This is a genomic window from Streptomyces flavusporus (assembly GCF_046267975.1).
Lineage (GTDB): Bacteria > Actinomycetota > Actinomycetes > Streptomycetales > Streptomycetaceae > Streptomyces > Streptomyces flavusporus.
Genome location: NZ_CP176503.1, coordinates 9,378,826 through 9,433,570, shown reverse-complemented (window position 1 = coordinate 9,433,570; position 54,745 = coordinate 9,378,826). Strand labels below are relative to the sequence as shown.

54 protein-coding genes and 4 pseudogenes (2 of these 58 running past the window's edge) are annotated in these 54,745 nt (G+C 71.2%); 29 read left to right on the top strand and 29 right to left on the bottom strand.

From position 1 onward, the window contains the following. Together ACKTSN_RS44485 and ACKTSN_RS44480 are read right to left on the bottom strand one after the other, a co-directional pair. Positions 1–370, bottom strand: partial view of an FAD-binding dehydrogenase gene (locus ACKTSN_RS44485; protein ID WP_409474249.1) — the 5' portion only. Its footprint begins 1,304 nt before the window's first position; 370 of the gene's 1,674 nt are visible here — the first part of the coding sequence; the start codon lies at positions 368–370; the stop codon falls past the left edge of the window. A 16-nt stretch (positions 371–386) separates the two neighbouring features. Continuing rightward, the gene (locus ACKTSN_RS44480; RefSeq protein ID WP_409474248.1) at positions 387–1,013 is read right to left on the bottom strand and encodes a TetR/AcrR family transcriptional regulator; all 627 of its coding nucleotides are present in this window, start codon (positions 1,011–1,013) and stop codon (positions 387–389) included. Between the two features lie 115 nt (positions 1,014–1,128). Here ACKTSN_RS44480 and ACKTSN_RS44475 point away from each other — a divergent pair, with 115 nt between their 5' ends. From ACKTSN_RS44475 to ACKTSN_RS44460, 4 genes are all read left to right on the top strand, one after another. Continuing rightward, a complete protein-coding gene (locus ACKTSN_RS44475; RefSeq protein WP_409474247.1) occupies positions 1,129–1,758 on the top strand; it encodes an alpha-ketoglutarate-dependent dioxygenase AlkB family protein in 630 nt (209 codons plus the stop codon). Between the two features lie 101 nt (positions 1,759–1,859). Continuing rightward, entirely contained in the window at positions 1,860–3,050 is a 1,191-nt protein-coding gene (locus ACKTSN_RS44470; RefSeq protein WP_409475078.1) for an acyltransferase family protein, read from the top strand. A 50-nt stretch (positions 3,051–3,100) separates the two neighbouring features. Then, positions 3,101–3,847, top strand: a complete 747-nt coding sequence (locus ACKTSN_RS44465) for an MBL fold metallo-hydrolase (RefSeq protein WP_409474246.1) — start codon at positions 3,101–3,103, stop codon at positions 3,845–3,847. Positions 3,848–3,888: 41 nt separating this feature from the next. After that, positions 3,889–5,124, top strand: a complete 1,236-nt coding sequence (locus tag ACKTSN_RS44460; protein ID WP_409474245.1) for a DUF4032 domain-containing protein — start codon at positions 3,889–3,891, stop codon at positions 5,122–5,124. 1 nt (position 5,125) lies between these two features. On the opposite strand, the gene ACKTSN_RS44455 is transcribed toward ACKTSN_RS44460, so the two are convergent. Continuing rightward, positions 5,126–5,995, bottom strand: a complete 870-nt coding sequence (locus ACKTSN_RS44455; RefSeq protein WP_409474244.1) for a universal stress protein — start codon at positions 5,993–5,995, stop codon at positions 5,126–5,128. Between the two features lie 223 nt (positions 5,996–6,218). Between ACKTSN_RS44455 and ACKTSN_RS44450 the strand changes: the two genes are divergently transcribed. The 3 genes from ACKTSN_RS44450 to ACKTSN_RS44440 are packed head-to-tail and all read left to right on the top strand — an operon-like array spanning position 6,219 to position 9,699. After that, positions 6,219–7,895 carry an FAD-dependent oxidoreductase gene (locus ACKTSN_RS44450; protein ID WP_409474243.1) on the top strand — a complete coding sequence of 559 codons (1,677 nt, stop codon included), beginning with the start codon at positions 6,219–6,221 and terminating at the stop codon, positions 7,893–7,895. Next, the gene (locus ACKTSN_RS44445; protein WP_409474242.1) at positions 7,892–9,352 is read left to right on the top strand and encodes an ATP-binding protein; all 1,461 of its coding nucleotides are present in this window, start codon (positions 7,892–7,894) and stop codon (positions 9,350–9,352) included. Before ACKTSN_RS44450 ends, ACKTSN_RS44445 begins: the two co-directional genes overlap by 4 nt. Next, positions 9,349–9,699: a UBP-type zinc finger domain-containing protein gene (locus ACKTSN_RS44440; RefSeq protein WP_409474241.1), complete on the top strand. Its 351-nt coding sequence runs from the start codon at positions 9,349–9,351 to the stop codon at positions 9,697–9,699. Before ACKTSN_RS44445 ends, ACKTSN_RS44440 begins: the two co-directional genes overlap by 4 nt. A 27-nt stretch (positions 9,700–9,726) precedes the next feature. Here ACKTSN_RS44440 and ACKTSN_RS44435 read toward each other — a convergent pair whose 3' ends face one another. From ACKTSN_RS44435 to ACKTSN_RS44420, 4 genes are all read right to left on the bottom strand, one after another. Next, complete coding sequence (locus ACKTSN_RS44435; RefSeq protein WP_409474240.1) at positions 9,727–10,935, bottom strand: SGNH/GDSL hydrolase family protein; 1,209 nt, start codon at positions 10,933–10,935, stop codon at positions 9,727–9,729. Beyond that, a complete protein-coding gene (locus tag ACKTSN_RS44430) occupies positions 10,932–13,307 on the bottom strand; it encodes a glycosyl hydrolase family 95 catalytic domain-containing protein (protein ID WP_409474239.1) in 2,376 nt (791 codons plus the stop codon). The genes ACKTSN_RS44435 and ACKTSN_RS44430 overlap by 4 nt, the downstream gene beginning before the upstream one ends. Before the next feature lie 62 nt (positions 13,308–13,369). Then, entirely contained in the window at positions 13,370–15,178 is a 1,809-nt protein-coding gene (locus ACKTSN_RS44425) for an alpha-galactosidase D (protein WP_409474238.1), read from the bottom strand. Between the two features lie 24 nt (positions 15,179–15,202). Next, the gene (locus ACKTSN_RS44420) at positions 15,203–16,399 is read right to left on the bottom strand and encodes an ROK family protein (RefSeq protein WP_409474237.1); all 1,197 of its coding nucleotides are present in this window, start codon (positions 16,397–16,399) and stop codon (positions 15,203–15,205) included. Between the two features lie 214 nt (positions 16,400–16,613). Here ACKTSN_RS44420 and ACKTSN_RS44415 point away from each other — a divergent pair, with 214 nt between their 5' ends. From ACKTSN_RS44415 to ACKTSN_RS44380, 8 genes are all read left to right on the top strand, one after another. Further along, on the top strand, positions 16,614–17,918 hold the full coding sequence (locus ACKTSN_RS44415) for a CAP domain-containing protein (RefSeq protein ID WP_409474236.1): 1,305 nt from the start codon (positions 16,614–16,616) through the stop codon (positions 17,916–17,918). Between the two features lie 64 nt (positions 17,919–17,982). Next, positions 17,983–18,660 (top strand): AIM24 family protein, encoded by a 678-nt coding sequence (locus tag ACKTSN_RS44410; RefSeq protein WP_409474235.1) that lies wholly within the window; start codon positions 17,983–17,985, stop codon positions 18,658–18,660. Positions 18,661–18,843: 183 nt separating this feature from the next. Next, a complete protein-coding gene (locus ACKTSN_RS44405; RefSeq protein WP_409474234.1) occupies positions 18,844–19,896 on the top strand; it encodes a tetratricopeptide repeat protein in 1,053 nt (350 codons plus the stop codon). Beyond that, positions 19,893–20,930 carry a polyprenyl synthetase family protein gene (locus ACKTSN_RS44400; RefSeq protein WP_409474233.1) on the top strand — a complete coding sequence of 346 codons (1,038 nt, stop codon included), beginning with the start codon at positions 19,893–19,895 and terminating at the stop codon, positions 20,928–20,930. The genes ACKTSN_RS44405 and ACKTSN_RS44400 overlap by 4 nt, the downstream gene beginning before the upstream one ends. A 110-nt stretch (positions 20,931–21,040) precedes the next feature. Next, a complete protein-coding gene (locus ACKTSN_RS44395; protein ID WP_409474232.1) occupies positions 21,041–22,000 on the top strand; it encodes a threonine/serine dehydratase in 960 nt (319 codons plus the stop codon). 109 nt (positions 22,001–22,109) lie between these two features. After that, positions 22,110–23,729 (top strand): protein kinase domain-containing protein, encoded by a 1,620-nt coding sequence (locus tag ACKTSN_RS44390; protein WP_409474231.1) that lies wholly within the window; start codon positions 22,110–22,112, stop codon positions 23,727–23,729. A 40-nt stretch (positions 23,730–23,769) separates the two neighbouring features. Continuing rightward, positions 23,770–24,741 carry an LLM class F420-dependent oxidoreductase gene (locus ACKTSN_RS44385; RefSeq protein WP_409474230.1) on the top strand — a complete coding sequence of 324 codons (972 nt, stop codon included), beginning with the start codon at positions 23,770–23,772 and terminating at the stop codon, positions 24,739–24,741. Between the two features lie 60 nt (positions 24,742–24,801). Further along, positions 24,802–25,242, top strand: a complete 441-nt coding sequence (locus ACKTSN_RS44380) for an SsgA family sporulation/cell division regulator (RefSeq protein ID WP_409474229.1) — start codon at positions 24,802–24,804, stop codon at positions 25,240–25,242. 38 nt (positions 25,243–25,280) lie between these two features. Here ACKTSN_RS44380 and ACKTSN_RS44375 read toward each other — a convergent pair whose 3' ends face one another. Both ACKTSN_RS44375 and ACKTSN_RS44370 read right to left on the bottom strand, forming a co-directional pair. Next, the gene (locus ACKTSN_RS44375) at positions 25,281–25,778 is read right to left on the bottom strand and encodes a DUF6328 family protein (RefSeq protein WP_409474228.1); all 498 of its coding nucleotides are present in this window, start codon (positions 25,776–25,778) and stop codon (positions 25,281–25,283) included. Positions 25,779–25,907: 129 nt separating this feature from the next. Then, positions 25,908–26,891 carry an aldo/keto reductase gene (locus ACKTSN_RS44370; RefSeq protein WP_409474227.1) on the bottom strand — a complete coding sequence of 328 codons (984 nt, stop codon included), beginning with the start codon at positions 26,889–26,891 and terminating at the stop codon, positions 25,908–25,910. Between the two features lie 109 nt (positions 26,892–27,000). Here ACKTSN_RS44370 and ACKTSN_RS44365 point away from each other — a divergent pair, with 109 nt between their 5' ends. After that, a complete protein-coding gene (locus tag ACKTSN_RS44365; protein ID WP_409474226.1) occupies positions 27,001–27,486 on the top strand; it encodes a MarR family winged helix-turn-helix transcriptional regulator in 486 nt (161 codons plus the stop codon). Between the two features lie 85 nt (positions 27,487–27,571). Here the strand turns inward: ACKTSN_RS44365 and ACKTSN_RS44360 are convergent, their stop codons facing one another. After that, positions 27,572–28,222: an FMN-dependent NADH-azoreductase gene (locus ACKTSN_RS44360; protein ID WP_409474225.1), complete on the bottom strand. Its 651-nt coding sequence runs from the start codon at positions 28,220–28,222 to the stop codon at positions 27,572–27,574. Between the two features lie 158 nt (positions 28,223–28,380). Here ACKTSN_RS44360 and ACKTSN_RS44355 point away from each other — a divergent pair, with 158 nt between their 5' ends. Further along, entirely contained in the window at positions 28,381–29,049 is a 669-nt protein-coding gene (locus tag ACKTSN_RS44355; protein ID WP_409474224.1) for a nitroreductase, read from the top strand. Positions 29,050–29,082: 33 nt separating this feature from the next. Here ACKTSN_RS44355 and ACKTSN_RS44350 read toward each other — a convergent pair whose 3' ends face one another. The 6 genes from ACKTSN_RS44350 to ACKTSN_RS44325 form a co-directional block, all read right to left on the bottom strand. Beyond that, positions 29,083–30,021 (bottom strand): hypothetical protein, encoded by a 939-nt coding sequence (locus ACKTSN_RS44350; protein WP_409474223.1) that lies wholly within the window; start codon positions 30,019–30,021, stop codon positions 29,083–29,085. After that, a complete protein-coding gene (locus ACKTSN_RS44345; protein ID WP_409474222.1) occupies positions 30,018–30,506 on the bottom strand; it encodes a hypothetical protein in 489 nt (162 codons plus the stop codon). The genes ACKTSN_RS44350 and ACKTSN_RS44345 overlap by 4 nt, the downstream gene beginning before the upstream one ends. Further along, positions 30,506–31,732, bottom strand: a complete 1,227-nt coding sequence (locus tag ACKTSN_RS44340) for a macrolide family glycosyltransferase (protein WP_409474221.1) — start codon at positions 31,730–31,732, stop codon at positions 30,506–30,508. The genes ACKTSN_RS44345 and ACKTSN_RS44340 overlap by 1 nt, the downstream gene beginning before the upstream one ends. After that, positions 31,729–32,664, bottom strand: coding sequence for a patatin-like phospholipase family protein (locus tag ACKTSN_RS44335; protein WP_409474220.1), 936 nt, complete (start codon positions 32,662–32,664; stop codon positions 31,729–31,731). Before ACKTSN_RS44335 ends, ACKTSN_RS44340 begins: the two co-directional genes overlap by 4 nt. Before the next feature lie 376 nt (positions 32,665–33,040). After that, positions 33,041–33,718, bottom strand: a complete 678-nt coding sequence (locus ACKTSN_RS44330) for a ribonuclease H family protein (protein WP_409474219.1) — start codon at positions 33,716–33,718, stop codon at positions 33,041–33,043. A gap of 48 nt (positions 33,719–33,766) precedes the next feature. Beyond that, positions 33,767–34,567, bottom strand: a complete 801-nt coding sequence (locus ACKTSN_RS44325) for a VOC family protein (RefSeq protein WP_409474218.1) — start codon at positions 34,565–34,567, stop codon at positions 33,767–33,769. A gap of 156 nt (positions 34,568–34,723) precedes the next feature. Here ACKTSN_RS44325 and ACKTSN_RS44320 point away from each other — a divergent pair, with 156 nt between their 5' ends. Next, entirely contained in the window at positions 34,724–35,731 is a 1,008-nt protein-coding gene (locus tag ACKTSN_RS44320) for a zinc-binding alcohol dehydrogenase family protein (RefSeq protein WP_409475077.1), read from the top strand. 76 nt (positions 35,732–35,807) lie between these two features. Here ACKTSN_RS44320 and ACKTSN_RS44315 read toward each other — a convergent pair whose 3' ends face one another. Further along, on the bottom strand, positions 35,808–37,007 hold the full coding sequence (locus ACKTSN_RS44315; RefSeq protein WP_409474217.1) for an esterase-like activity of phytase family protein: 1,200 nt from the start codon (positions 37,005–37,007) through the stop codon (positions 35,808–35,810). Positions 37,008–37,182: 175 nt separating this feature from the next. On the opposite strand from ACKTSN_RS44315, the gene ACKTSN_RS44310 reads away from it, so the two are divergent. After that, positions 37,183–38,094 carry an SGNH/GDSL hydrolase family protein gene (locus ACKTSN_RS44310; protein ID WP_409474216.1) on the top strand — a complete coding sequence of 304 codons (912 nt, stop codon included), beginning with the start codon at positions 37,183–37,185 and terminating at the stop codon, positions 38,092–38,094. A gap of 69 nt (positions 38,095–38,163) precedes the next feature. Further along, positions 38,164–39,039 carry an aminoglycoside phosphotransferase family protein gene (locus ACKTSN_RS44305; protein ID WP_409474215.1) on the top strand — a complete coding sequence of 292 codons (876 nt, stop codon included), beginning with the start codon at positions 38,164–38,166 and terminating at the stop codon, positions 39,037–39,039. 50 nt (positions 39,040–39,089) lie between these two features. On the opposite strand, the gene ACKTSN_RS44300 is transcribed toward ACKTSN_RS44305, so the two are convergent. Then, complete coding sequence (locus ACKTSN_RS44300; RefSeq protein WP_409474214.1) at positions 39,090–39,572, bottom strand: VOC family protein; 483 nt, start codon at positions 39,570–39,572, stop codon at positions 39,090–39,092. 94 nt (positions 39,573–39,666) lie between these two features. Between ACKTSN_RS44300 and ACKTSN_RS44295 the strand changes: the two are divergent. The 3 genes and pseudogenes from ACKTSN_RS44295 to ACKTSN_RS44285 form a co-directional block, all read left to right on the top strand. After that, positions 39,667–39,798 (top strand): annotated as a pseudogene (locus tag ACKTSN_RS44295) (alpha/beta fold hydrolase); the annotation flags it as partial. Positions 39,799–39,949: 151 nt separating this feature from the next. Further along, positions 39,950–40,588: an ATP-dependent Clp protease proteolytic subunit gene (locus ACKTSN_RS44290; RefSeq protein ID WP_409474213.1), complete on the top strand. Its 639-nt coding sequence runs from the start codon at positions 39,950–39,952 to the stop codon at positions 40,586–40,588. 1 nt (position 40,589) lies between these two features. After that, positions 40,590–41,192: a ClpP family protease gene (locus ACKTSN_RS44285; protein WP_409474212.1), complete on the top strand. Its 603-nt coding sequence runs from the start codon at positions 40,590–40,592 to the stop codon at positions 41,190–41,192. A 22-nt stretch (positions 41,193–41,214) separates the two neighbouring features. On the opposite strand, the gene ACKTSN_RS44280 is transcribed toward ACKTSN_RS44285, so the two are convergent. Beyond that, positions 41,215–41,694: a helix-turn-helix domain-containing protein gene (locus ACKTSN_RS44280; protein ID WP_409474211.1), complete on the bottom strand. Its 480-nt coding sequence runs from the start codon at positions 41,692–41,694 to the stop codon at positions 41,215–41,217. Between the two features lie 277 nt (positions 41,695–41,971). On the opposite strand from ACKTSN_RS44280, the gene ACKTSN_RS44275 reads away from it, so the two are divergent. Beyond that, positions 41,972–42,127, top strand: coding sequence for a hypothetical protein (locus ACKTSN_RS44275; protein WP_409474210.1), 156 nt, complete (start codon positions 41,972–41,974; stop codon positions 42,125–42,127). A gap of 55 nt (positions 42,128–42,182) precedes the next feature. After that, positions 42,183–43,022, top strand: coding sequence for an RNA polymerase sigma factor SigF (locus ACKTSN_RS44270; RefSeq protein ID WP_409474209.1), 840 nt, complete (start codon positions 42,183–42,185; stop codon positions 43,020–43,022). A gap of 34 nt (positions 43,023–43,056) precedes the next feature. Here ACKTSN_RS44270 and ACKTSN_RS44265 read toward each other — a convergent pair whose 3' ends face one another. Both ACKTSN_RS44265 and ACKTSN_RS44260 read right to left on the bottom strand, forming a co-directional pair. Further along, on the bottom strand, positions 43,057–43,509 hold the full coding sequence (locus ACKTSN_RS44265) for an ATP-binding protein (protein WP_224738638.1): 453 nt from the start codon (positions 43,507–43,509) through the stop codon (positions 43,057–43,059). Between the two features lie 175 nt (positions 43,510–43,684). Further along, a pseudogene (locus ACKTSN_RS44260) lies at positions 43,685–43,978 on the bottom strand (zinc ribbon domain-containing protein); the annotation flags it as partial. Between the two features lie 196 nt (positions 43,979–44,174). On the opposite strand from ACKTSN_RS44260, the gene ACKTSN_RS44255 reads away from it, so the two are divergent. Continuing rightward, positions 44,175–45,470 carry a streptophobe family protein gene (locus ACKTSN_RS44255; RefSeq protein ID WP_409474208.1) on the top strand — a complete coding sequence of 432 codons (1,296 nt, stop codon included), beginning with the start codon at positions 44,175–44,177 and terminating at the stop codon, positions 45,468–45,470. Positions 45,471–45,599: 129 nt separating this feature from the next. Here ACKTSN_RS44255 and ACKTSN_RS44250 read toward each other — a convergent pair. The 3 genes and pseudogenes from ACKTSN_RS44250 to ACKTSN_RS44240 form a co-directional block, all read right to left on the bottom strand. Then, a pseudogene (locus tag ACKTSN_RS44250) lies at positions 45,600–45,978 on the bottom strand (hypothetical protein); the annotation flags it as partial. A 9-nt stretch (positions 45,979–45,987) separates the two neighbouring features. Next, positions 45,988–48,327: an FHA domain-containing protein gene (locus ACKTSN_RS44245; protein ID WP_409474207.1), complete on the bottom strand. Its 2,340-nt coding sequence runs from the start codon at positions 48,325–48,327 to the stop codon at positions 45,988–45,990. A gap of 69 nt (positions 48,328–48,396) precedes the next feature. Then, positions 48,397–48,807 carry a hypothetical protein gene (locus ACKTSN_RS44240; protein WP_224735942.1) on the bottom strand — a complete coding sequence of 137 codons (411 nt, stop codon included), beginning with the start codon at positions 48,805–48,807 and terminating at the stop codon, positions 48,397–48,399. 311 nt (positions 48,808–49,118) lie between these two features. Between ACKTSN_RS44240 and ACKTSN_RS44235 the strand changes: the two are divergent. Next, positions 49,119–49,268 (top strand): annotated as a pseudogene (locus ACKTSN_RS44235) (DUF1905 domain-containing protein); the annotation flags it as partial. Positions 49,269–49,342: 74 nt separating this feature from the next. Here ACKTSN_RS44235 and mgrA read toward each other — a convergent pair. Beyond that, positions 49,343–50,332, bottom strand: a complete 990-nt coding sequence (gene mgrA / locus ACKTSN_RS44230; protein ID WP_409474206.1) for an L-glyceraldehyde 3-phosphate reductase — start codon at positions 50,330–50,332, stop codon at positions 49,343–49,345. A gap of 128 nt (positions 50,333–50,460) precedes the next feature. Here mgrA and ACKTSN_RS44225 point away from each other — a divergent pair, with 128 nt between their 5' ends. Further along, positions 50,461–51,336, top strand: a complete 876-nt coding sequence (locus ACKTSN_RS44225; protein WP_409474205.1) for a LysR substrate-binding domain-containing protein — start codon at positions 50,461–50,463, stop codon at positions 51,334–51,336. 28 nt (positions 51,337–51,364) lie between these two features. Then, positions 51,365–51,874: a mycothiol transferase gene (locus ACKTSN_RS44220; RefSeq protein WP_409474204.1), complete on the top strand. Its 510-nt coding sequence runs from the start codon at positions 51,365–51,367 to the stop codon at positions 51,872–51,874. Here the strand turns inward: ACKTSN_RS44220 and ACKTSN_RS44215 are convergent. From ACKTSN_RS44215 to ACKTSN_RS44200, 4 genes are all read right to left on the bottom strand, one after another. Then, on the bottom strand, positions 51,862–52,935 hold the full coding sequence (locus ACKTSN_RS44215) for an adenosine deaminase (RefSeq protein WP_409474203.1): 1,074 nt from the start codon (positions 52,933–52,935) through the stop codon (positions 51,862–51,864). The genes ACKTSN_RS44220 and ACKTSN_RS44215 overlap by 13 nt on opposite strands. 58 nt (positions 52,936–52,993) lie before the next feature. After that, entirely contained in the window at positions 52,994–53,386 is a 393-nt protein-coding gene (locus ACKTSN_RS44210; protein WP_409475076.1) for a VOC family protein, read from the bottom strand. A gap of 290 nt (positions 53,387–53,676) precedes the next feature. Then, positions 53,677–54,219, bottom strand: a complete 543-nt coding sequence (locus ACKTSN_RS44205) for an MOSC domain-containing protein (protein ID WP_409474202.1) — start codon at positions 54,217–54,219, stop codon at positions 53,677–53,679. Positions 54,220–54,321: 102 nt separating this feature from the next. Continuing rightward, positions 54,322–54,745, bottom strand: partial view of a chitinase gene (locus ACKTSN_RS44200; RefSeq protein WP_409474201.1) — the 3' portion only. The gene runs 287 nt beyond the window's last position; only the last 424 of its 711 coding nucleotides appear in the window; its start codon lies beyond the right edge, outside the window; its stop codon occupies positions 54,322–54,324.

Here is a 54,745-nt window from a genome sequence, read left to right as displayed (position 1 = left end):
CCGCCCAGCCCACGGCGGGCAGGAACTTGATGCCGTGCCCGTCCAGCCAGGCCCGCTTCTCGCCGGCCGCGAACTCGACGTACGCGCGCGCCCAGCGCACCGCCCAGGAGTCCTCGTCGTCCACCCGGTCGAACTGGGCGCTGCCCTGCCAGTCGTTCCAGGCCAGGTCGAAGGAGTCCTTGATACCCAGACGCCGCTGCTCCGGAGAGTCGACGAGGAACAGCCCGCCGAAGGACCAGAAGGCCTGTCCGCCGAGGTTGGCGGCGTTCTCCTGGTCCACCAGCGCGACCCTGCGGCCCCGGCTGGTCAGTTCGCTCGCGGCGACCAGGCCCGCGAGTCCCGCTCCGACGACGATGACGTCGGCATCCATGGCGACCGTCCCTTCCTCATACGGTGGTGTCGCTGCCGTCGGTGAGCAGCGCGGTGAGCAGTTGCTTGAGCCACGCGCGAGCGTGCTCGACGTCCTTGTCCAACAGCAGTTGGGTGGTGACTCCGTCGTACGCCGCGACCACGGCGTGTGCGGCGCCGTCGCTGTCGCCGAGCACGGCGGGCAGTGGGGTGTGCCCCTGCGCCCGGGCGAGCCGGTCGGCGATCGCCCCGCGCAGGCGCGCCCGGTGTTCGAGCAAGGTCTGTGCGACGGCCGGGTCCCGGGCGGCGTGGACCAGGAAGTCCGTCTTCACCAGCAGCCAGTCGCGGTCCAGGAGCAGCACTTCGGTCACCCGGTCCACGGCGGCGGGCACGTCCAGATCCGGCCCGTCGACGGCGAGTGCCCCGGAGACCTGCTCCGCGATCAGGTCCGCCCGCTGCTGGTAGAGGGCGAAGAACAGCTCGTCCAGGCTGCCGAAGTTGGAGTAGAAGGCGCCCCTGCTGTAGCCGGCGGCCTCGCAGACCTCCTCGATGGAGACCCGGCCGAATCCCTTGGCGGCGAACACCGCGAACGCGGCGTCGAGGAGATTGGCGCGCGTGCGGACCCGGCGCTTGGTGACACGCCTGGTCGTACCCTCCACCGCCATGCCCCGACCTCCATTCGATACGTGAATGTATCCGATACACGAATGTATCCAAAGAGGCGGGCGGGTCGAGAATTTAATGGGAACATATTTTCGATTCTGGAGATACGCTGGAACCATGACCAGGCACCTCCAGGGCTCCCTGTTCGACCAGACCGACGAGCTGCGGCTCGGGTCGCTCGCCGGGATCCGCCGTACCCGGCTCGCCCACGGCGCCTGGATCGACGTCCTCCCCGGCTGGCTCAGCGGGGCCGACGTCCTGTTCGAACAGCTGGCCGCGGAGGTGCCGTGGCGTGCGGAGCGGCGCACGATGTACGACCACGTGGTCGACGTACCTCGACTGCTCGCCTTCTACGGCGCGGACGACGTCCTCCCCCACCCCGTCCTCGCGGAGGCGCGTGACGCGCTGTCCGCGCACTACGCCGAGGAACTGGGCGAGCCGTTCACCACGGCCGGGCTGTGCTACTACCGCGACGGCCGGGACAGTGTCGCCTGGCACGGGGACCGGATCGGGCGGGGCGCGCGCGAGGACACGATGGTCGCCATCCTCTCCGTGGGTGCGCCCCGGGATCTGCTGCTGCGCCCGATGCGGGGCGGCGGCGAGACGTTGCGCCGACCGCTGGGGCACGGCGACCTCATCGTCATGGGCGGCTCCTGCCAGCGGACCTGGGAGCACTCCATACCGAAGACCACACGCGCCACGGGACCGCGCATCAGCATCCAGTTCCGCCCGCACGGCGTGCACTGAGACTTCAGAGGCGGCCGCTTCGGGTGCGCGCGGGGGCTGCCTCCGGTGGACGGTGCCGGAGGCAGCCCTTCCTCTGGGCGAAGCCCTGCCGTGCCCCCACACTGGTCGGCGTGAGCGCGCAGACGCAGGCACCGGCCACCGCTCCCCGGCGCGGCGAGTTGGACGCGCTGCGGGTCTTCGTCGTCCTCGGCCTGGTCTTCTTCCACTCCGCCCTGGTCTTCTCGCCGGACGACGACTTCTACGTGAAGAACGCGGAGACGACCGGCGCCATCACCGTGCTCGCCGGCTTCGGGGTCGTATGGGCGATGCCCATGCTGTTCATCGTCGCCGGGCTCGGCTCGCGGTACTCGATCCGCCGCCGCGGGCCCGCCCGTTTCACCCGTGAACGCCTGGTGCGCCTGGGTGTTCCGCTGGTCTTCGCGACGCTCGTCCTCGTGCCGCTCCCCCAGTGGCTGCGGCTGCGGGCCGCCGACCCCGGCTACGACGAGTCGTACTGGCGTTTCTGGCCCCGCTTCCTCACCGTCCGCCTGGACGCGGCCGACTTCCCGTTCGTCCTCGAAGGGGAGCACTTCGAGACCGGCCATTTGTGGTTTGTCGTACTCCTCCTCGTCTTCAGCCTGCTCCTCGCCCCGGTCGCGGCACCGCTCGCGGCCCGGTCGGAGCGTGTAGGGCAGACGGTGGAGCGGCGTCCGGCCCTGCTCCTCCTGCCCGCCCTGCCGCTCGCCGCGATCAACGCGTTCCTGGGCATGGAGGAGGGCTTCGCGGGCTGGAACCGCTGGGCCTACCTGGTGTTCTTCCTCTTCGGTTACGCCCTCGCCGACGACGGACGCGTCCGCGCCGCGCTGCGCCGACGCGCGGTGCCGGTGGGCGTGGTCGGGCTCGTCCTGTTCGCGGGGACCGCGCCCGGGTTCGTCTCCCTGGATGACCCGTTCACCGAGTGGAGCCCGTTCGCGCTGGTGACCCGTGGGGTGTTCGGTGCGGCGGGCTGGTGCTGGGTCGTGGCGATCCTCGGGCTGCTGGACCGGCCGCGCGAGGTCCGGCAGCCGTCGCGCGGAATGATTTATCTCGGCCTCGCCGCCCTGCCGCTGTATGTGCTCCACCAGCCGGTCGTGGTTGCCCTGGCATACGGCGTGGTGGGCTGGTCCGCGCCGATCGTCATCGAGTACGCGGTGATCGTCGCCGGTTCGCTGGCGGTGATCCTCCTCGTGTATGAGCTCGTGGTACGCCGGACACGGGTGACCCGGTTCCTGTTCGGGATGCGTACCGCCCCGGTCGCAAGGCCCCCTTCCTGATCTGCTTTGCTGTGTCCGTCGCGTACGGACCTCACGAACTCGGGACGATCATGCAGTCAGCTGTGCAGCAAGTCGCGGACGGCACCTATCTGGTGCACGGCAGCAACACCAACTGGGTAATCCTGACCGAGGGGGACGCGGTCACGCTGATCGACACCGGCTACCCCGGGGACCGGGCGAAGCTCCTCGCCTCGCTTGCCGAGGTGGGGAGTTCGCCGGAGGCCGTACGCGCCGTACTGATCACGCACGCGCACACCGACCACCTGGGCAACGCCGAGTACCTGCGCACCACGTACGGCACGCCCATATACCTCCACGAGGCCGAAGTGCCGCACGCACGGCGGGAGTTCCTGCACCAGGTGTCCGTCGGGACCGTCCTGAAGAACGCCTGGCGGCCGGGTGTCCTGCCCTGGGCGCTACACGCGATCCGCTCCGGCGGCACCGCACACGTACCGGTCATCTCCCCCGAGCCGTTTCCGTCGGCGGGCACCCTCGACCTGCCCGGCCGGCCCGTCCCGGTGCACACGCCCGGCCACACCGACGGGCACTGCGCCTACCATCTGCCGGACGCCGGTGTGTTGATCGCGGGCGACGCCCTGGTCAGCGGACATCCCACCTCGCGGATCAAGGGACCGCAGCTGCTGCCCGACATGTTCCACCACGAGAGGGCTTCCGCCGTGGCCTCGCTGGACGTGCTCAAAGGGCTCGAGGGCGATCTGCTGCTGCCCGGGCACGGACCCGTGCACCGGGGCTCGGTCCGGGAAGCTGCTCTTCAGGCCCGGGAGCGCGCACTTTAAGGTGAGGTGACGATCACCGGCGAGGCGAGGACGAACGGCCCATGGCACTGCAGATCAGCGCTACGAATCCGGAGCATCCCGCGCTCCTGCTGGAGCTGCCGTGGCACCTGCCGCTGGAGGAGTGGCCGGAGGAGGTCCTGGTCCCGCTGCCGCGCGGTATCTCCCGCCACATCGTGCGGTACGCCAGGGCCGGCAGCGAGGTGGTCGCCGTCAAGGAGCTCGCCGAGCGCCCCGCCCTGCGCGAGTACGAGCTGCTGCGCGACCTGGACCGCCTCGGTATCCCCGCGGTGGACCCGCTGGCCGTGGTCACCGGCCGCAGCGACGCGGACGGCGGCCCGCTGGAGTCGGTGCTGATCACCCGGCACCTGAACGGCTCGCTGCCGTACCGCTCGATGTTCGAGACGACCATGCGCCCGGCGACCATGCACCGGCTGATGGACGCGCTGGCGGTGCTGCTGGTGCGGCTGCACCTGGCCGGGTTCGCCTGGGGCGACTGCTCGCTGTCGAACACGCTGTTCCGGCGGGACGCCGGCGCGTACGCCGCGTATCTGGTCGACGCCGAGACCGGCGAACTGCACCCGCGGCTGAGCTCCGGGCAACGCGACTACGACCTGGATCTCGCCCGCGTCAACATCAGCGGCGAACTGCTCGACCTGGAGGCGTCGGGGGCGCTGCACCCCTCCGTCGACCCGGTCGAGTTCGGCACCGAGATCTGCGCCCGCTACGACGACCTGTGGAAGGAACTGACCCGCACCTCCGTCTACCCGGCGGGCAAGTACCACTACATAGAGCGCCGGATACGCCGCCTCAACGACCTCGGTTTCGACGTGGCCGAGATGCAGATCGAGCACTCCTCGAACGGCGACACGGTCACCTTCGTCCCGAAGGTCGTCGACGCGGGCCACCACCAGCGGCAGCTGCTGCGGCTGACCGGCCTGGACACCGAGGAGAACCAGGCCCGCCGCCTGCTGAACGACCTGGAGAGCTGGATGGCCACCCAGGACGACTACGCGCCGGGAGACCCCCTTGCGGCCCGCCCGGAGGTGCTCGCCCACCGCTGGGTGCGCGAGGTGTTCCGGCCCACCGTGCGTGCGGTGCCACCGGAGCTGCGCGGCGGCATGGACCCGGCCGAGATCTACCATCAGCTGCTCGAGCACCGCTGGTACCTGTCCGAGCGGGCCCAGCACGACATCGGCCTCGATACGGCCGTCGAGGACTACGTCAGGAACATCCTCCCCCACGCACGGCAGACGATGCGGACCGCCGCGTCGGAGTGACTCAGGCGGGCGGGACCACGGCCACCGGGCAGTCCGCGTGGTGCAGGACGCCGTGGGCGACCGAGCCGATCCGGGCACCGACGGCGGTACGGCGGGCACGGCGGCCGACGACCATCAGCTGGGCCCGCCCGGCCATCGACAGCAGCACCTGACCGGCGCTGCCCATCTCCACGTGCTCGACCACCGGAACGTCCGGGAACCGGTCCCGCCACGGCTGCACCGCCTCGGCCAGCGCCTTCTTCTCGAACGGCACGGGGCCGCCGGCCTCGTCGAGCAGGTGCAGCGAGCCGGGGCTGTAGGCGAACATGGGCGGCAGCGTCCAGGCCCGCACCGCGCGGACGGTCGCCCCGCGAGCCGCGGCCGTCTCGAACGCGAACCCCAGCGCGGCGGCGCTGTCCTCCGGGCCGCCCTCCTGACCGACGACGACCTCACGGCCGTCCACCTCGGCCGCGGGCCGGTCCCCGGACCTCACCAGTACCACCGGGCGGGTGGTCGCGGCGATCACCTGCTGGCCGACGGAGCCCAGCAGGAAGCCGACGACCCGGCTTTGGCCGCGCGAGCCGAGCACCAGCAGTTCGGCCTCGGCCGCCGCGGCGACCAGCGTGTCGACGGCGTCGCCCTCCAGGACGTCGGCGGACACGTCCAGGCCGGGGTGCCGCTCGGTGACGGTCCGGACGGCGCCGGCCACGGTGTCGCGCACCCACTGGGCCTGGGTGTCCCGGTCCCCCTCCACTGCCGCGTGCGGCTCGTACCGCCAGGCGTGCACCACGCGCAGCGCCAGCCCGCGGCGGACGGCCTCGCGTCCGGCCCAGGCCAGCGCCGCGAGGCTCTCCTCCGATCCGTCGACCCCTGCCGTGATCGGGCGCGTCATGCGGCTGCCTCCTCGTGTCGTGATCACATCGTCGGGTCTCAGTGTTCCCTACGTTCCCCACGCTGCCGACATGAGCCTCGCAGGGGAGCAAGCAGCGCTGACGAGCGGCCTGCCCCCGGCACAGCAGAGCGAAGCAGGACGATCGAACATACGATGGGCGGGGCCGGCACGGTGGCGAAGGGGACGCCGTGCCCTGATTCTGACCGCTCGGAGTGGGAGACGTATGGCACAGGCCGCCGACACAGCGCGGACCGTCATCATGACCGTGGACGACGACCCGGGGGTCTCCCGTGCCGTCGCCCGGGACCTGAGGCGGCGCTACGGCGAGTCGTACCGGATCGTGCGCGCGGAGTCCGGCGAGTCCGCGCTCGAGGCGCTGCGGGAGCTGAAGCTGCGCGGCGACCTGGTGGCCGTGATCCTGGCCGACTACCGCATGCCGCAGATGAACGGCATCGAGTTCCTCGAACAGGCCCTGGACGTGTATCCGGGCGCCCGGCGGGTGCTGCTGACCGCGTACGCGGACACGAACGCGGCGATCGACGCGATCAACGTCGTGGATGTCGACTACTACCTGCTCAAGCCGTGGGATCCGCCCGAGGAGAAGCTGTACCCGGTACTGGACGACCTGATCCAGGCGTGGCGCTGCAGCGACTACCGGCCCGTGCCCAGCACGAAGGTCGTCGGGCACCGCTGGTCGGCGCGCTCGTCGGACGTCCGGGAGTTCCTGGCCCGCAACCAGGTGCCGTACCGCTGGTACTCGGCCGACGAGCCCGAGGGCCGGCGGCTGCTGGCCGCCGCCGGTGCGGACGGGCAGCGGCTGCCGCTGGTGATCACCCCGGACGGCACTCCGCTGGTCGCGCCCGAGGCACCCGAGCTCGCCGCCCGGGTGGGGCTGGCGACGACACCGACGGCCGACTTCTACGACCTGGTCGTCATCGGCGGCGGCCCGGCCGGTCTCGGCGCGGCCGTGTACGGGGCCTCGGAAGGGCTGCGGACGGTGCTCGTGGAGCGGTCGGCGACCGGCGGGCAGGCCGGGCAGAGCTCACGCATCGAGAACTACCTCGGCTTCCCCGACGGCGTGTCGGGCGCGCAGCTCACCGACCGGGCCCGGCGGCAGGCGGCGAAGTTCGGCGCCGAGATCCTCACCGCGCGTGAGGTGACCGGGCTGGAGGTCAACGGCGCCGCGCGGGTCATACGGTTCTCCGACGGCTCGGCGATCGCCGCGCACAGCGTGATCCTGGCGACCGGCGTGTCCTACCGGGAGCTTCCCGCGCCGGGCGTGGACGAGCTGAGCGGCTGCGGGGTGTTCTACGGATCGGCGCTGACCGAGGCCGCCTCCTGCCAGGGCCACGACGTGTACATCGTGGGCGGCGCCAACTCCGCGGGGCAGGCGGCGATGTACCTGGCCCGGGGCGCCAAGTCGGTGACCCTCCTGGTGCGCGGGGAGTCGCTGTCGGCGTCGATGTCGTACTACCTGGTCCAGCAGATCGAGGAGGCGCCGAACATCTCGGTGCGCTGCGGCACCGTCGTCGAGGCCGCGCACGGCTCCGACCACCTGGAGCAGCTGACGCTGCGCGACGTGGCGACCGGGCAGACCGAACTCGTCGACGCGCAGTGGCTGTTCGTGTTCATCGGCGCGGCCCCGCTGACCGACTGGCTGGACGGCACGGTGCTGCGCGACGAACGCGGGTTCATCCTGGCCGGCCCCGACCTCACGCCGGACGGGCGGCCGCCCGCGGACTGGGAGCTGGACCGGCCGCCGTACCACCTGGAGACCAACATTCCCGGCGTGTTCGTGGCGGGCGACGCACGGGCCGAGTCCGCCAAGCGCGTCGCGTCCGCCGTCGGAGAGGGAGCCATGGCCGTGATGCTCGTCCACCGCTATCTGGAGCAGTCATGAGCGGGCAGTTGATGCCGTGCAATCCCGCGGAGATCAGCTCGCTGTTCCTCTTCGAGAAGCTCACCCCCGAGCAGCTCGGCAGACTGTGCAGCGAGGGGCGGGTGGAGAAGTTCGAGCCCGGGCCCGTGTACGCCGAGGGTGATCCCGCGACCTGCTTCTACGTCATGATCGAGGGCACTGTCGTGCTGTCCCGGCGGGTCGGCGGCGACGACGTGGAGGTCAACCGGACCTCCCAGCGCGGGGTGTACTCCGGGGCCTGGCAGGCCTATCTCGGGGACCGGGTGCGGCAGGTGTACAACAGCTCGATGCGGGTCACGGAGCCGACGCGGTTCTTCGTGCTGCCCGCCGAGACCTTCGCGGCCGTGATCCGCGAGTGGTTCCCGATGGCCATGCATCTGCTGGAAGGCCTCTTCTTCGGCCAGAAGAACACGCAGTCGGCCATCCACCAGCGCGAACGGCTACTGGCGCTCGGCTCGTTGTCCGCCGGTCTCACGCACGAGCTCAACAACCCGGCGGCGGCGGCCGTACGGGCGACCGCCACGCTGCGGGAGCGGGTGGCGAAGATGCGGCAAAAGCTCGCGATCATCGCCCAGGGCTCCTACTCCCCCGAGACCCTGGCGGAGCTCATCGAGATCCAGGATCGCACCGCCGAACGGGTCGCCAAGGCGCCCGCGTTGAGCCCGCTGGAGGCCTCCGACCGGGAGGACGCCGTCTCCGACTGGCTCGACGACCATGACATCCCGGAGGGCTGGCGGATCGCGCCGACCTTCGTGCAGGCCGGTCTCGACGTGGACTGGCTGGACCAGGTCGCGGCCGCCGTCGACGAGGAGATCCTGCCGAGCGCGATCGGGTGGCTCAACTACACCGTGGAGACCGAGCTGTTGATGGACGAGATCGCGGACTCCACGACCCGTATCTCGCATCTCGTCGACGCCGCCAAGCAGTACTCCCAGCTCGACCGCGCGCCCTATCAGAACGCCGACGTGCACGAACTCCTCGACAGCACGCTGCTGATGCTGGCGGGCAAGATCGGCCCCCAGATCAAGGTCGTCAAGGAGTACGACCGTACGCTGCCGAAGATCCCGGCGTACCCGGCGGAGCTCAACCAGGTGTGGACCAACCTGATCGACAACGCGGTCTCCGCCATCAACAGCGCGGGCGGCGACGGGACCTTGACGGTGCGAACGGCGCTCGACCGCGACCGGATGCTGGTGGAGTTCCGCGACACGGGGCCCGGGGTGCCGCCGGAGATCCGGAACCGTATCTTCGACCCCTTCTTCACCACCAAGCCGGTGGGCGAGGGCACCGGGCTCGGCCTGGACATCTCCTGGCGGATTGTCGTCAACAAGCACCACGGCAGCCTCCAGGTCGATTCGGTGCCGGGCGACACGCGTTTCCAGGTGCTCCTTCCGCTCACCGCCACGGACGACGAAACAGCCACCGAGGAGTCGGCATGACCAGTGACACCGGAATCGACCCGACCGTCCCGCCCAGCGGCACGGGCTGCGCGGAGTGCGACGAGGTCGGCGGGTGGTGGTTCCACCTGCGGCGCTGTGCCCAGTGCGGCCACATCGGCTGCTGCGACTCCTCCCCCGCCAAGCACGCCACCGCGCACTACGAGGCCACCGGGCACCCCGTGATGCGGAGCTTCGAGCCGGGCGAGGAGTGGTTCTGGAACTTCGCGACGAAGGAGATGTACGAGTCCGGCCCCGACCTGGCCCCGCCGGAGAGCCACCCCCTGGACCAGCCGACGCCGGGTCCGGCGGGGCGGGTTCCGGCGGACTGGGCGAGGACGCTGCGCTGAGTGGGGCATCCGACGGCCGTCCGTGAACTACCCGGACGCGCAGTCCAGGCTCTCGATGTCGACGGCGTCGGCGAGCGCCTGCATCCCCTTGTCGTTGGGGTGCAGGTGGTCGCCGTTGTCGAAGAACGGAAGGATGCGCTCGGGGTCGTAGGGGTTGCGCAGGATGCGGTCGAAGTCGGTGACCGCGTCGAACTCCCCGCTGTTCCGGATGAACGCGTTGACCTCCTGACGTACGGCTTCGGCGGCCGGATCCCATTCGGACCAGCCCTTGAAGGGCCCGACGGTGGCGCCGACGACACACTTGCCCGCCGCGTGCGCCCGGTCGACGATCTCGCGGTAGCCGGCGATGAGATCCTCGGCGGTCACGCCGGCGTGGGCCTTGATGTCGTTGACACCCTCGAAGAGGAACACGGTCCGGACGCCAGGGTGGGACAGGACGTCGCGGTCCAGCCGGTTGAGGGCGCTCTGCCCGGCGCCGTCGGCCAGGACCTTGTTGCCGGAGATCCCTTCGTTGGCCACGCCCTTGACGGTCGTGCCGGTCGCGGCCCGGAGCCGGCGGGCGAGGTAGTCGGGCCAGCGGCGGTTCAGGTCGGTGCTGGACTGCCAGCCGTCCGTGATGGAGTCGCCGAGCGCGACGACCGCGCCGGTCGACGCGCTCGTCCGGACGGTGACGGCGTCGAGGTAGAACCAGGAGCCGACGGTGTCCGTCCAGTTGGTGGCGCCCTCCTCGGCGGTGTGGTCGCCCTGAGCCGCGTAGGACGTCTGCATGGCCATCCAGTGGCCGGTCGCCGGTCCCGCCGCGTCCGGACTGTGCAGGCTGATCACCAGGTCCGTCGCGGCGGGCAGCCGGCCGGGCAGCGGGTCGCTGTAGGCGGTGGCGCCCGCGGGGACGGTGACGGAGCGCGCGCCGTCGAAGGTCAGCCGCCGGTTGCTGCCGGGTACCAGCTCGGCGCCCGTCCGCCGCACACCGGTGTAGACGCTGTCGAAGGTCACCGGCCGGTCCCCGAAGGCGTTGGAGAGCCGGATGCGCAGGTCGTCGCCGCCGACGCTGGTGCGTACGACGAGCCGGTAGCTGCGGTCGGGGGTCCCGTCGCCCATGCGGTCCGCACTGGCGCCCCAGGTGATGACGTCATGCCGGGTCGTCGCCGCCTGCGCCACCGTCGGCGTGCCCTGGAGGGCGACGGCGACGGCCAGGACCGCGATCAGGCGGCCCGGTCGGGCCAACCGGGCGGTCATCGGGCGAAGTCCCGGAGCGTGACGGACTCGCCGGGTTCGAGCGTGACCGTGCGGTGGACGCCCGCGTACGCCACGGTCGTGGTCCGGCCGCCGACGCTGCGGATCCGGGCCGAGGTCGGTTTCCCGTCCCGCCAGTCGAGGTCCACGACGAAGCCGCCGCGCGCGGCGACGCCCGTGACGTGCCCGGACGCGGCCCAGGCGTCGGGGAGGGCGGGGAGGAGTTCCAGGTGGCCGGGGCGGGAGTAGAGGAGCATCTCGATCATGGCGGCCGGGGTGCCGAAGTTGGCGTCGATCTGGAAGATGCCGCGGCCCTGTTCCACCTCGTAGATGTCGAAGAGGTTGAACGCGGTGCCGTTGCTGCCGCCGGTCGACGGGCGGAGGTTGTTGACGATGAGCCGGTAGGCGTTCTCCGCGTTCTTCAGACGGGCCCAGCACAGGCTGCGCCAGGCGTTCGCCCAGCCGAAGCTCTCCATGCCGCGGGCGGTGAGCTGGGCGGTGGCGCCGTCGACGATGTTCTTCGGGGTGGAGCCGTCGGGGCGGATGCGGTCACCGGGGAACAGCCCGACCAGTCCGGACAGGTGCCGGTGGGTCGTCTCGCCCAGGTTGTCCGGCGACATCCACTCCTCGAGCCAGCCCGTCTTCGGGCTCACCTGCGGCAGGTACAGCTTCCTGCGCAGGCCGGCGATCGTGTCGGCATAGCCGGTGTCCTTCTTCAACTCGGCGGACGCGGCGCAGAAGTTGCCGAACAGCGCCCACACCAGCTCCTGGGCATAGGTGATGCCCTTGGCGTCGAGCGGGCCGTGCTCCGGCGACCAGTCGCTGTCGGCGATGAGCACCTCCGTCGAGGTGCCGGGGAGCGTCGTGGTGAGCAGCCGAGCCTCCCAGAACTCGCAGGCGCCCTTGAGGAGCGGGTAGATCTTCGTCAGATGCTCTCGCGACTGGGTGTACTCGTAGTGCTCGTAGAGGCTGTTGCTCAGCCAGGCGTTGCCCGCGGGATGCCACCACCACCCGTTTCCGCCGTGGGGGTTGGTGGAGATGGCGACGGTCCAGCCGGCGATCTTCCCCGTGGAGTTGCGGTAGCGGTTGCGCGGGTCGTTGAACAGCCTCTGGGTGAGGTCGGTCCAGGACGGGAGCTGGTCGAGGCAGTAGTCGGTGAACGCGTCGAAGCACTGGGACAGGCCGGCGCGGTCGGCCATCCAGTAGTTCATCTGGATGTTGATGTCCGTGTGGTAGTCGCCCATCCAGTCCGGGTCGTTGCCGTCGAGCCACAGCCCCTGCAGGTTCAGCGGCAGGCTGCCGCGCGACCCGGAGATCATCAGGTAGCGGCCGAACTGGAGGTAGGCGGCCTCGAGTTCGGGGTCGGGGGCGCCGTCGCGGGCGCGGGCCTTGAGGCGTTCCCAGGTGTCCAGTTCGCGCTGGGCGGCCGTGGAGGTGCCGAGCGAGAGGCCGAGCTGCTCGTAGAGGGCGCGGTAGTCGGCGACGTGCGTGCGCAGCAGGGTGTCGGCCGAATGCCGGGCGGCGTTGCGGACTTTCGTGCGGGCCAGTTGCTCGGGGTCGAGAGAGGGGTTGCGGTAGTTCGCCGCCGCGTCGGGCGCGTAATTCGTGCCGCCGCTGACCACCACCGTGAGATTCCTGCACCCGGAGAAGTCGATCCGTGTGCCGTTCACGGCGACCTTGCCGCCGGTGCCGTACGCCTTGACGGCGGCGCCGTAGCGCAGCCCGTTGGCCAGGGAGGCCCCGAACGACTCGGCATGCGAAGGCTTCTCGCCGTGCGTGCCGCCGAGGGTGACGGAGCCGGTGTACCGGCCGCCGCCGCTCTGCGTGAAGTGCAGGACGATCACGTCGTCGGGCCGGCTGGCGAAGATCTGCCGGCTGTAGGTGACGCCGGAGCGGACGTAGGAGCTGGTGACCAGGCCCTGGGAGAGGTCGAGGGTACGGCGGTAGCCGGAGACGGCGGACAGGTCGTGGTCGGGGATGTCGACCGTCAGTCCGGCGAGCAGGGTGAAGGAGCCGAAGTCGGCGCGGCCGTAGGGGAACTGGCCGTCGGCGTCCAGGGTGTCGTTGAGGCCGCCGGTCCACATGGTGGCGTCGGTGATGAGCAGCAGTTCGCGGCCGGGGTCGTTGCTCGCGAGGGCGCCGAGGCGGCCGTTGCCGACCGGCAGGCCCTGTTCGATCAGCGAGCCCTCGTCGCCGGGGGCCTGCCACCACAGTTCGTTGCGGGCCGAACCGGTGAGGAGCGGCGAGGTTGCCGGGCGCTGCGGGGCCGCGGAGGCGGTGAAGGCGGGCAGGCCGCCGAGGGCGGCGGCGAGCGAGCCCGTCGTGGCGAGGGAGAGCAGGGTTCTTCTGCTGGGGTCGGGAGAGCGCGGGTTCATGTGCGGCTCCGGAAAACGTCGGGGGCGGGGGCCCGGCGCAGGGCCGGGCCCCCGGGGGAGGGTCAGGAGGAGGACTTCGGTACGTCGACCCGGTCGATGTCCGGCGCATAGCCCGAACCGCTGTCGAAGGTGATCGTGTTGGTGCCCGCCTTGAGCATCACGGGTACGTAGACGCTGTTCACCGTCCCCCAGTCGCCGGTGGACGGGAACTTGTGACGGGTGGCGCCGCCGCCGTTGGCAAAGACGTCGGCCGAGCGGGAATCGCCGCTGATGTAGGCGACCTTGATCTGGTAGGTGCCGGCCTTGTCGACGACGACGTTGTTGAGGGTGAGCTTGCCGCCGAGGTAGAGGTTGCCGACCTTGCGGCCGTCGGAGCAGGCGGAGCAGTCGGCGACCGAGGCGTTGCCGCTCAGGGTGTTGGCGGAGGCCTCGGCCTCGTAGCCGGTGGAGGTCAGGGCGGTGCCGCGCGGGGTGACGGTGAACAGGCGGGAGCCGTGGGCGGGCAGCGCCTGAGTGATCTTGTTGGTGTAGGTGCCGAGGTTCTCCTTGTTCCACAGGTCGCGCACCGAGGCCTTGCCGGTGAAGCCGAGGGTGGCCCAGTTCGCGCTCACCGAGGCCGGGGAGTCGGCCAGGTTGAACAGTGCGACCGTGTACGTGCCGTTGGGGTTCTTCGCCGCCCACACCTGCTGCGGGTCGGACGGGGTGACCGGCTTCGCGGGCGGGGTGTCGCCCTGGTTGATCGCGATGACCTCGCGGTTGGTCAGCAGGGAGAGGCCGTAGGAGTCCAGCTTGGTGAGGTCGTCGCCGGTGTACAGCGGGGACTTGGCGATCGCCCACAGGGTGGCGTAGCTCTGCCGTTCGGCCTTGGTGAGGCCGTCCATCTCGCCGTTGCCGACGTTGAGGGTGTCGAGGTCGTTCCAGCCGCCGGGGCCGGCGTGCCGAGTCCAGGCCGGCGTGTCGTCCCAGCGGTCGTCGACGGAGTTCTCCCAGGTGACGAGGGTGTTGCAGTAGCACTCGACGTCGGTGTCGATGCGCCAGCCGTTGGAGTACTTCTTCCAGTCCTCGGCGTGTCCGATGTCCAGGGACCAGGACAGTTCCAGGTGGATCGGACGTCCGGTCGCGGCGATCGCCTTCTGCCAGGCGGCCACGTCGGCGACGTTGTTGTACTGGTCGCCGCTCTTGAAGGAGCCGGGGCCGACGCCGTCGAGCTTCAGGAAGTCGTAACCCCAGTCGGCGAACAGCTGTGCCTGGGAGTCGATGTACTTCTGCGCGCAGGGATCGGAGAAGTCGATCTTGTACGCGCTGTCCCAGCCGTTGGTGGTGCGCAGGTCGTCGTACACGATGTCGGCGGTGGTGCAGCCCTCGGCGTTCCAGATCGGCGTCTTGCCGTCGTCGTACGCCTCCTTCTCCAGACCGACGGGGAGGTAGATGCCGGCCTTGAGACCCTTGGCGTGGATGTCGTCGGCGACCGCCTTCATGCCCCTGGGGAAGCGGTCCGGGTCGGCCTTCTGACGGCCGTATTCGTCGAACTCGGGCTTCCAGGCCTGGTCGCGCCACCAACCGGCGTCGATGTTGACGTACTCGTAGCCGTACGGCTTCAGCTTCTTGGCGAGGGCGTCGGCCTGCTTCAGGACGTTCGCCTCGGTCAGGTAGCTGTAGTCGCCGTCCGGGTTGAGTCCCGGGTACTTGGACGACTGCATGCTCCAACTCGACCAGCCCATGTAGGGCTTGGCCGCGAGCGCCGGGTCGGCGTCGGTGTCCGGGGTCGCGTGCGCGGCCGGGGCGGCCGTCGCGAGGGCCGCGGTGACGGCCAGGACGACCACGGCTCTCAGACCGCGTTCGGGCAGGACGGAGTACGAGGATGACCGCATGGGTCGTGCCTCCTGGGGGTCGGTTCAGCTGCGGGTGGGGTAGGGCTGGTTCCGGTCCGTGGTGATGAAGCTCTGGATGGCGGTGGCCGCGGCGCCGCGGGCCCACTCCTCGAAGGGCAGCGGGCGGGTCCGTACGTCGCACCGGGCGGCGGAGCCGAACGCGGCCGCGGCGAAGGCGTCGCGGATCTGTTCGGCGAACAGGTCGTAGGCGGCCAGCCCCTCACCGGAGATGATCACCAGCTCGGGTCCGAGGAGGTTGGCCACCGTGGCGATGCCGCGGCCGATCGCCTCCCCCGCGCGCGCGTACACCGCGCGTGCCCCGGCATCGCCGCGGTGGGCGAGGGCCAGTGCCTGCGCCGAGTCGGCGACCTGCACGCCGGTCGCCTCCCTGATCCCGGCGAGGATCGCCGTGTCCCCCGCGATCGCCTCCACGCAGCCCCGGTTGCCGCAGTGGCACGGCGGCCCTGCCGGGTCGACGGCCACATGGCCGATCTCTCCGGCCACACCGTGCGCGCCGGCGACCACCTGGCCGTGCACGACCAGGCCGCAGCCGATGCCCGCGCCGACGGTCACCACGGCGAAGTCCGACAGCCCCACTCCGGCCCCGAACCACTGCTCGGCGACGGTCAGGGCACGTACGTCGTTGTCGACGGTGACCGGCAACCCGGTCGTCATGGCGGCGAGTTCGGCGAGCGGCACGTCCCGCCACTCCAGGAAAGGCGAGTAGCGGACGGCCCCAGCGGCCCTGTCGACGTCACCGGAGACGGCCAGGCCGAGGCCCAGGACCGGTACCCCGAAGCCGTCCGCCTCGGTGAGCAGTTCCCGTACCAGGTCCGCGATCGCCGCCAGTACCGGCTCGGGGCCACGGTCGGGCAGCGGCACATGCCGGGCGACGCGGATGCGGCAGCACAGGTCCGTGAGGACGCCGATGAGTTCGTCACCGGTCACCTTGACGCCGATGAACAGGGCCCGACCGCCTTCCACCCGCACCGGGTTCGCGGGCCGGCCGAGCGCGCGACGGGTCTCTTCGTCCGTGTCCTCGACCAGATATCCGGCCTCGATCAGCGGCCGGACCGCCTTGGTCACCGCCGCCGCGGACAGCCCCGTCCTCTCGGCCATCTCCGAGCGGGTGAGAGGGCCGTGGGACAGGACGGTGGTGAAGATCTGCGAAGCGGCGGGCGTGGCGGCCGGGAACGTCTCGGCGGGGGAGGTCGAGCGCATGGCCGAGAACCTAGGGGTCTTATTTTCTGCTGTCAATGAAAGAAGCAGAACTCGTCGGAAGGTCGATCGATATGGGCATTTTGCCTTTGAAAGCAAGGAAATATCAGCGATCCATCGAATGATCGAAGGGGATCAGCCTGCCGGGAACCGCCGTTCAACGATGGACGTTGTCCGAGCAACCCCACCAGACCTCGGCCTACAACAGGGCGGCACCATGAGCGAGTTGGTCCCCGGGGGCAATCTGCCCCTTCCGGGCGGCGCCCTGACCGTGCGGGTTCCCGGTCCCTTCGACGTGTCCGCGCTCATCACGGACGACGGCGGCAAGGTCCGGGGCGACGGCGACTTCGTCTTCTACAACCAGCCGGCCGCCCCAGGAGCCCGGCTGCGCGGCGACACGCTCACCGTCGATCCGCCCCGACTGCGCGCCGGGGCCACCCGGGTCACCGTGGTCGTCAGCCCCGCCGACCCCGGCACTGAGCTGGGCCGACTGCCCACCCCCACGCTGTACGTCACGGATCCGGGCGGCCGCACGCTGGCCCGGTTCGCTCCTTCGCGCCCCGGCCAGGAGACCGTCCTGCTGCTCGCCGAGATATACCGGCGCGGTGCGGGCTGGAAGCTACGAGCACTCGGGCAGGGGTACTCCGACGGACTGGCGGGCCTGGCCCGCGACTTCGGTGTCGACGTGCTGGACGACACGCCGTCCGACCCTGCACCACCCTCCCTCCCGGCGCGCGGCGCCCCCGACCCGGACGGATTCCTCGGCCTGGTCAACTCCGCCCGCGCCCGCGTGGGTTCCCCGCCCGTCTCCCCGGACCCCCGCCTGACCACCGCGGCCCGTGAACACGCCACGGCCATGGCGGCGGCGGGACGGCTCGGCGTGGAGAGCCGGGACGGCGTCTCGGTCCACCAGCGCGTCACCGCCGCCGGGTACGCGTACCTCACCGTCGGCGAGCATCTCGTCTCCGGACCGCGCACGCCGGCGGAGTTCGTGGACTACTGCCTGCGCACGGACGGACCCAGCCGCACGCTGCACGACCCGGCCTTCATCCACACCGGCCTGGCGTACGTGCGCGGCGGCCGCTCCGGGGACACGTACTGGACCGCCCTGTGGGCCAGGCCCCTCACCCCGGCCGATCTGACCCGCACGGCGGCCGAGGTCGTCGAGCTCACCAACCGTGAACGCACCCGGGCCGGTCTGCCGCCGCTGGCCGTCGACCCCGTGCTGACCACGGCCGCACAAGCGCACAGCGCGGACATGGTGGCCCGGGACTTCTACTCCCACACCGCGCCCGACGGGAGCCAACCCTGGGACCGGGCCGCCGCCGCGGGGTCCACCCGGCGCTCGATCGGTGAGAACATCGCCTGCGGTCAGCGCTCCCCCGCCGAAGTCGTGACCGGCTGGATGAACAGCCCCGGCCATCGCGCCAACATCCTCAAGCCCGGCTTCACCCACATCGGGATCGGCTTCGCCGGCGGCGGCCGCGCGGGGACGTACTGGACCCAGCTCTTCGGCGCATGACGACACACCACCCCGACCGGTCCGCGACCTTGGCGAAACCACATCCTCCGGACAGGATGCCCCCATGAAGGGTGACCTCTTTTCCAGCGAGCACATGGTGCAGCCGGCCACGGCGCCGGGCATGACCGTCGAGAACGCCAAGTGCATCAGATACGCGGTCGACAGCGAGATGCTCGCCCGCCAGGGCGCGATGATCGCCTACCGCGGCAACCTCGCGTTCGAGCGCAAGGGCCAGGGCGTGGGCGGCATGCTCAAGCGCGCGGTCACCGGCGAGGGGTTGCCCCTCATGGCGGTGCGCGGACAGGGCGAGGCCTGGTTCGCGCACGAGGCGCAGAACTGCTTCATCGTCGAGGTCGAGCCCGGCGACGAGTTCACCGTCAACGGCCGCAACGTCCTGTGCTTCGACGCCTCGTTGGCGTACCGGATCGCCACGGTGAAGGGCGCGGGGATCACCGGCGGCGGCCTGTTCAACAGCGTCTTCACGGGGCACGGCAGGCTCGGGCTGGTGTGTGACGGCAACCCGCTGGTCATCCCGGTCTCGGCGCAGTACCCGGTGTACGTCGACACGGACGCGGTGGTCGGCTGGTCCGCGGGGCTGCGGACCTCGCTGCACCGTTCCCAGTCCATCGGCTCGATGCTGCGCGGCGGTTCCGGGGAGGCCGTCCAGCTGATGCTGCAGGGCGAGGGGTACGTCGTGGTGCGACCGAGCGAAGCGACACCGCCCAAGGCGCAGCAGCACTGAGCGCCACTGACGTGATCTGCGCCTCACGGGCAACCTCGCCGCACGCGCCGACGTCTTGATCCACAGCAGGTGAGGCCCTGGCCCTCCCCGGGGGGGCCAGGGCCTCTTTCCAAGGCGCTATACATGCCATGTATACACACAGCGTAGAGATGGTGTGTACAGCCGTGACGGCGAAGGGCATCCATGTACGGCAAGGCAGTTGCCCCGGAGTATCAGGGCGCACTCACCACCCTGTCCGTGAACTCCTCACTGGTCGACGTACTGGCCACCGGCACCGAGCAGTTGAGGGCCGCGGAACGGGCCGGGCAGCCGGGCGAAGTGGCCCGCTGCGGCCTCGCGGTCGCCGAGGCGCACCGACGGCTGGGACAGGTGCGGGACGCGGACCGGGCGTGGAAGGCGAGTTACCGCGCGGCCCGGGACGCCGGGGACACCGCCGCGATGGCCTGGGCGCTGTGGAGCGGCGGGACCCTGGCCCGGCAGCGCGGCGCATTCGCCCTGGCCCGGCGGCTGCTGGGGCTCGCGGCCGAACTCGGTGAGCGGGGCGACGACATCGTGGTGCGTGGTTACTCGCTGGCGGGCCTGGCCGAGACCGGCCGCATCCAGGGCGACTACGAGGCCGTCGGCAGGCTGCACGAGCAGCTTCTGGCGGAGGCCCGCAGGCGCGGCGAGGCGCGGCACACCGTGTGGGCGCTGGAGGGCATCGCGCAGATGCACCGCAACTCCGGTGCCTACGACCGGGCGTACGCCCTGTTCGAGGAGGCGGCGCAGATCGCCGCGCGCGCCGACGACCGGCGCGGCCACGCCTGGGCACTGCGCGGGCTCGCCGACGTCGTCTCCGTGCGGGACGGTGACACGGAGCGGGCGCTGGCCCTGCTGTCCGAGGCGGAGACGACCTGCCGCGCGATGAACCTGACGAGTGCGCTGGCGTACAACCACAAGATGCGCGGCAACGTCCACTACCGCGCCGGGCGGTACACCGAGGCCCGGAACCTGTACGAGCAGGCACTCGCCGAGTTCCGCGCCATGAGCGAACCGCGCGGGGAGGCGCTCGCCCGGCTGGGCCTGGCCAAGTCCCTGGCCCGGCTGGGCCGCGACCGCACCGAGACGGCGGCCGAACTGGCCGACCTGGCCCGGACGTTGGAGCGGATCGGGCTGCGGCATGCGCGGGAGATGGTGGCCCGGGCCGAGGAGGAGCTCGGTCTCGACACGCGCCGGGCGCTGGAGGCCGTACGGTGACGGCGCTGCACACGGCTGTCCAGGCGCCCGCCTCGGCTCCCGAAGTCCTCGTCCGCTGCCGGGAGTTGGTGCGGCCGACGCTGCAGGAGGCCGTCGGGCGGATGCATCCGTGGGTGGGCGAGATGGCCGCGTACTCCTTCGGCTGGTGCGAGGTGGGCGGCACTCCGGTCGGCGCACCGGGCGGCAAGGGGGTCCGGCAGGCCCTGGCCGTGCTCGGCGCCGAGGCCGCGGGCGCACCCGGGCTGTGCGGGGTGCCCGCGGCGGTCGCGGTGGAGCTGGTGCACGCCTTCTCGCTGCTGCACGACGACATCATGGACGGCGACACGACCCGGCGCCGCCGCCCCACGGTGTGGAAGGCGTACGGCACGGGCCCGGCGGTCCTCACGGGCGACGCGCTGTTCGCGCTGGCCGTCGAGACGCTCGCCGGGGCACCGGCCGGCCCGGACGCCCTGCGTCTGCTGTCCGGGGCGCTGGGCGACCTGGTCCGCGGTCAGGCCGACGACCTGCTGTTCGCCGAGCGGCCCTGGAGCGGTCCGCGGCGCGTGCGGCCCGCGGAGTACCGGGCGATGGCCGAGCACAAGACGGGCTCACTGCTCGGCGGCGCACTCGCCCTGGGTGCCCTCCTCGGCGGCGCGCCACCGGCCGCGGTGGCCGCCCTCGACCGCGCCGGACGGCAGCTGGGCATCGCCTTCCAGATCCTGGACGACGTGCTGGGCATCTGGGGCGACCCCGCCGTCACCGGCAAGCCGGTGCTCGCCGACCTGCGGGAGCGCAAGAAGACGTTCCCGGTGCTGCTCGCCCTGCAGTCCCCCGATCCGGCCGCCGGCCGCCTCGCCGCGCTGCTGGAATCGGCCGGGGAGCCGGCCGAGGCGGCCGCGTTGATCGACGAGGCGGGTGGCCGTACCACGGCGCTGGCCGAGGCGCACCGGCACATCACCGCAGCCGACGCGGCCCTCACGGGCGTACCGCTTCAGGCGCGGGCCGTCGCCGAGCTGCGGGCGCTGCTGGACTTCCTGGTGCGGCGCGATCTGTAGCCGGAGCCGTCCGGTCACCGAAACCATGTTGACCAGCGGCCCCGCCCACGTCAGGGTTCAGAACGGCGCGGCCCCACCACCGACGCTGCCGTGCCGGAAGGGTGAGCTCCTTGATCGGCATCTCGGACATCGAAGCCGCCGCCGAGCGGATCGCCGGACATGTCATTCAGACCCCCACGGTGCCGAGCCCCGGCCTGTCCGGACTGCTCGGCGTCCCGGTGACCGCGAAGCTGGAACTCCTGCAACGCACCGGCTCCTTCAAGGCGCGCGGGGCGGCGGCCAAGCTGCTGTCGCTGAGCGAGGCCGAGCGGGCCGCCGGCGTCGTGGCGGTCAGCGGCGGCAACCACGGGATCGCCCTCGCGGTCATGGCGGCCGCCCTCGACGTGAAGGCGACGGTGGTCATGCCGCGCTCGGCGCCCGCACGGGCGGTCGAGATCGCCCGCGACACCGGTGCGACGGTGCGCCTGACCGACGACATGGGCGGCGCGTTCAACCTCGTGACCGAGCTGCGGGACGAGGGCCTGACGCTGGTGCACCCCTTCGACGACCCCGTGGTCGTCGCCGGACAGGGCACCGTGGGGCTGGAGTTCGCCGACGACGCGGACGAGGTCACCGACGTGCTGGTCAGCGTCGGGGGCGGCGGGCTGATCTCCGGTGTGGCGGCGGCCCTGCGCGCACGCCGCCCCGAGGTGCGGATCTGGGGCGTGGAGACCGAGGGCGCCGAGGCCATGTCCGAGGCACTGGCGGCGGGCGGCCCGGTGCCGGTCGCGCTGTCGTCGATCTCGTCCACGCTCAGCGCCCCCTCGGTGTCGCAGCTGACGTACGACCATGTGTCCGCCCTGGTCACCGATGTCCTCGTGGTCCCCGACCGGGACGCCGTACGGGGCTGTCTGGACCTCGCCGAACACGCCAAGGTGTGGACGGAACCGGCCGCCGGCTGTCTGCTGCCCGCCGCCCGCCGGGTCGTGGAACGGATCGGCGACGGCTGTCGGCTCGGCCTGGTGGTGTGCGGGGGCAATGCGTCGACCGCCGACGTGATGACCTGGGCGGGCCGCTTCGGCGTACTTTGACGCATCGTCAAAATTTGACGATCGCACGAATATGCACCCGCCGCGTTGAACGCCTGCCGTCGCGCCCCGCGTACCAGTGGCAAAGGTGAGAGCAGGCGTTCAACGAGGGATGACCATGGGCAAGGCGTACGTCTCCGCACACGAGTTGGTCGCCGGAAGGTACCGGCTCCTCGAGGCCGTCCATCGCGAAGCGAACCGGGTGTGCTGGTACGGGGAGGACGTCGAGGCCGGGCGGCCCTGTCTGGTGACGCAGGTCGGGCTGCCGGACGAGCCCGGCGGGGAGAGCGCGCGCCGGACGGTCGGCCGCATCATGCGCACATCGGAGACGATGGGGCGGCTGTGCCCCGGCCGGGTCGCGCCCGTCGTCGACGCCGTGGAGGAGGCGGGCGCGCTGTGGACGGTCACCGAGTGGGTGGGCGGCACACCGCTCGGTGAACTCCTCACCGAGCAGGGCCCGTTCAACTATGTGCGGGCGGCGCGGATCGGGCTGGAGCTGCTCGACGTGCTGGAGGCGGCGCACGGTCATGGCATCACACACGGCGAGCTGAGCCCCGGGCAGGTGTTCGTCCGCGAGGAGGGCCCGGTCGTCGTGGCGGGCTTCGGACTGGCCGGCGCGACGCTGGCACCGCGGCTCGCTGCACCCTCGTACGCCTCCCCCGAGCAGGCCCGTGACGAGCGGATCGGCCCGGCGGCCGATCTGTGGGCGCTCGGCGCGATCCTCTACACCATGGTCGAGGGGCGCCCGCCGTTCCGGGACCGGGACCGGCCCGAGGCCACGCTGAAGGGCGTGGACCGGCTCCCGCTGCACACACCGCAGCGCGCCGGACCCCTCACCCAGGCCGTGCAGGGGCTGCTGCGCAAGGACTCCCGGGAGCGGCTGACCCGGCCGGTGGTGCGCGAGGCCCTCACCCGGGTGGTGAACGAGGACCCCGACGCGGCCCTGCCGGCGGCGCCGACGCCCCGTCTGCGCCGCGCGTACGCCGCCGCCTGCCACGCCACCGGACCGGGGTGGAGCAGACGAACCATGATCGCCGGGACGGCGCTCGCCGTCGTCACCGTCGCCGTCGCCGTCCTCGCGGTGACCCGCGGCCTGCCCGACGACGACACCTCCGCGTCCGGGGCACAGCCCACTCCCCCCACCTCGGCCGCGCCCCCGCAGACGGACCGCCCGTCCGTGCCGTCGACACCGGCGCCGACCCCGACCCCGACCCCGACGGCACCACCCACCACCGCGACCCCGTCGGCCCCGGCGACGGCCCTCCCGCAGGGTTTCCGCCGTTACGACTCACCCGAGGGCTTCTCCATCGCCCTCCCGGACGGCTGGCAGCCGCTGCGCACCAGCCGCGTGTCCGACCTGGCGTACCGCGTGGTCCTCGGCGCGCCGGACGACCCGCGCACGCTGGCGGTGACCTACAGCGAACGCGTCGGCGACGACCCGGTCGCCGTCTGGCGCGACGACGTCGAACCGGACCTGAAGCAGCAGGCCGACGACTACCAGCGGGTCGGCGAGATCCAGGCGACGACCTACCAGGGGCGCGAGGCCGCCGACATGCAGTGGGTCGTCGAGGCCGACGGCACTGTGGTGCGCACCTTCGGACGCGGCTTCCTCATCGGAGGCGGCCGCGGCTACTCGCTGCGCTGGACCACGCCCGCCGACGACTGGGAGGACGCCGAGAACCAGCAGGCCCTGGACACCTTCCTGCGGACCTTCCGGACGCCCTTGGACTGAGCCCCCGTTTCTGCCGACCCGACGCGGAAACTCGCCCTTCATGGTGCAAATCGGATACACGATAATGACCGAACAGGCCGGCCCCCGTGAGCTCGTCGACCATGTGGTGCGCGCCGAGGAGGCGGGTTTCGACTTCTCGGTGACCTCGGACCACTACTTTCCGTGGCTGCGCTCGCAGGGTCACTCCCCGTACGCGTGGAGCGTGCTGGGCGCGGCGGCGCAGGCGACGTCCCGCATCCCGCTGATGACGTACGTGACGTGCCCGACCTTCCGCTACCACCCGGCGGTGGTAGCGCAGAAGGCGGCGACCGTGCAGCTGTTGTCGCAGGGCCGGTTCCGGCTCGGCCTCGGGTCGGGTGAGAACCTCAACGAGCGTGTGGTGGGCGGCGGTTGGCCGTCCGTGGACGTGCGGCACGAGATGCTCGAGGAAGCGGTCCACATCATCCGGGAGCTCTTCGCGGGCGGCCATGTGACCCATCGCGGCACGCACTTCGACGTGGAGTCGGCCCGGCTCTGGGACCTGCCCGACGAGCCGCCACCCATCGGCATCGCCGTCTCCGGAGAACGTTCCTGCGCGCTGGCCGGCAGACTCGCCGACCTGGTCATCGCGACGGAACCGAAGCCGGGGCTGCTGGACGCCTTCGACCGGCACGGCGGTGCGGGCAAGCCGCGCGTGGGCCAGCTGCCCGTCTGCTACGACCCCGTCCGCGACACCGCGGTCAAGCGGGCGCATGCGCAGTTCCGCTGGTTCGGCAGCGGCTGGAAGGTGAACGCGGAGCTGCCGCACCCGGACTCCTTCGAGTCGGCCACCCAGTTCGTCACACAGGACGACGTCGCCGACTCGATCCCCTGCGGTGACGACCCGGAGGACTTCGTCGCAGCCGTACGCCCGTACGCCGAGGCCGGGTTCACCGAGATCGCCCTGGTGCAGATCGGCGGCGAGTCGCAGCCGGACTACCTGGACTGGTCGGCGAAGACCCTGCTGCCCGCACTGCGCGACGCCCTTGACTGAGCATCACGCGTACAACGGGGTACCAGGGCTCTCTACGACCGCTCTCCTCGGAGGCCCCTCGTGAACCCCTACGTGCACAGGACTCTGGTCATGCAACTGCAGGCGGGCGCCACGGACCGCTTCCCCGTCCTCGCCCACCTGAGCTACGACGCGGACGACCCGTTCGCCGTCACCGTGGTGTTCAGTCACGACGGCCGGGTACTCGCCCGGTGGCGGCTGGACCGGGAGATGCTCCAGGACGGGCTGCGCCGGCCGGTCGGAACGGGCGACGTGCGGTTCCGTCCGGTGTCGACGGGGGCGTGGGCGGAACTGCGCATGGAGTTCTTCGGCGCCGCCCGGCCGGACGGCGGACGGCATCACGCGGTGGTGTTCGCCTGGGCCCCGGCGGTCGAGGCGTTCCTGCGCCGGACCCATGACGTGGTCGCGCCCGGTCAGGAGCGCTTCCGCGTCGACGGCTTCCTGGCGGAGGTCATCGCCGAGGCGGAGCGGGGCGGTGGTTGAGCAGCCCCGGTCGGTCGGTGCCCCCGCCTCGCCGTCCGTCACCGGCTCGTATGGTGGTGCCGCGTCCACATCGGCAGGGCGTACCAGCACAGCAGGTACCACACGAGCACGGCGGTGACCAGCCACGGCACACAGGGGTTGTGGGTCGCCACCCTCAGGATGAGCAGCAGCGAGCAGGTCATGGTGGCGAGCAGCAGGACAAGACCCACGAAGGTCAGCCGGGACGCCCACGTCACCGCCTGCGGTTTCACCCTTCGGCCGGAGACAAGGCGGTGCAGGGAGACCGGTCCGATCAGTGCGCCGGTCGCTGCGGCGCCCAGGACGACGGTCACGATGTAGATCGTCTGGTCCGTGTCCTCCAGGGTCCGGTACGTGGGGGTGAACACGACGGTGAGCAGGAAGCCGAACAGGATCTGCACGCCCATCTGCGCAACGCGGACCTCCTGGATGAGCTCCCCCCACATGCGGTCGGCTCTCTCCTCCTCGGTCTCGTTGCGCCCCCTGGGCCTGCTCGGACGGCCTTCCGTGATCGACACTGTTCCTCCCGGTGCGAGCGACCGACGTCCTTCCCACCCGGGTTCCCCGTGCGCGCCAGAAGTGTCCGGGCAACCGACGGTCCGCCGTGCGGTCCTCCCGCGGTCACCCGGACATCCGCCGGACAGCGGCTACCAGCGGCCCTCCACCTGGTCCTTGATCCGCCGGTCGTAGAGGTCCTGGATCGCGGTGAGCGTGGCGTCGGGCAGGGCCGGCAGCCTGGCGGCGGCCGCGTTGGCGCGGGCCTGCTCCGGTGAGCGGGCCCCGGGGATCACCGTGGTCACGCCGGGCTGCTGGACGATCCAGCGCAGTGCCAGTTGGGCCGGGGTGTACCCGTCGGGGGCGAGGGCGGCGAACTCGGCGGCGGCCTCGACGCCGGTGGCGTAGTCGACGCCGGAGAAGGTCTCGCCCTGGTCGAAGGACTCGCCGTGCCGGTTGAAGGTGCGGTGGTCGTTCTCGGGGAAGACGGTGTCCTTGGTGTACTTGCCCGACAGCAGGCCCGAGGCCAGCGGCACCCGGGCGATGATGCCGACGCCGGCCTCGCGGGCGGCCGGGAGCACCTCGCGCAGGGGCTTCATGCGGAACGGGTTGAGGATGATCTGCACGCTCGCCACGTTCGGGCGGGCGATCGCGGTCAGTGCCTCGGCGCAGGTCTCCACGCTGACGCCGTACGCGGCGATGCGCTCCTCCTCGACGAGGGTGTCCAGGGCGTCGAAGACCTCGTCCGCGGAGTAGACGGGGGTGGGCGGGCAGTGCAACTGGACCAGGTCGATGCGGTCCACGCCGAGGTTGCGCCGGGACCGGTCGTTCCAGGCGCGGAAGTTGTCGAGGACGTAGTTCTCGGGGATCTGGTCGACGCGGCGGCCCATCTTGGTCGCGACCAGCACGTGCAGATCCGGCCGACTGCTCAGGAACGTGGCGATGGTCTGCTCGCTGCGTCCGTCGCCGTAGACGTCGGCGGTGTCGAAGAAGGTCACTCCCGACTCCGCAGCGGCCTCCAGCACTGCGAGGGCTTCCTTGTCGTCGACGTCGCCCCAGTCGGCACCCAACTGCCAGGTGCCGAGGCCGACGACGGACGCATGCTGACCCGACCTGCCGAATTCACGTTCATCCATGGCGTCAGTCTGTCACCCGGCACGCCCGCGCACGGACGCCCGGTCCTGCAACCGCACTTCGTTTCAACCGATATCGTATCGAATGAACGGATGGCTGTAGTGTGACCTCATGACCGCCGACATTCCTCACCGAACCACCGCCTCGCGCGCGACCGACCGCCCCGGGGATGAATCGCCGTTCGCGCTCGGCTTGCTGCTGCGCCGGGCGCACTTGCGTGCGGCCACGGTGATGACGGAGGCGCTCCGGCCGCTCGGTCTCGAGTTGCGGCATTTCGCCGTGCTGATCGAGCTGGTCAACCACGGCCCCACGGTGCAGCGGGACCTGGCGACGGCGACAGGGTCGGACAAGGCGGGAATCATGCGGGTGGTGGACGACCTGGAGCGCAGGGGGCTGGCCGTGCGCAAGGCCGTTCCGGGGGACCGGCGGGCGCGGGCGGTGGAGATCACGCCTCAGGGACGCGAGCTTTTCGACGCAGCTCATGTGGCGGCGGAGCCGCTGGCTGAGCGCCTGGTTGCCGAACTGGGGCCGGGCGAGCCCGAGCAGCTGACGGATCTGCTGACCCGGTTCGCCCATCCCGCAGGCGGTGAGGCGTAAGCGCGCCCGTCCCGCAGGCGGTGAGGCGTAAGCGCGCCCGCGCGACGGTTGCCTGCCGCGCGGGCGCGCTTGCGCCTCATGCGGCTTACGCGGCGAGACGCTCCGCGAGTTCCTTGGCCTTGGTGGCCGCGTCCTCGAGGGCGCGCTCGCGGGAGGCCTCGTAGAGGGGGACCAGTTCGGACATGGCCGGGTTGCGGGGGGCCAGGGTGAGTTCCGGGACGATGAAGTCGACGTCCAGGCCGAGCATGCCCTTCAGGACGGCCTCCAGGTAGTTCTGTACGAACTCGTTGCCCTCACGCGGGGTGCCCGGCGCGTAGGAGCCGCCGCGGCTGGCGACGACGGTGACCGGGGTGCCCTTGGCGGAGGGGTTCTCGCCCGAGGTGCGGCCGACCATGATCACGTTGTCCAGCCACGCCTTGAGGGTCGACGGGATCGAGTAGTTGTGCATGGGGGCGCCGATCAGGACGGCGTCCGCCTGCTCCAGCTCCTCGATGAGCTTCTCGCGCGCGGCGAACGCGGCGGACTGCTCCGGGGTGCGCTCGGACGGGGCGGTGAAACCGGCGGACCAGGCGTCGGCGGTGATGTGCGGGACAGGGTTGGCGGCGACGTCGCGGTAGATCACCGTGCCTTGCGGGTGCTGTTCCTCCCAGGCCTTGCGGAAGGCGTCCGCGACCGAACGGGACGAGGACGCCTCGCCGGGAAACGCGGACGAGTCGATGTGCAGCAGCGTGGCCATGGACTTTCTCCAAAGAGCGGTGCCCGAGGCGGGGAACCAAGGACTGAGGATTCGTACTCGACGATAGTTAAGCACGAGATGGTATTGAGTGATACCATCGCAAGTGAAATGGAAGCGGAAAAGGGAGGGCGCGTTGAGCAGATGGGACTTAGGCGATCATGGACGTCTATGAGGCGGTCACGAGCCGACGGGCAGTGCGCGGATTCACCGACCGGCATGTCCCGAGGGAGGTGCTGGAGCGCGTGCTGTCAGCCGCGGCCTGGGCACCGTCCGCATCGAACATCCAGCCGTGGCACGCCTACGTGCTGACCGGCGCGCCGCTGGCCGAACTCAAGAAGCGCGTCGGCGAGCGCCTGGCCACAGGCGACCCCTGGGACGAGCCGGAGTACGAGCAGTACCCGTCCGCGCTGAAGTCCCCCTACTGCGAGCGCCGATCCGCCTTCGGTGCGCAGCGCTACGGTGCACTCGGTATTGCGCGCGAGGACCTGGAGGCGCGCCAGAGGGCCGCTTCCGCGAACTGGGACTGTTTCGGCGCACCCGCCGCCCTGTTCTGCTACATCGACCGCGACATGGGCCCGGCCCAATGGTCCGACGTCGGCATGTATCTGCAGACCGTCATGCTGCTGCTCCGCGCCGAAGGGCTGCACAGTTGCCCGCAGATGGCGTGGGCGAAGTATCGCAGGACCGTCGCGGAGGTCCTGTCACCCCCGGACGAGCTCATCCTCTTCTGTGGCATGTCGATCGGGTTCGAGGACGTCACGGTGGATCACGCCCGTACGGGCCGGGCGCCGCTCGACGAGACGGTCACGTTCGTCGACGGTTACTGACACCGCCCGCCCTCAGCCGACGTGGCGGGGCCCTTACAGCATCGGGTCGTCCGTCGCCACGGTCGCGCCGTGGCGGGCGCAGATGAGCGCGATCACGGTGTCGGTGGTGCGGTCGAGGTAGCTGCGGCCGTCGGGCAGCCGGGCCTCTCGGCTGATGTAGCTGCGCGGCCCGAGGTGAGTGGCCGGGTCGAGACGATGCACGGTGATCTTCCCGGCGCGGCGGGCGCGGTTCCATCCGCTGCGGCGGAACAGCCGCCAGCGCTGAGGGAACATCCAGGTGCCGACCCGCTCGATCCGGTCGCTCGCACTGGTGAGCTGATGCACGTGCTCGGCTTGCGTGACGTCGTTGGCGCCGTTGTGGAACCCACCGAGTGTGATCACCATGAGCGGGGAGCGCAGCTGGGTGTGCAGTTCGTCGACCGCGCCCGTGGCGACCTGGGCGCCGCCGCTGTAGCTGAGCAGCACCACCGGGATACCGCTGTCGGGCTGGTAGCCGGCGAGCCGGAGCTGCGTGGCGATCTGGGAGCCGACGGCCCGGTTGTACAGGGGCCGGTACCGGTGGTCGGCGGCGACGAAGACCTGCATGACGTTGTGCAGGAACAGCAGCAGCCCGATGTGACGGCGCAGCCACGCCCACACCGGCCGATCGGCGAGCGGGTCGGCCAGCGGCGAGTAGGGCTGCACCTGGCCCAGCACCCGCAGCTCCGGCGCTCCGGCGATCACGGCCTTGACCAGCTGGCCGCCGTCCCGGGTGTCGCGGAAGCGGCGTTTGCCGATGCCGTCCAGGTAGACCAGGTAGGCATCCGGGGGACTGTCAGGTGCCGCACCCCGGGCATAGGGCACGCCCTCCGGGAGCTCGGTGACAGGGGCCCGCCAGCCGGCGCTGTAGGCCATGACCTCGTAGCGGGCCAGCAGTCCTTCGGCGAGCAGAACCGGCCCCAGCGCGCAGACCCAGAGCAGGACATCGTTCATGCGATCACCTCCGGTGCCCTCGTCGCACTGATCCTCACGACCAGACGACGAACACCCTCCACAGCAACACCAAGACCGGCCCCGGCGACGGCCACGCACCCGGCGGCGCCCCACCAACCGAGCCCGGTCGCCGTTGCGAGCGGGCCGGCCAGACCGGCCCCGACGCCCACAACGAGCAGCAGGTGGAGCAGGGGTCCGAGCAACGGGAAGGCAAGGACGGCAGCGAGCACCAGCGGGGCGACCAGGCTCGGCGTCCACTCCAACCCGGTGCCTGGCGGTGGGGAGGACAGCACAAGCTCGGCCAGGGTCCACGCGGTCAGCGGCCACAGCGCGAACACGGCACCCTCGACGAGGCCGGCGGGCAGCAGCAAGCCGGCCACAAACGTCCGGGACATGCCAGGCCGGCGCGCCACCAGCGGGAGGATGCGTCCGGCGGCCTCCGACAGCCCGGCGAACAGCAGCAGGACAACGACGACGGGTGACATCACTCAGCCTCGCTGTGGCGATCTACGGGAGCCGACTGACGGACCGAGCCGGCCGCTTGCACATACCGCTCGAGTTCGTCGGCGGCGCGCTGATATCCCCCCGCCTCGTGCTGGGCGATCTTCAGGGTGGCCGCGGCTGCCCGGAACCCGGGGTCGTGGAGCAGGCGCCGGGCGAGGGCACGCACGGAGCCCCTGGCGACGTCCTGGGTACGGATCGACAGGCCGGCGCCGAGCTCGACGACCCGCCGGGCCACCATCGGCTGGTCGGCGCCCTGCGGGACCACCAACATCGGAACCCCGGCGTGCAGGGCCTCGTTGACGCTGTTCATCCCGCCATGGGTGACGAACAGCGCCGCGCGGGCCAGCACCTCCGGTTGCGGCACGAAGCGGCGGGTGAGCACGTTGGCCGGCAACGGACCCAGTGCGTCGGGATCGGTCTGCCCGGTGGAAACGATCACGGTGCCGCCCAGCGGGGCGAGCTCGGTGGCGAAACTGCGCAGCAGCTGCGGGTCGGCGTTGAACACCGTGCCCAGCGAGGCGTACAGCACCGGGTCCTGGAGCCGGTCGGCCGGGAACGACGGGTCGAGCGGTCGGGCGCCGATGCTCGGGCCGACGAACCGGTAGGACTGGTCGAAGTCCTCGACGGCAGGCTGGAACTCCCGCGAGGTGTAGACCAGATTGAGCGGCTGGCGGATGTTCCCCAGGTCGAGCAGTGGCAACCGACGCGCGTCGAAGCGGCGGTGCAGCTCCCAGCGCGACCGCAGATAGCTCTGGACGCTGCGGGGCCGGGCCGCAGCCGCGGCCAGCAGCTCCCAGGAGCCGCGGGTGGGACTGGGCACATGCCGGTTGAACGCGAACGTGGTGAACGACGACGCCGCCGGCACCCCGAGTTCGCTGGCGGCGACCGCACCCCACAAACAGGCGTTGTCGTGGACGATCAGGTCGGGCCGGACGCGGCGCAGGTCGGCGAGCACTGGGGGCAGCAAGCCGACGGCGGTGCGCGCGAGCCCTTCCACCAGCGTGACCGGCGTCGGCGGATCGGGGAGCGGCTGGTCGCCCCCGGGGTAGAGGCACACGGTCGCGCCGGCGGCCTCGATCTCCGCACGGAACGCGGGTGAGGTGTGGTACGTGACGGTGTGACCGCGCCGGACCAGCTCGGCCACGACCGGCAGCGTCGGGTTGACGCGCCCGTGCATGCCGATGTTGAGGAAGGCGATGGTACTCACAGGCCGGCCTCCGATATGGGAGAAGTCGACGCTTCGCCCGGGCCGGCGGACGTCGCCGAAGGGCCGTGGAGCCGATACAGGCCCGGCCCACTGATGCGCAGCCCGTCGAGAAAGCGCCCCGCCGTGAGCTCCGCGGTGCTGATCAGCCGCTGGGAATGCCCGAAGTCCCACGGGGCGGGCCAGGCCTCGATGCCGGTGGGCAGCACGACGGTCGGGATGTGCCGGGACACCTCCCGCAGGTCACGCTCGATCTGATGGTGCAACAGCAACAGCCCGGCCCTGGCGGCGATCGCACCGGCACGCCGACGCGGGACGACCGGGCTCAACGCCGAGCTCTCCGGCCCGGTCGACAGCACCACCACGCTGGCCGCCCCGGCCTGCTGGGCCGCCAGTACCGGGACATAGGCGATCACCCCGCCGTCGACGAGCGTCCGGCCCTCACGATCCACCGGGGGCAGGATCCCGGGAATGGCGGTGCTGGCCAGCAACGCGGACTCGAGGTCTCCCTCATCGAGCAGCGCCGGAGCGCCGGTGACCAGGTCCATGGCCACCGCGGTGAACGGGACCGCCAGCTGCTCGATCCGCGACGGCAGCCCAGCCCGGGCGATCAGTCGGCGCAGGCCGCGATCGGTGAAGACGCTGGCCCGTGAGGACAGGTAGCCGAGCGGATACACCTCACGGCGACGCAACTGGGTCCACACGTTGTCCAGCCACGGCGCGGCTCTGTCGGGGTGGGCGGCCGCGATGGCCCCGTTGAGGGCACCCACCGAGGTTCCGATGATCATGTCCGGGTGGAACCCGCGCTGCTCCAGCGCGTACCCGACACCGACATGCGCCGCGCCGAACACGCCACCGGCGCCCACCACCGCGGCCACGGGACGGGGAAGGGCGCACAAGCCCACCGATGCCGGGTCCCCCTTGTCACGCGTCACGGTTCGAGGCCTCTCATGGCCACGACCACTCGCCGAGTGGCCCCCGCTGACGCCAGAGCGTGCCCATGAGACTGGCCCCCGACCGGTACCCCTCATGATGATCGACCTTTCTCACCACGGCACTGAATCGGATTGATCCCTCAACTAGGACCAGGCAGCCACCCGATCTGTGACACCGCAAACGAAAGTCAACGACACAGACCCTGACGGCCCTGGCGAAGTCCGGTGCGGTACCGCACGCCGTAAGGGGCACGGGGCTGTATCGATATGCGGCTCCGCCGCGATGGGGGTCCCCCCGCTCGAGCGAAGCCGAGAGTGAGGGAGCGACCAGCCACGACGCACCCGCAGGAGGCGTACCGGACCACCAGCGGAGCGCCTAGGCGTCGACCGTCCGGCACTCCGGGTGGCCCCAGCCCTGGGCGTTCTTGGCGATGGGGTCGCCGGCCGCGTAGGGGCGGCCGCAGACGCAGCGGCCCGGGAACCTGGCCTTGATCGTGCGGGCGGCGCCGGAGCGCGGCTTGGCCGTCGCGGACCGGCGGCGCGGCGCGGTCGGCGGGACGTCCGGCGCGGGCGGCGGCTCCGGTGAGCCGAGGCCGCTGCCCGCGGGCTCCTGCACGGTCGCCGCCTGGCTGGCGGCGCGGTCGGCGAAGTCGTTCAGCGGGTCGCCGTCGACCTGGTGGGCGGGCACGTAGCGGAACTCGACCGAGCGGCCGTCGAGCAGCTCGTCGATGCGCACCACCAGGTCCTGGTTGGCGACCGGCTTGCCGGCGGAGGTCTTCCAACCGTTGCGCTTCCAGCCGGGCAGCCAGGTGGTGACGGCCTTCATGGCGTACTGCGAGTCCATCCGGATCTCGAGCGGCACTCCGGGGTCGGTCGCCGCCAACAGCCGCTCCAGAGCGGTGAGTTCGGCGACGTTGTTGGTGGCCCTGCCGAGCGGCCCCGCCTCCCAGCGGGTCGGGGTCTCGCTCTCGTCGGCGACGACCCAGGCCCAGCCCGCCGGTCCGGGGTTTCCCTTCGAAGCCCCGTCGCACGCGGCCACCACTCGTTCACCCATGGTCCGATCATGCCATGTCCGGGCCGGGCGCCCGGTCGCCGGAGTCGGTCAGGAGACGTCGGTGAGCTTCGGCATCTCGCCCTCGGTCGTCGTGGTGTCGATCACCGAGAAGCTCGCGCCCTCCGGGTCGCTCAGCGCGGCGAACCGCCCGAACGGGCTGTCCATCGGCCCGAAGCGCAGGATGCCGCCGAGCTTGGTGGCCGTGGCGACGGCGTCGTCGCAGTTGGTGACGCTGAAGTAGACGTTGATGTACGGCGGCACGTCGGGCGGGAAGTCCTCGGTCATCTTCATCCGGCCCAGGACCGGGTTCCCGCTGAGGTTGAAGATCCGGAAGTCGATGCCGTTGTCGTCCATCTGCTGCGCCGTGTACGGGAACACGGCGGGGAAGAACGCGTCCGATTTCTCCGGATCGCGGGTGAAGACCTCGGCCCAGCAGAACGCGCCCGGCTGTTCCATGGGCGCCTCGAACCCCTCGTGGCTGCCCGCCTGCCACACGCCGAAGACGACACCGCCCGGGTCGCGGGCCAGGCACATGGTGCCGAAGTCGCCGACCTGCATCGGGTCCATCACCAGCTCACCGCCGTTGTCGCGGATCTTGCCCGCGGTGGCGGCGGCGTCCGGCGAGGCGAAGTAGAGGCACCACTGCGGCTGTTCCTCCTGGCCGGACATGGGCGGTACGACGGCGGCGACCGCCTTGCCGTTCACGTAGGCCTGGGTGTAGTTGCCGTACTCCGACGGCGCCTCGCCGAAGGTCCAGCCGAGAACCTCGCCGTAGAAGGTCTTGGCTCCCTCGACGTCCGTGAACATCGCGTCGGCCCAACAGGGCATTCCCTCAGGTTTCACGGCCATGGCTGCGGCCCTTCCGGGATTGGTGGGGTTGTCCGCTTCCTCACGCTAGTCATCCGAGGGGCGGCCCGCGCGCCGAACGTGCCCTTCCGTTCCAGACTGGAGGGCGGAAGGCGGGTGGGGACCGGCAAAGTGGGGCGCGGGATGGTGAACGGGACGATGCGGGCATGGTCGGTGGTGGCGCCGGGGCCCGTGGAGGAGGGCTCCCTGAGGCTGCTGGGGAAGCCGGTGCCGGTGCCCGGGGACGATGAGCTGCTGGTGCATGTGCGGGCCTGCGGGGTGTGCCGTACCGACCTGCATGTGGCCGAGGGGGATCTGCCGGTGCACCGGCCGGGGGTCACGCCCGGGCACGAGGTGGTCGGCGTGGTGGCCGGGTTCGGGGCGTCGGTGCGCGGTTTCCCGGTCGGCGAGCGGGTGGGCGTGGCCTGGCTGCGCCGCACCGACGGCAGTTGCGTCCACTGCACGCGCGGCGCCGAGAACCTGTGCCCGGCGTCGCAGTACACGGGCTGGGACGCCGACGGCGGTTACGCGCCGTACACGACCGTTCCGGCCGCGTTCGCTCACCGGCTGCCCGGCGGCCTCGACGACGTGGCGGCGGCGCCCCTGCTGTGCGCCGGCATCATCGGCTACCGGGCGCTGCGCCGGGCCGCGCTGCCGCCGGGCGGACGGCTCGGTCTGTACGGGTTCGGGGGCAGCGCCCACCTGTGTGCGCAGGTGGCCCTGGCCGAGGGCGCCAGGGTGCACGTCCTGACCCGTGCCGCGGCGGCACGACGGCTCGCACTGGAGCTGGGGGCGACCTCGGCGCGGGACCCGAACGACCTCCCTCCGGAGCCGCTGGACAGCGCGATCCTGTTCGCCCCGGTCGGCGACCTGGTCCCCGTGGCGCTGCGGGCGCTGGACCGGGGCGGGGTGCTGGCGATCGCCGGTATCCATCTGAGCGATGTGCCACCGCTGCGCTACGAGAGCGAGCTGTTCTACGAGAAGGAGTTGCGCAGCGTCACCTCCAACACACGGGAGGACGCCCGGGAGTTCCTGGCACTCGCCGCCCGCCACGGGGTGCGCGCCACCACGCACATCTACTCCCTGTCGGAGGCGGCGCGGGCCCTCACCGATCTGAAGGCGGGCCGTTTCGACGGGGCGGCGGTACTGGTGAACGACCTGGCCTGAAGCCACGGGACCTGGCCGCGTGCGACCCAGCGAGGGGGCCCGGTCGCGCGCGGGTGTCCGGGCCCCCTCGCGTGCCTCAGCGGAACGCGCGCGGGTCGGCGTGCAGACGGTCCGTCAGCCGGATGGTGATGAACTCGTTGTTGTCCGCCCTGCCCGGCGTACGGCCGGACGAGAAGGGGAAGTTGTTGTCGTTCAGGACGGCCAGCGTCCGGTCGTTCAGGAGGACGACGTCCTCGATGGTGGTGAACGGGAACCGGAAGGTCTCGTCGAAGCCGCCGACGCTCTTGGGGTTGGCGATGTCGAGCAGATCGGCCACCAGTGTCTTGTCCATCACCCCGTCGCCGTCGCTGTCACGGGTGTCGGCGAGATAGATCCGCTTGAACTTGGCCGCGTCGCCCTGGCCGCCGTCGCGCTCGATGACCAGGAAGCGATGACGGTCGACGGCGATGGCGTCGCCGATGGCGGTCGCGGTCGACTCCAGGCGGTAGACGAACCGCTTGCCGGTGTAGGCGCGCTGACGCAGGTCGAACTCACTGAACCGCAGGTCGCCGGGCGTGTCGCCGGTGACGCTGCCTTCCAGGAGCGGGTAGAGGCGGCGGCCGTCGACCGAGCGGACCAGGCCCTCGAAGCCCTTGCTCCCGCCGATGGTCGGCTGTGCACCGTTCAGGTACGGGTTCTCCGGCGCCTGCACTCCGTCCAGCGCAATGGGGGCCTGAAGCAGACGGCCCTTGGCGTCGAAGTGGAGCAGGAACGGGCCGAACTCGTCGCCCATCCAGTACGTGCCGTCGGCGACCCGCACGATCGACTCGACGTCGAAGTCGGCGCCGGTCAGCAGCCGGTCGGCACGGGTGAGCGGGAACGGCACCTTGTGGTGGGGGTCGCTCAGGTTGAAGCCGCCCAGCACCCTGACCTTCCCGGACCTCGCGTCCGGCTCGATGCGGTGGACGCGCAGCAGATAGTCGGCGCTGTTGGCCTTGTTGCCGTAACCGTTGTCGGACAGCACGTCGAAGGTGCCGTCGTGGCGGTTGACGATGCCGCTGAAGCCCTGGACGGGCTGGTCCGCGAACGGCGCGGCGATGCCGTTGAACGGGCCGGCACCGATGAGCGAGCCGGACGGCTCGCTGTCGGGGACGTAGGTCTCGGCCGGCAGGGAGGCGAATCCGGTGAGCGTGGCCCGCCCGAAGTCCCCGTCGGGGTGGTCGCTTTGGGCCGCAGCGGGGGAGGCCAGCGCCACGGTCAGGACAGCGGCGCCGAGCAAGATCGAAGTTCTTCTCATGGCGGGCACCGTAGAGACACCATATGACCAACACGCCAACACCGGTGGACGATCCCGCACACACGTACGGTACGGGCGGGCGTCCGCGGCTCCCGTGGCCGACGCGTGTCTTCCCCCTGCCGCCGGGCTGTGCTTGCCTGGGCAGCCCTGTCGGTGACGGGGTGGGGGTGGCCGTATGCACAGGCGGTGGCTGGTCGGGGTACTGCTGGCCGGCGTGACGCTCCTCGGCGCCTGCGGGGATCCGGCGTCCGGGCCGGATGCCGTACCGCCCGCGCCCTCAGTACCCGGCACCTCGCCCACCACGCACCAGCGGGCCGCCGCCTCCCCCACCACGCCCGCGAAGGCGCCCACGGTGCTGTATCTCGGGGACTCGCTGGCGATGGAGAACCAGAAGGTCCTCGGCCGGGAACTGCGCCGGGACCTGGGAGCGCGGTACACCAGCGCCCCGTACTCGGGCACCACCCTGTGCGACTACCTCGAGGGCACGGGCGAGCGGTCCCTCGTGCCGGACGCCGACAAGGCCGCCGCCCTGGTGCGCTCGGTGCGGCCGGACTTCGTGGTGCTGCAGTTCTGGGGGAACGCCTGGGGCTACACGCCGTGCATGGACGGAATCACCTACGACGCCTCCCGCGCCCGGTACTTCGAACGGTACGCCGCCGACGCGCGCCTGCTCACCGAGCAGATCACCGCGGCCGGCGGTACCCGGCGCCCGCGGATCGTCTGGGTGCTGCAGGGCCCGGACCCGATCACCCCCGACCGGGTCCGGCGCGTGAACGCCCTCTACGAGGAACGGGCCGCGGCCGCCGGCGACCTGGTCGCCGACGCGGGGCGGGCGGTGAGTCCCGCATCGGCCCGCTACACCTGGGCCCAGTACCTGCCGTGCACCGCCTACGAGCGCGCCCACCCCGACTACTGCACCCAGCCGGGCAGTGACCGCACCGCCCTCCACCGCGACGACGACTACCTGCACTTCTGTCTGGCGCCCACGACGTCCACCCCGAAACCATGCCCGGTGCGCTCGCCCGGCATCCTGCGCATCGCACGGGAGATCACGCGGGTGGTGGACGAAGGAGCCCGCTCTCACTGACCCGGCGTCAAAATCGTTCGACAAACGCCGGGCCGGGCCGCTGGGATGGCCCTCATGTATGCCCTCAAGATGCATACGGACGAGGTCGACGTCGACGCCTCACTGGTCCGCCGACTGATCGCCGGACAGTTCCCGCAGTGGGCTCGGCTGCCCGTGCGCCGACTGCAGTCGGCGGGCACCGAGAACGCGATGTTCCGGCTCGGCGCCGACCTGGTGGTGCGGCTGCCGCGGCATCCCCGTGCCGTCGAGGGGGTGGAGCACGAGATGCGGTGGCTGCCCCGGCTGGGGCCACTGCTGCCCCTCGACACGCCCGAGCCGGTGGGGCAGGGCGAGCCTGGTGCGGGGTTTGCGTGGCCCTGGTCGGTGTACCGGTGGCTGGAGGGGCGCAATCCGGCCGTCGAGGCGCTGAAGGAGCCGGAGCTGCTCGCCAAGGACCCGGCGGAGTTCGTCGGCGCGCTGCGCCGGATCGACCCCGTGGACGGGCCACCCGGTTCGCGGGGCGTCCCGCTCGCCACCAGGGACGCGCCGACCCGGTCGGCCATCGAACAGCTGGCGGGGAGGATGGACACGGCCGCGCTGACGGCGCTGTGGGAGGAGGCCCTGCGGGTCCCGGCGCGGTCGGGGCCGCCCGTCTGGGCGCACGGCGACCTGTCGCCGGGGAACGTCCTGGTCACCGAGGGACGGCTGACCGCCGTGATCGACTTCGGCACGGTGGGAGTGGGAGATCCCGCAGTCGATCTGATCGCGGCCTGGAATCTCCTGCCCGCCTCGGCCCGCCCTGTCTTCCGTGACGCTCTGGGCGTCGACGACTCCGAGTGGGCGCGCGGGCGTGGCTGGGCGTTGTCGATCTCGCTGATCCAGCTGCCGTACTACTGGGAGACCAATCCGCCGCTGGCGGCGAACTCGCGGCATGTGATCAAGGAGATCCTGGCCGAGGCCGGGTAGGGCGTGTCCGGCCGCCGGGTCCGTGGCGACCGGACACCGCGGGGTGTGCCCTACTCGCCCGCGTACGCCTTCTCCAGGGCGGCGATGTCGAGCTTGTGCATCGACAGCATCGCCTGGGTCGCACGTGCCGCCTTCGCCGGGTCCGGGTCGCTCATCATGTCGTCGAGGCTGTCCGGGATGACCTGCCAAGAGACCCCGTACTTGTCCTTGAGCCAGCCGCAGGGGCCGGGCTCGCCGCCGTTCTCGGTGAGCTTGGTCCAGTAGTAGTCGATCTCTTCCTGGTTCTCGCAGAAGATCATGAAGGAGATCGCCTCGGTGAACTTGAACTCGGGGCCGCCGTTGAGCGCCAGGAACTTGTGGCCGTTGGCCGTGAATTCCACGGTCAGCACGGTGCCGGCGGGGCGAGGGGCTCCCTCGGGGTAGCGGGCGACCTTGCCGACGCTGGAGTTCTTGAAGATCGAGACGTAGTAGTGCGCGGCTTCCTCGGCCTGGTCGTCGAACCAGAGACACGTGGTGAATCCGTCGGTGGCCATGAGTACCTCCTGGGGCATGGAACGCGGTCACCCGTATCGACCGATCCTCGCCGCGGAACTCATCGGTCGGGCCGCTGATTGATCCAGGTGGCCCCGCCACCACCCCATCGTGCGATGGACGGAGCTCGACCGTGGTGGGCACTTCGCGGCGATGGAGGAGCCGGATCTGCTGGTCGAGGATGTACGGGCCTTCTTCCGGCAACTGCGCGAGAAGCGCGACGGCTGACCGCTCTGCCGGTGGCGAATCTGCCGCGGGCAGAGAAAACGCCTTCGGCGCCTGTTCCCGGCCCAGAGTGGAGATCGCGGCGATGCCGGCCGCGTCGCGACACCTCACGGCACCTCATGACAACTCACGACAACGACGACAAGGAGCGCCGATGTCTCCACTCACCGCCCTGCCACCCCGGGCCGAGGAGGGCGACACCCCGCCCACCCGGTTCGACGACCATCTGGCCGCCCAGCTGCTCGCGCAGCGCATCGTCCTGCTCGGCACCCAGGTCGACGAGGTCTCCGCGAACCGGGTCTGCGCCCAGCTGCTGATCCTGTCCGCGGAGGACCCGCGCACCGACATCAGCCTGTACATCAACAGCCCGGGCGGCTCGGTGCACGCGGGCCTCGCCATCTACGACACGATGCGGCTCATCCCGAACGACGTCTCGACGCTCGCGATGGGCTTCGCCGCCAGCATGGGGCAGTTCCTGCTCAGCGTCGGTACGGCGGGCAAGCGCTACGCGCTGCCCAACGCCCGGATCATGATGCACCAGCCGTCGGCGGGTATCGGCGGCACCACCGCGGACATCGAGATCCAGGCGGAGAACCTGGAGCACACCAAGCGGACCATGGAGCGGCTCATCGCCGAGCACACCGGCCAGAGCCCGGAGACCATCTCCCGGGACGGCGACCGCGACCGCTGGTTCACGGCCGAGGAGGCCAGGGAGTACGGCATGGTGGACCGGGTCCTGGAGTCCCTCGCGGACGTCCGCCCGGCCGCCTCCAAGCGACGGATGGGGCTGTGACATGGGGAACTACACGATTCCGTACGTCGTCGAGCGGACCGCGCACGGCGAGCGCTCCTCCGACGTGTTCAGCCGGCTGCTGTCCGAGCGGATCATCTTCCTCGGCACCGAGATCGACGACGGCGTCGCCAACGTCGTCATCGCTCAACTCCTCCATCTGGAGTCGGCGGCACCCGAGCACGAGATCGCGATCTACATCAACTCCCCCGGCGGATCGTTCACTTCACTGATGGCGATCTACGACACGATGACGTACGTGCAGGCACCGATCTCGACGATCTGCGTCGGCCAGGCGGCCTCCACGGCCGCCGTACTGCTGGCCGGCGGGGATCCGGGGCGGCGCATCGTCCTTGAGCACGCGCGCGTGCTGCTCGGCCAGCCGGCCAGCGGCGGCAGCCGGGGCATGATCTCCGACCTGGCCCTCCAGGCCAAGGAGATGGTCCGGATCCGCGCGCAGGTCGAGGAGGTGCTGGCCCGGCACACCCACCACGACATCGCCACGCTGCGCGCGGACATGGACCGCGACAAGGTGTTCACCGCCGAGGAGGCGGTGGCGTACGGGCTCGCCGACGAGGTGCTGAGCCGGCGTCTCGTGACGGTCTGAGACGCCGGGCCCAAGGGTGTCGTCAGGCGACCAGGCAGAGCCCGTTGTACGGCGAAGTGGACGTGGCACGGCTGCGGTTGGCGTGTCGCGTGAGCTCGCTCTGCGCCAGCGACAGCAGGTCGCCGAGGCCCAGGCCGAGGGCGTGCGCGGCGGCCGCGAGGACCTCCGAGGAGGCCTCCTTGCGGCCGCGCTCCACCTCCGACAGGTACGGCATGGAGATCCGCGCCGCGTCGGCCACGTCCTTGAGCGTGCGTTCCTGCGCGAGCCGCTCACGGCGCAGGACGTCACCGACGAGGTCCCGCCAGAGCGGCTCCTTGGGAGCGGGGGCAGAGCGGAGCGGTTCGTGCGGAGCGGGTGCCGGCCGAAGCGGCTCGTGCGGAGCCGATCCGGGCCGGGGCGGCGAACCGGCGGGTCGCTCGGACGCTGGGCGGGCCGTCCCGGCGCGCGCGGTGGGCGGGCGCAGGGGGATGACGCGGGCTTCGTTCGGCGCTTGGTTGCTCACCTCTCCAGCCTAGGAGCGCCCGCCGCCACGGGAAGTCCCCGGCGTTCCGCCCTCGGTGGAATCGGACGAAACGCCCGGCCCGGTGCCCGCCTGGGAGAGACTGGTCGAGGATCCGAGGGGAAGGGATGCGGTGCCGTGCTGCGGGACACGTTCAACGAGGCCGCGGAGCTGTACGACAGGGCACGGCCGCGGTATCCCGACGCCCTGGTCGAGGACTTGGCCCGGGTGACAGGCCTGGGCCCGGCCGACCGCGTACTCCGCCGACCAGTACATCGATGTGCTGCTCACCTACTCGGGCCACCGCGCACTCGACGACCGCGCTCGGCACGGCCTGCTCGTGTGCATCCGGGAGTTGATCGACACGTATCACGGCGGCAGCGTCACCAAGCGATACCTCCACGAGCTCATCTCCGCGACCCGAGCCCGCAATTGACGGCGCATGACCCGCTACGCCCCGGGTACCCGCCCGAAGAGGCAGACGTCGCACCATGACTTTCGTGGGAGAGGCAATGGACACCGCCGTGATCGTGGACCCCAGGACCGTGGCTCCGCGCGACGCGCGCGAGTTGTCCCGCCAGTTCTTCGAGCGGATGGCGGCGCTCGAGGAGGGCACGCACGCTTACCAGTACGCGCGCAACACGCTGATCGAGATGAACATCTCGCTGGTGCGGTTCGCCGCCGGGCGGTTCCGCAACCGCGGGGACGACATGGAGGACATCGTCCAGACCGGGATGATCGGCCTGATCAAGGCCATCGACCGGTTCGACCCGGCCCGCGAGGTCGAGTTCACGTCGTTCGCGCTGCCGTACATCATGGGCGAGATCAAGCGGTTCTTCCGCGACACGACATGGGCGGTGCACGTCCCACGCCGTCTGCAGGAGCTGCGTGTGGAACTGGCCAAGGCGCGTGAGGAGCTCTCCAGCCGTCTGGACCGCGAACCGACGGTGGCGGAGCTCGCCACGCTGATGAACATCTCCGAGGACGAGGTGGTGGAGGGTCAGTTCGCCGCCAACGGCTACAACTCCGCGTCGCTGGACGCCGCGCTCACCGGCGGCGGACCCGAGCACGGCGAGGCAGTGCTCGCCGACTACATCGGCGTCGAGGAGCACGGGCTGCGGCTGGTCGAGGACTTCCAGTCACTCGCCCCGCTCATGGCCGAGCTGGACGAACGCGACCGTCGGATCCTGCACCTGAGGTTTGTGGAGGAGGCCACCCAGGCCGAGATCGGCGAGCAGCTCGGCTGCTCGCAGATGCATGTCTCCCGGCTGCTCAAGCGGATCATCGTACGGCTGCGGCGGGGCATGCTCGGGGAGCTCGACTGCGCCTGACCGCGGCGTCACGACATCGCGTCCACGGGCTCGCTCAGCCGCTCAGCTCGACGACGGCGCTCACCCGCTTGCCGACCGGCACCCGCTCGACGGTCACCTTCGTCGCCAGCGCGTGGACTATCTCCAGGCCGTGCCTGCCGACCCGTGCGGGATCGCGGGGAAACCGCAGGGGCAGTGCGGCGCTGCTGTCGCAGACGCACACCGTCATGGAGCTGTCCGTGCCCTCCAGCTCCAGGATGTACGGACCGTTGCTGTGCCGGTCCGCGTTGGTCACGAGCTCGCTGACGACGAGGAGCACCGACTGTTCGGCGCGGGAGCCGATCTCGGCGCACCACTCGGTCCTGAGCTGCTCGAGGAAGAGTGCGGCGAGGGAGCGTGCCTCGGCGATGCATCCCGGCTCGCCCGTGTAGTGCGCCGCCCGCCGCAGCGGTTCCACGGGCACGTCGAAACCAGTCGGTACGACGGACCCGTCCCGGTACTCGATCATGCGTGTCTCTCTCCGAAGCCGGCCGTGCCGGACGTTGCTGCACCAGTCCTCGTACCCCGAGCCGGGCGCCGCAGTCCATAGTGCAGGACGCGTCACACTGCCGGAGCGGGAGCGGGCGCCTCGGGAGCACTGTCCTTGAATCCTCCCCTCCCTGCAGGGGGAGGGGATTCCTGGCTCAGGCTGCCTGCCGGACCAACCGTCCGGGAGGTCTTACGCCCTCGGCACCAGCCGGGTCGAGACCAGCCCGGACGAGCATCACGCGGGCGGAGTTCTTGTCCCTGGGGGAGACGGCTCCGCACGCGGTGCAGGTGTAGGTACGTTCCGACAGCGGCAGTGCGTGCTTGGTTCTCGCTCCGCAGGCTGCGCAGTCCATGGTGGTGTGCGCGGGATGCACCAGACGCGCATCCCGGCCGTGCTTGCGGCCCATCTCGGTCAGGGCCTTCTTGGTGGCGCCGATGGCGGCGTCCGCCTGGAGGAACCTGATCTGCTGCTCCACGTCGCAGGTGGCGACGTTGCGGGTGCCGCCGTAGAGCCCGGGGGGCGCCGCCGGCCACGCCCCGTACGGCGTTCGGCGGCGGCGACCCGGTCGCCGGACTCGGCGTGGCCGACGACGCGGACGGACCTCCCGGCGCGCGCCCGGTGCCGGTGCTGCTTAGCGTGACAAGGTGAGCCCGCGCATCCCCTCCGAGCAGGCCGCCGCCCGCCACGGCTGGGTGCAGGCCGTCGCCGTCGTACTGGCGGGAATGATCGCCATGGGGATCACCGCCACGCTGGGCCTGTGGGCGGCGGGGGCCGCCGATCTCCCGGACGGCGCGTTCCCGCGGGTGGTTGCCGCGACCGTCGTCACGGCGGTGGGCGGCGCCGTCGAACTGTCGGGCGACGTCGGGGGCCTCGCCGAGACCGAGGCGGGGCTGACCGTGATTCCGCTGTCGGTGACGCTCGCCGGGGCCCTGGTGGTCGCCGTGGGATTCCTGCGACCGCTGCGGCACCGGGCGGTGGCCGGTGCCGGGGAGCTGGGCGGGTGGGCCGCCAGAATCGCCGTCCTGTGGCTGCTCGCGCTGCTCGGACTGGCCCTCGGGGCCCGGCAGACGTTCACCGTCGCCCTCGGCGAGGACGCGATCAGCGACATCACCGATCTGTTCGGCATCTCGCCCGAGGTGGGCTTCACCACGGACGTGCCGGTGACGCTGGTCTTCGGGCTGCTGTGGCTGGCCGGCGTGCTGGTGCTGGCACTGCTGGTGGCGCCCGGAGCTCCGCTGCCGGGCAGGCTGCTGCGGTTCCGGGAGTCGGTGCGCCCGGCCGCGTACGCCATGGTCGCCCTCCTCCTCACGTACGTCGTGCTCGGCGTCGTCATCGGCCTGGTCGTCGCGGCGACGCGCGGGCACCCGGCCGAGACGTTCGCCGTGATCCTGCTGGGTCTGCCGAACCTGGTGTGGCTCGCGTTCACGATCGGCCTGGGCGCCACCTGGGACGGCCGCGTGGAGGGGCCGTTCGAGCTGCCGATGCCGCACGTCCTCGACGAGGTGCTGCGCTCCTCGGACGTCGCCGTGCTCGATGTGGGCACGCTCGCCGAGCACGACGGCCGGGTGTGGTGGCTGGTGGTGGCCGACGGGGTGCTGGTGCCGGCGGCCGCGTTCGTGATGGCGGCGCGTTCTCCGGCCCGGCTGCGGGCCTGGCGGCACGCCGTGCACATGGCGGTCGCGCTGGCCCTCACGGTGCTGATGATCTGTCTGGTCGGCCGGATCTTCGCGTCGTATGGCCTGTCCGTGCTCGGCATCGGCGACCTGGGCGGCTTTCTCGCGGGAGAACTGTTTCTGCGGCCCCGGATCTGGACGGCGCTGGGCCTGGCCGTGCTGTGGGGTCTGGTGACCGGCTTCCTGGGCGCGCTGCCGGCCACAAGGGTGCGGCGGCGGGGTGCGACCGCCCAGGCCCCGTCGTCACCTTCCCGTCGTCCGCCCTGAGGACAGGTCGGCTGGCAATGAAGGTTCCCTCGCCGGGTGGTCGCGACCGACGACGGGCTCGGCCCAGCGCGGTGGCGGCTTCGGGGGGACCCTCAGGTCGACCCCGGTCGGCGGGTGGGCGCCGTTCCTGACACCGGCCAGGGCGGTGCGCAGGGCCGTGACGAAGGACTCGCCGTCGAGTCCGCCGGTTGCCAGGTCCTCGACGGCCGCCCGGTAGCGGGCGAGTGCCCGCTCCGCGCGGGCGAGCAGTGGCCGGGGGTCGGCGGTGGTGGCGAGCGGTTCGTGCTCGGTGGGCGGGTCCTCGGGTACGGCGACCAGATAACGGCCGTCGACCCAGGCGGAGCAGCCGTTGGCGCAGGATCCGCCCCCGGTCGCCGCGCCGCTCGACCAGCTGGACCGGCGGCAGCGGATCGAGGGGCACGGTGGGCCGGGCGGGGTCGGGCGACTCCCAGGCGGGCATCCCGTGCCGGGGGACGACGTGGGTGGGCCGGAACCCGGGGCTCGCCATGGCCGGGACCTACTTCCGCATCACGACGGGCTCGCGGCGGCGCAGCAGCCGGGACACCACGTAGCCGAACACCACCGACAGGACGACGAGCATGCCGATGTCGAGCAGCCACACTCCGACCGCATGCTCGAACAGGGGATCACCGGTCAGCTCGCCGGGCGAGACGCGGGCCAGGTCGATGGTGGCGGCCATCGCGCCGAACGCCCACCGCGCGGGCACCAGCCAGGCCACCTGCTCCAGTCCTGGCACACCCTCCAGCTGCAGCAGGGCACCGCAGAAGACGACCTGGACGAGGGCGAGCAGCACGAGCAGCGGCATCGTCACCTCCTCCTTGCGCACCAGCGCGGAGACCACCAGACCGAGCATCATCGCCGTGAAAGCCAGCAGGGCGACGGCGATGGTGATCTCCACAAGGGGCGGCATCACCACGCCCCGTCCGCCCGGTGCGTTGAGATCGACGCCGAGCAGGCCGACCAGGGTCAGCACGACGGCCTGCAGCACGGTGACCGTGCCGAGCACGACCACCTTGGACATCAGGTACGCCGATCTGGACAGCCCGACGGCCCGCTCACGCTGGTAGATCACACGTTCCTTGACGATCTCGCGCACGGCGTTGGCCGCACCGGTGAGCACGCCGCCGACGCAGAGGATGAGCAGTGCGTTCATCGCCGACCGCCGGGTCAGCTCACTGCCCGCCAGGGCGCGGGCCATGCCGCCCATGACGAAGGGCAGGGCGATCATGACGAGGAGGAAGGTGCGGTCGGCGCTGAGCGCGGCCGTGTAGCGGCGGACCAGCGTGATGACTTGGGCGCCCCAGTGGCGCGGCCTGGGCGGCGGGCCGACGATGACCGGGCCCTCGCGGGGCAGGCGCGGCTGCGCGGTCGCGTCGGCGATGTACTGCCGGTGGAAGGGCGAGACGCGGTACTCCCCCGCCCAGTCCCGGTCCCGGTCCCGGTCGAACGCCTCGAAGGCCTCCGGCCACTGGGTGAAGCCGAAGAAGGCGAGGGCGTCGCCGGGCGGGCCGAAGTAGGCCACCTTGCCGCCCGGCGCGAGGACGAGCAGCCGGTCGCAGACATCGAGGCTGAGGACGCTGTGCGTGACGACGATGACGGTCCGGCCGTCGTCGGCGAGGCCGCGCAGCATGTGCATCACCGAGCGGTCCATACCGGGGTCGAGGCCGGAGGTCGGCTCGTCGAGGAAGAGCAGCGAGGGCTTGGTCAGCAGCTCCAGCGCCACGCTGACCCGTTTGCGCTGGCCTCCGGAGAGGCTGTGCACGGACTGGTCCGCGCGCTGTTCCAGACCCAGTTCGCGGATCACCTCCTCGACGCGCGCGAGGCGCTCGGCCCTGGCGGTGTCCTGCGGGAAGCGCAGCTCGGCGGCATAGGTCAGGGCGCTGCGGACGGTCAGCTGGGCGTGCAGGATGTCGTCCTGCGGGACGAGTCCGATGCGCTGCCGCAGCTCTGCGTAGTCGTGGTACAGGTCGCGTCCGTCGTACAGGACCGTGCCGTGGTCGGCGGGGCGCTGTCCGGTCAGGGCGTTCAACAGCGTGGACTTTCCCGCGCCGCTCGGGCCGACGACCGCGAGCAGGCACTTCTCCCCCACCGGGAACGACACGTCGTCGAGGAGCGTCTTGCTGCCCCGGTCGACGGCGACGGTGAGGTCCTGTACGTCGAGGGAGATCTCGCCGGTGTCGACGTATTCCTGCAGCTGGTCGCCGACGAGGCAGAAGTCCGAGTGGCCGATGCCGACGATGTCGCCGGGGTTGATGAGGGCGGCGGTGACCTGCAGCCCATTGAGGTACGTGCCGTTGTGGCTGCCGAGGTCGACGATCTCGTACGTCCCGTCGGTGTGCGCGCGCAGCTCGGCGTGCCGGCGCGAGACGAGCAGGTCGTCGACGACCAGGTCGTTGTCCTCGTCGCGGCCGATGCGGACGGTCCGACGGGGCAGCGGCCGTACGCTGGCGGGCTCCCGGAAGATGTGGGTGAGGGCGGGGCGGGAAACCGCCGACGGGCGCTCCGGGGCCGGGTCGGCGAGGCCGACGAGGACGGCGCGCGGGCCGTCGGTGGGGTTGCCGAAGCGGATGACGCTGCCGGGGCCGACGTCCCATGCGTCGATGCGGCGGCCGTCGGCGTAGGTGCCGTTGGTGCTGTGCTCGTCCTTCAGGGTCCAGTGGCCGCCATTGGGCCGCAGCACCGCGTGGTGCCAGGAGACCCGGTCGTCGTCGAGGACTATGTCGCTCAGCGGGTCGCGTCCGACGCGGTAGTCGCGGACGGGGGTCATCACGGTGGAGCCCGTCTCGGTTTCGAGGACGAGTTCGGGCGCTGTCGACGCGACCGGCTGCTCCACCATGGCGGAAATTCTACCGATTCGTCCATATGTGCGCTGTTAAAGCGTCGTCCGCGCAGCCATGGGCACGTATCAGGCGACGGGTACGACCAGCGCCGGAATCGTGCGCTGCATCCGCAGGGCGTCGACGGACTCGGCGAGCAGTTCGTACTCCGTGGTGTCGTCACTGGTGGCGATCCTGACCAGCCGCCCGGCCGCCAACTCCTCGGCGACCAGCTCCTGCCGACGCACGTCCGCGCACCAGGCGCGGAGCACGGCGGGCACATCGGCCACGCCGTCGCCGACCGGGACGAGCGCGTGCGGCGGGTAGGGCCCGTCGCCGGGCTGCGGGTCCAGCCGCTCGGCGATCCAGGTGGCGCGGTCCCGCAGCCACCACAGCGCGAGGGCGAGGGTGGGGGCCCGGTAGGTGCCGAGCGGTACGCCGATGCGCCGGCCGCCGCAGGTGCCGTACGCCGTGACATGGCACAGGAATTCGTCGTGCACGTCCGCCTCCCCCGTTGCGTTGCTCGCTTGCCGGTGGCGCCTCGCTTTCGGTGCGGCTCTGTGCTGTGAAACTGTCCCTGACGTTCGAGTATCTTCACTCTTGAACCACTGTCACCATGCCTTTCCGGCCAGTCTCTTGGCATATTCACCGCGCGTATTGGCCGGAATGCGACAGGTGAGGGAGGGCAGGCCGCAGGGCCCGATCTTCGGCTGCAGCGGGGCCGAACGGGTGGCCTCGACGAGTTTTCCCGTTTACGAGGTCCCCAGCGGGGAGGCAGTGAGATCACCGCGAGCGGGGAACCACCGGAAACGTGGATGCGGAATTCACCGCAGTCCTGCGCGAGCAGCCGATCAAAGGCAGCTGGACACATCTCGCCTGGCGCGAATCCGTCGCCTGTTTCGGCACCCGCGGACTGGCCAAGATCCGCGGGACCATCGACGGGCCCCCTTTCCGAAAATCCGTCATTCCGTCATTCCGTCACGGCAAGCCGGTGCCCGGAGGCGGTGGGTCACCTCCGGGCACCGGATCGATGGGTCAGGCCTTGACGGCGGCGTCGATTCCGGCCAGTTCGTCCGCGTCGAAGTCGAGGTTGCGGATCGCGGAGACGCTGTCCTCCAGCTGGCGCGGGCTGCTCGCGCCGACCAGCGCGGAGGTGACCCGGCCGCCACGCAGGACCCAGGCCAGCGCCATCTGGGCGAGGGACTGACCGCGGGACTTGGCGATGTCGTCCAGGGTGCGCAGCCGGCCCACGAGCTCCTCGGTCACCGCGTCGGAGTTCAGGAACGGGCTGTCGCTCGCGGCCCGCGAGTCCTCCGGGATGCCGTCGAGGTAGCGGGCGGTCAGCAGGCCCTGCTCCAGCGGCGAGTAGGCGATGGAGCCGACCTGCAGCTCGTCCAGCGCGTCCAGGAGCCCCTCCTCGGGGCGCCGGTCGAGCATCGAGTAACGCGGCTGGTGGATCAGCAGCGGGGTGCCCAGCTCGCCCAGGATCCGGGCGGCTTCCCGGGTCTGCTCCGGGGAGTAGTTCGAGACGCCGACGTAGAGCGCCTTGCCCTGCTGGACGGCCGAGTGCAGCGCGCCCATCGTCTCCTCCAGCGGAGTCGCGGGGTCGGGGCGGTGCGAGTAGAAGATGTCGACGTAGTCCAGGCCCATCCGCTTCAGGCTCTGGTCCAGCGAGGACAGCAGGTACTTGCGGGAGCCCCACTCGCCGTACGGGCCGGGCCACATCAGATGGCCGGCCTTGGTCGAGATGACCAGCTCGTCCCGGTACGGCGCGAAGTCGGCGCGCAGCGCCTCGCCGAGGGCGGACTCGGCCGCGCCGGGCGGCGGGCCGTAGTTGTTGGCCAGGTCGAAGTGGGTGACGCCGAGGTCGAAGGCGCGCCGCAGGATGGCCCGCTGGGTCTCGACCGGCCGGTCCGGGCCGAAGTTGTGCCACAGTCCGAGCGACAGCGCGGGGAGTTTCAGGCCGCTGCGTCCGGTGCGCCGATAGGGCATGTCCGCGTAGCGGTCGGGGTGTGCGGTGTACAACGCGACTCCAGAGGGGTTGGCCCACGAGGAAACGGTTCCGGAAAAAAACCGGTCTCCATCCTTCTCGGCCCACGGGCAGCAGTCCAACAGAAGAGTCCGATGGAATTCAGCGAGTACGCTTCTCAATCATGGAACTGCGCCACCTCCAGCACTTCGTCGCGGTCGCCGAGGACCAGCACTTCACCCGGGCCGCGGAACGGCTGATGGTGTCCCAGTCGGGGCTGTCCGCCTCGATCCGGGCGCTGGAGCGGGAGTTGCAGACCCCGCTGTTCGTGCGGACGACCCGGCGGGTGACGCTCACGGAGGCGGGCCGTGCGCTGCTCGGCGAGGCGGAACGCATCCTGGCACAGGTGCGCTCGGCACACGAGGCCGTGGCCGCCGTGCAGGGCGTGCTGCGCGGCACGCTCGCGCTGGGCACCGAGCAGTGCATCGCCGGGGTGGATGTCGCCGGGCTGCTCGCCGCGTTCCGGCGGCGTCACCCGGACGTGGAGATCCGGTTGCGCCAGGCGGGTTCCGGAGCGCTGGCGGAGGAGGTCGACGCGGGGCGGCTGGACCTGGCGTTCGCGGTCCGTACCCAGCCCGACTCCGACCAGCTGCGTTCCGTACCGCTGACCAGCGAGCCGATGACCGTCCTGTGCCATCCGACCCACCGGCTGGCCACAGCCGGCGCGGCCGTCACTCCGGAGGAGCTGGGGGGCGAGGTGTTCGTCGACTTCCATCCCGACTGGGGGCCGCGTCGCATCACCGACGCCGCCTTCACCGCGGCGGGCGTGCGGCGGACCGTGGCGCTGGAGGTGAACGAGGTGCACAGCCTCCTCGACCTGCTGGACGAGAACCTGGGCGTCGCCGTCGTGCCGCACCACTTCCGGTACAAGCGGGAGTCGCTCACGGCCCTCCCCCTCAAGGGCACCGGCGAGGCGCTCTACGAGACGGTCGCCCTCCTCCCGCCCCCGCAGGTCACGAGCCCGGCGGCCCGAGCCCTGATGGCGCTGCTGGAGGCATGAACGCCGCCGATGGGTGATGGTGGGACGTATGCATGCCAAGGACATCCTCAGCGACGGATACAGCCGCATCCAGGAAGAAGTCCACGCCGTCGTCGACGGTCTGAGCGCCGACGACCTCAACGCCCGCCCCTCCGCCCGCGCCAACTCGATCGCGTGGCTGGTCTGGCACCTCACCCGTGTCCAGGACGACCACATCGCCGACGCCTCGGGGCTCGACCAGGTCTGGCCGGCCCAGGGCTGGGACAAGCGCTTCGGGCTCGGCCTGCCACGCGACGACACGGGGTACGGGCACAGCTCTGCGAAGGTCGCCGAGGTGCGGGTCGACTCCGGTGACCTGCTGACCGGGTACTACGACGCCGTGCACGAGCAGACGCTCGACTTCGTGCGCGGGCTGACCGCAAAGGACCTCGAACGCATCGTGGACGAGCGCTGGGACCCGCCGGTCAGCCTCGGCGTACGGCTGGTGAGCGTCCTGTCCGACGATCTCCAGCACGTCGGACAGGCCGCCTATGTGCGGGGGCTGCTTCAGGCCGGGTAGCCCGGCAGGACGACATCCCGTATCAGGGCGCCCCGCTCATCGAAGGGGATGAAGGCGCTCTTGACGGCGTTCACGGTGACCGTGCGCAGGTCCTCGACCGTCCAGCCCGCCTGCTCGACCAGCAGGGACATCTCCCGGGTCATCGTGGTGCCCGACACGAGCCGGTTGTCGGTGTTGAGGGTGACGCGGAAGCCGAGGTCCTTCAGCGCGGTGATCGGGTGCTCGGCGATGGAGGTGGCGGCACCGGTCTGCAGGTTGGAGGTGGGGCACATCTCCAGCGCGATCCGGCGGTCGCGGACCCAGCCGGCGAGGCGGCCGAGCTTGCCGGCCGCGAGGTCGGGGATGTCGTCGGTGATGCGGACGCCGTGGCCGATGCGCTGGGCGCCGCACACCTGGAGGGCCTGGTGGATGCTGGGCAGACCGTGCGCCTCACCGGCGTGGATGGTGAACGGCACGTTCTCGCGGCGCAGGTGCTCGAAGGCGGCGAGGTGGTCGGCGGGCGGGAAGCCGTCCTCGGCGCCCGCGATGTCGAAGCCGACGACACCGGCGTCCCGGAAGGCGACCACCAGGTCGGCGATCTCCCGGCTGCGGTCGAACATCCGCATACCGCACAGCAACGTGCCCACCCGGACCGGCGTCCCGGCGGCGGCCGCCTTGGCCATGCCCGCCGCCAGCCCCTCCTGCACGGTCTCGACCACCTCGGGCAGGGTCAGCCCGCCCTTGAGCATCAGCTCGGGTGCGTAGCGCACCTCGCCGTAGACGACGCCGTCCGCGGCGAGGTCGAGGACGTACTCCTCGGCGGTGCGCAGCAGGCCCTCGCGGGTCTGCATCACGGCGAGGGTGTGCTCGAAGGTGGCGATGTAGCGGACCAGGTCGCCGGAGTTCGCGGCGTCGTAGTACCAGGCGGCGAGCGCGTCGGGGTCGGTGGCGGGCAGGGTGTGGCCGACCGCGTCCGCGAGCTCCACGACGGTGGCGGGGCGCAGACCGCCGTCGAGGTGGTCGTGCAGCACGGCCTTGGGGAGTCGGCGGATGGCGTCTGTATCTACGCGCGTAGCAGTCATGGCGGGTCTTTCCTCGGCGGGAGGTTCGAAGGGGGCGCCCTGGGGGCGGAGGCGCAGGTCAGTCGGCAGGCTGGAGCAGATCCCAGCGGTTGCCGTACAGGTCCTGGAAGACGGCGACCGTGCCGTACGGCTCGTGTCGCGGCTGCTCCAGGAAGGTCACGCCCGCCGCGAGCATGCGGGCATGATCGCGGGCGAAGTCGTCGGTGTGCAGGAAGAAGCCGACGCGCCCGCCGGTCTGGTCACCGACCCGGTCGCGCTGCGCCTCGCCCTTGACGCGGGCCAGCAGCAGGGCGGTGCCGGTCCCCTCCGCCCCGGGTGCGACGACGACCCAGCGGGAGCCGTCCGGGCGCGGCACGTCCTCGACGAGCCGGAAACCGAGGGCCTCGGTGTAGAAGCGGATCGCCTCGTCGTAGTCGTCGACGACGAGGGTGACCAGGGCGATGCGTCTCATCGGGGCCTTTCGGGACATGCGATCGACCGGAGAGGTTATACGTAAAACTCGACGGGCGCCAGTCGCCGCCGGGACCGAGGTTCTACGCCTGCGACCCGGGGTGCACCGACGGGCCGGCCACTGGCGTGCCGGGCATGGCGATCACTGATCCCCCGTGCAGTTCCGGCCGTGCCGGTACGGGATGTGGGACAGGATGGCGTCCCCCTCTACGCCGGCGCGCTCTACGCCGGCGCGCTCTACGCCGGCGCGCTCTACGCCGGCGCGAGAGGCCGCAGAAGGCGGCGGAGAGGTCAGACCCGCTCCAGGGGCCGGTGCGGCCCGCTGGGGAGCTCCACCTTGATCGTGTCGCCCGGGCGCACCGCGCCGCCCTCCTTCACGATGCTCATGATCCCGGCCTTGCGCACGATGTTCCCCGCTTCATCGCGGCCGACAACCTGCTTGAGCAGCCCGTCCTGGAAGGTGTCGATCTGCAGGCACGGGTTGCGCAGGCCGGTCACTTCCAGCACTGCCTCCTCACCGATGCGCAGCAGCGTGCCGACCGGCAGGCCGAGCAGATCAATGCCGCGGGTGGTGATGTTCTCGCCGAGGTCGCCGGGCACCACCTTGAATCCCTCTGCACCGACCTCGGCGAAGAGCTCTTCATGGATGAGGTGGACCTGGCGAAGGTTCGGCTGGGTGGGATCCTGTGCGACCCGCGAGCGGTGCTTGACCGTCACGCCGGCATGCACATCTCCCTCCACACCGAGCCCGGCGAGCAGCGTGATGCTGTCCCGGTTCGGCTTGGTGAACGAGTACTCGCCGTTGCTGCTGACTGCCGTCACCATGCCGCTCATCCTCGGCGCCCCCTCCTCAGTGACAATGATCAGTCATGACCCTACCCAACGAGCGTCAAGACGCAGCAGCCACGAGCAATCAGGTGCATGACACCATGCGCGTCAGCAATAGAGGTTGCCGCCCGGTGAAACCCCGAGAATCTGCGCGAACCGCTGGTAGTTGGACACGCGGCTCTGTACCTGCGCGGGGTTCTTGCCGTCGCATTCCAGGGCGCCGTTGATGCTGCGGATCGTCTGGCCGAAGCCCGCCTGGTTGACCATGGCGTTGTGGCCGGTCATGGTGCCGGGGCCGGTCTGGGTGTTCCAGTACCACAGGCCCGTCTTCCAGGCGACGGAGGCGTTGTTCTGCACCATCCAGGGGTCGTTCAGCAGGTTCAGGCCGAGCGCGTCGCCCGCGGCCTTGTAGTTGAAGTTCCAGCTGAGCTGGATGGGACCGCGGCCGTAGTAGGCGGCCTGGCCGGCGGGGCAGCCGTACGACTGGCTCCAGTCGCAGTAGTGCGGGTAGTTGGCCTGGTTCTGCTCCACG

Bases quoted from the DNA above. Each gene is read 5' to 3' on its own strand.
- ACKTSN_RS44305 (WP_409474215.1), top strand. From the start codon at position 38,164: ATGCATACGGACGAGGTCGACGTCGACGCCTCACTGGTCCGCCGACTG.
- ACKTSN_RS44365 (WP_409474226.1), top strand. From the start codon at position 27,001: ATGACCGCCGACATTCCTCACCGAACCACCGCCTCGCGCGCGACCGAC.
- ACKTSN_RS44450 (WP_409474243.1), top strand. From the start codon at position 6,219: ATGGCACAGGCCGCCGACACAGCGCGGACCGTCATCATGACCGTGGAC.
- ACKTSN_RS44350 (WP_409474223.1), bottom strand. From the start codon at position 30,021: ATGAACGATGTCCTGCTCTGGGTCTGCGCGCTGGGGCCGGTTCTGCTC.
- ACKTSN_RS44355 (WP_409474224.1), top strand. From the start codon at position 28,381: ATGGACGTCTATGAGGCGGTCACGAGCCGACGGGCAGTGCGCGGATTC.
- ACKTSN_RS44315 (WP_409474217.1), bottom strand. From the start codon at position 37,007: ATGAGAAGAACTTCGATCTTGCTCGGCGCCGCTGTCCTGACCGTGGCG.
- ACKTSN_RS44420 (WP_409474237.1), bottom strand. From the start codon at position 16,399: ATGCGCTCGACCTCCCCCGCCGAGACGTTCCCGGCCGCCACGCCCGCC.
- ACKTSN_RS44265 (WP_224738638.1), bottom strand. From the start codon at position 43,509: ATGATCGAGTACCGGGACGGGTCCGTCGTACCGACTGGTTTCGACGTG.
- ACKTSN_RS44285 (WP_409474212.1), top strand. From the start codon at position 40,590: ATGGGGAACTACACGATTCCGTACGTCGTCGAGCGGACCGCGCACGGC.
- ACKTSN_RS44270 (WP_409474209.1), top strand. From the start codon at position 42,183: ATGACTTTCGTGGGAGAGGCAATGGACACCGCCGTGATCGTGGACCCC.
- ACKTSN_RS44330 (WP_409474219.1), bottom strand. From the start codon at position 33,718: ATGGGTGAACGAGTGGTGGCCGCGTGCGACGGGGCTTCGAAGGGAAAC.
- ACKTSN_RS44425 (WP_409474238.1), bottom strand. From the start codon at position 15,178: ATGCGGTCATCCTCGTACTCCGTCCTGCCCGAACGCGGTCTGAGAGCC.
- ACKTSN_RS44290 (WP_409474213.1), top strand. From the start codon at position 39,950: ATGTCTCCACTCACCGCCCTGCCACCCCGGGCCGAGGAGGGCGACACC.
- ACKTSN_RS44465 (WP_409474246.1), top strand. From the start codon at position 3,101: ATGCAGTCAGCTGTGCAGCAAGTCGCGGACGGCACCTATCTGGTGCAC.
- ACKTSN_RS44300 (WP_409474214.1), bottom strand. From the start codon at position 39,572: ATGGCCACCGACGGATTCACCACGTGTCTCTGGTTCGACGACCAGGCC.
- ACKTSN_RS44435 (WP_409474240.1), bottom strand. From the start codon at position 10,935: ATGACCGCCCGGTTGGCCCGACCGGGCCGCCTGATCGCGGTCCTGGCC.
- ACKTSN_RS44430 (WP_409474239.1), bottom strand. From the start codon at position 13,307: ATGAACCCGCGCTCTCCCGACCCCAGCAGAAGAACCCTGCTCTCCCTC.
- ACKTSN_RS44205 (WP_409474202.1), bottom strand. From the start codon at position 54,219: ATGAGCGGCATGGTGACGGCAGTCAGCAGCAACGGCGAGTACTCGTTC.
- ACKTSN_RS44345 (WP_409474222.1), bottom strand. From the start codon at position 30,506: ATGTCACCCGTCGTCGTTGTCCTGCTGCTGTTCGCCGGGCTGTCGGAG.
- ACKTSN_RS44220 (WP_409474204.1), top strand. From the start codon at position 51,365: ATGCATGCCAAGGACATCCTCAGCGACGGATACAGCCGCATCCAGGAA.
- ACKTSN_RS44210 (WP_409475076.1), bottom strand. From the start codon at position 53,386: ATGAGACGCATCGCCCTGGTCACCCTCGTCGTCGACGACTACGACGAG.
- ACKTSN_RS44310 (WP_409474216.1), top strand. From the start codon at position 37,183: ATGCACAGGCGGTGGCTGGTCGGGGTACTGCTGGCCGGCGTGACGCTC.
- ACKTSN_RS44385 (WP_409474230.1), top strand. From the start codon at position 23,770: ATGGTGCAAATCGGATACACGATAATGACCGAACAGGCCGGCCCCCGT.
- ACKTSN_RS44215 (WP_409474203.1), bottom strand. From the start codon at position 52,935: ATGACTGCTACGCGCGTAGATACAGACGCCATCCGCCGACTCCCCAAG.
- ACKTSN_RS44405 (WP_409474234.1), top strand. From the start codon at position 18,844: ATGTACGGCAAGGCAGTTGCCCCGGAGTATCAGGGCGCACTCACCACC.
- ACKTSN_RS44455 (WP_409474244.1), bottom strand. From the start codon at position 5,995: ATGACGCGCCCGATCACGGCAGGGGTCGACGGATCGGAGGAGAGCCTC.
- ACKTSN_RS44410 (WP_409474235.1), top strand. From the start codon at position 17,983: ATGAAGGGTGACCTCTTTTCCAGCGAGCACATGGTGCAGCCGGCCACG.
- ACKTSN_RS44440 (WP_409474241.1), top strand. From the start codon at position 9,349: ATGACCAGTGACACCGGAATCGACCCGACCGTCCCGCCCAGCGGCACG.
- ACKTSN_RS44370 (WP_409474227.1), bottom strand. From the start codon at position 26,891: ATGGATGAACGTGAATTCGGCAGGTCGGGTCAGCATGCGTCCGTCGTC.
- ACKTSN_RS44460 (WP_409474245.1), top strand. From the start codon at position 3,889: ATGGCACTGCAGATCAGCGCTACGAATCCGGAGCATCCCGCGCTCCTG.
- ACKTSN_RS44475 (WP_409474247.1), top strand. From the start codon at position 1,129: ATGACCAGGCACCTCCAGGGCTCCCTGTTCGACCAGACCGACGAGCTG.
- ACKTSN_RS44390 (WP_409474231.1), top strand. From the start codon at position 22,110: ATGACCATGGGCAAGGCGTACGTCTCCGCACACGAGTTGGTCGCCGGA.
- ACKTSN_RS44415 (WP_409474236.1), top strand. From the start codon at position 16,614: ATGAGCGAGTTGGTCCCCGGGGGCAATCTGCCCCTTCCGGGCGGCGCC.
- ACKTSN_RS44360 (WP_409474225.1), bottom strand. From the start codon at position 28,222: ATGGCCACGCTGCTGCACATCGACTCGTCCGCGTTTCCCGGCGAGGCG.
- ACKTSN_RS44320 (WP_409475077.1), top strand. From the start codon at position 34,724: ATGCGGGCATGGTCGGTGGTGGCGCCGGGGCCCGTGGAGGAGGGCTCC.
- ACKTSN_RS44225 (WP_409474205.1), top strand. From the start codon at position 50,461: ATGGAACTGCGCCACCTCCAGCACTTCGTCGCGGTCGCCGAGGACCAG.
- ACKTSN_RS44245 (WP_409474207.1), bottom strand. From the start codon at position 48,327: ATGGTGGAGCAGCCGGTCGCGTCGACAGCGCCCGAACTCGTCCTCGAA.
- ACKTSN_RS44445 (WP_409474242.1), top strand. From the start codon at position 7,892: ATGAGCGGGCAGTTGATGCCGTGCAATCCCGCGGAGATCAGCTCGCTG.
- ACKTSN_RS44480 (WP_409474248.1), bottom strand. From the start codon at position 1,013: ATGGCGGTGGAGGGTACGACCAGGCGTGTCACCAAGCGCCGGGTCCGC.
- ACKTSN_RS44325 (WP_409474218.1), bottom strand. From the start codon at position 34,567: ATGGCCGTGAAACCTGAGGGAATGCCCTGTTGGGCCGACGCGATGTTC.